The organism is Tsukamurella soli, from assembly GCF_039541155.1.
Lineage (GTDB): Bacteria > Actinomycetota > Actinomycetes > Mycobacteriales > Mycobacteriaceae > Tsukamurella > Tsukamurella soli.
Genome location: NZ_BAABFR010000032.1, coordinates 1 through 50,667, shown reverse-complemented (window position 1 = coordinate 50,667; position 50,667 = coordinate 1). Strand labels below are relative to the sequence as shown.

The window sequence follows — 50,667 nt, the reverse complement described above, 5'->3', positions numbered from 1 at the left end:
TACCCGACCGCGACGATCGAGTCGCCCGCGGCGACCGCCGCCAGCTGTTCGGCGGCGCCGGCCGCGCCGCCCGCCGCCAAGCCGGCCAGAAGCACCGGCGCGAACACCGCCGTCGAGAGATAGGGCAGCGCAGCGAGGGACGCGCCGAGCGCCTCGGCGACCCGCCCGGCCTCGACCAGCGACGCGCCCGCGCCGCCGTGCGCCTCGCCGATCAGCAGCGAACCGATTCCGAGTTCACCTGCCGCCGAATACCACTCGGAGCGCACGCGCTCCGGATCACGGCGGGTACCGGGCCGTGCCGTGGTGGGCGCGGGCAGCCGCTCGGCGCAGTACCCGGCGACCGCGGCCGCGAGGTCGGTGAGCTCCTCCTCGGAAAGGCGTACGTCTGCGACGCTCATGCGATCTCCGTTCCCTCGTCGATCCGACCCGCGGGCGATGCGACTACCGGTCCGGCCGGCGACGCGACTAGCAGTCCGGCCGGCGACGCGACTAGCAGTCCGGCCGGCGACGCGGCCTCGGTACGGGCCAGCACCACCGCCTCGCCACCGTCGGCCGCGGGCGCCACCGCGATCCGCAGCGGCAGGCCGACGCGCATCGGTTCGCCCGGGACCGTGAGGACCCGGGCGAGTACCCAGGGCCCCTCCTCGACCTCGACGATGCCCGCGACGTACGGCGCGGCCACCACGGGGACCGGTGAGCGGTGCACGACGGCCCAGGACACCAGCGTCGCCGGGCCCGCGGCGGCCTCGGCGCGGTGCTCGGTGGCGAAGCACCGCGGGCACACCTGTTCCTGCGGCCCGCGTGCGGTGGAGCAGCGGACACACCGGCGCAGCAGCAGCCTGCCGCTGGCGGCCATGTCGAAGAAGTCTGCGCTGTCGCCGGTGCGGCGCACGACGGGTACCGGTACGACTGTGGTCTCCGTACTCATTGCTTCTCCGATCGGCCGAGGACCATGGTGGAGTGGTATTCGAGGATGCCGCCGTTGCCGCTGACCAGGGCCACGTCGCTGCGGGGTGCCTGCCGGTCGCCGCCTGCGCCCCGGAGCTGGATGATCGCCTCGCTGAGCGGCGTGTAGCCCCACATGTAGTAGCTGGACAGCTGACCGCCGCCGGTGTTGACCGCGAGCCGGCCGCCGGGCGCCAGGGCACCGCCCGACACGAAGTCGCCGCCCTCGCCCTTTGCACAGAAGCCGTAGTCCTCGAGGCTCACGAGGACGGTGTAGGTGTAGCAGTCGTACAGCTCGACGACGTCGACGTCGCCGAGCCCGATCCCGGCGCGCTCCAGGGCGATCCGACCGGAGCTCACGGCGCCGGTCTCGAGGCCCCACGTGGAGTCGCGGGCCAGGCGCCGGGGCCGGTGCCCCTCGCCGTAGCCCCACACGTGCACAGGCGGCTGGGGCAGGTCGGCCGCACGCTCGGCCGAGGTGACCACCACGGCGATGGCGCCGTTGGACACGAGGCAGCAGTCGAGCCGGTGCAACGGCTCGGCGATCCAGGGCGAGGCGTGGTGGTCGGCGACGGTGATCGGGTCGCGGAACTGGGCCAGTGGGTTACCCGCCGCCCACTTCCGTTGTGCGACGGCGATCTCCGCCAGATGCTCGGACGTGGTCCCATACTTCTCCATGTGCCGCCGGGCGGCGAGCGCGTACAGGACGTTCGGGGTGGTCGCGCCGGTCGCGAAGTTCCACCCGCGGTACCCGCTGGGTGTCGCCGCGGACGTGCCCCACGCCGAGCGCCTGCCCTCCTGGAGGGGGGTGTCGGCGAACGTGCACACGACGGTCGTGGCGGACCCGTCTGCGATCGCACGGGCCGCCTGGGCGATCATCGCGCCCGCGCCCGCCCCGAACGTCGAGGTGGCGGCGAGCAGGCTCAGGCGCTCGATGCCCAGATCCGCGACCAGGTGCGGGGTGATGTCGTTGGCCATGCCCGAGCTCATCAGGACACCGTCGACGTCACCCAGTGTCAGGCCCGCGTCGGCGACCGCCCGCGTGATCGCCTCGACCGTGAGGTCGGCGGTGGTGCGCCCGAAGACCTTTCCGAGCTCGGTCATACCGAGCCCGACGATGGTGGCGCTGCGGCGCTGCGCGGTACTCACCGGCCCTCCCATACGGGCGGGCGCTTCTGCGCGAACGCGGTGGGTCCCTCCCGCGCGTCCCGGCTCGCGAACACGACGTCCCGCGCGGCCCGGTTGACCTCCCACGGATCGTCCGACCAGGGCAGTGACCAGTCCGAGCCCGCGGCGGCCGCGCCGTAGATCGCACGCTTGGTCTCCCGCACCGACAGCGGCGCGTTGGCCGCGATCCGCTCGGCGAGCTCCATCGCCTCCTCGAACACGCGCTCGTGCGGCACGACGCGGTTGATCAGGCCCCAGTCGAGGGCCGTCGCGGCCTCGACACCGTCGCCCACCAGTGCGAGCTCGAGCGCGCGCTTGAGCGGGATCTGGCGCTGCAGGCGCACGACGCCGCCGGCCGCGGCGAGCAGCCCGCGCTTGACCTCGGGCAGCCCGAACACGGCGCGCTCGCTCGCGACCACGAGGTCGCAGGCCAGGGCGATCTCCGTGCCGCCACCCATCGCGAAGCCGTTCACGGCGGCGATGAGGGGTTTGTCGATCCAGTGGTTGACCAGACCGGCGAAACCCCACTCCGGGGTGGCGGACAGGATCGACCGTCCCGCGGCGAGCTCCTTCAGGTCGGCGCCGGCGCAGAACGCCCGCCCGGTGCCGATGATGATCACCGCCCGCACCTGCGGATCGGCCGCCGCCGACTCGAGCGCCTCGCCGACGGCGGTCGCGAGCGCGCCGTTCACCGCGTTCATCGCCTCCGGCCGGTTCAGCGTGATCACCGCTACGTGGCCGCGCGTCTCGAACCGCACGGGTGTCGAGTCCGATCCGTGTTCGTTCACTGGGACTTCCTCTCGTCGTGCATCTCCTGCGCCGCCCCGACTGCGAACAGCCGGTCCCGCGCAGCGGCGTCGTACCCGAGTTCCGCGAGGATCGCGCGGGTGTGCCGGCCGAAGCAGGGGGCCGCCGTCAGGTCGGGTGGCCGCACACCGTCGACAGGGATGGGGTACCGCTCGACCGATACGGTCTCGTCGGTGCCCGCGACCGACGTGACGGTGTACATCCCGCGCTCGCGCAGCGCGGCGTCCTCGGGTAGTTCATGGGGGCGGAGCATGGGTGCGGCGGGAATCCCCTTGCTCTGCAACAGCTCCGCAGCCTCGTCGGCCTTCCGGGTGGCGACGAACGCGGCCACCGCGGAGGTCTGCTCGGCGTCGGTCGCCGCCGCATCCGGCGCGACGCCGACCAGGCCGCGCAGGGCGGCGAGCTGGGCATCGGTGCGGGGGTCGACCACGCACCACTGCTGCTCGCCGGCGGCGGGTAGAACGGTGCGGGTGAGCCGGGCGCCGGGGGCGATGCCCGGGGGCTGCGCGGTGCCGGCCGCGAGCGACTCGCGGGCGACGATCTCGGCCATGTGCACGAGCGCGACGTCGCTCTGCGCGATGGTGATCTCGGCGCCCCGGCCGGTGCGCGCCCGGTCCAGCAGGCAGGCCACGGCCGCCGTCGCCGCGACGCGCGCGGCCACGTGGTCGGGGTACACCGTGACGCCGTCCCCGAAGTAGTGGGCGTCCGGCGAGGCGCGCCACAGCCAGGTCAGCCCCACCGACGCTCGCACCAGCGGGCCGTAGCCCATCGCCGTGCGCCACGGCCCGGTGTCGCCGAAGGCGCTGGACTCGATGGTGATGACGGCGGGATTGATCGCGGCGAGGTCCGCGTGCGCGATGCCGAGCTTGGCCGTGGTGCCGGGCTTGAAGTTGGAGGTGACGATGTCGGCGCGCTTCACCAGCTCGCGGAACACGGCCAGGCCCTCGGGCGAGCGGAGGTCGAGACCCAGGTTCTCCTTGCCGAGATGCCCGCGCGCCAGGGCGGGAGTGAGCCGATCGAACGAGCGTCGCATGCCGTCCGGGAACGTGGTGTTCTCGATCCGGATCACCCGCGCGCCCTGCTGCGCGAGGACCAGGCCGGTCTGTGCGCCGGCCACGATCACGCCGAGATCGAGCACGGTGACACCGGCCAGCGGGCGGTGCGGGTCGACCACCTGCGCGCGGGTCGGCAGCGGCGCGACCTTCTCGGGATCAGGCTCGGCGGCGGCGGTTTCCGGATCAGGTGCCGTCCGGACCCCGTCGATCCGCACCATCCCCTCGGGAACGGTGATCGAGCTGCCGTCGGCGGTGCGCCTCGTCCGGAGGATGCCCGACTCGCGGTAGTGAGGCTCGCCGAGGACGTCGGCGATCGAGAGCACCTTGGCCGCGGGGATCCTGCGTCGGCGGCACTCGGTGACCAGGTCGTCGCAGGTCATGCCCGCGAAGAAGGACCGCTGCGCGCCGACCACCAGGTCCGCCTTCGCGTACCGGCCCGGGTTGGACAGGAGGTCGTCGCCGGCGAGCTCCGGTGGCCGCCCCATCCAGTCCAGGAGCGACTCCCACTGGGTCCGCGCCAGCACCGACACCCGCACGAAGCCGTCGGCGAGGGTGTAGATCGGGTAGACGTCGCCGGCTCGCGGCCGGTCGAGCGAGGCCAGGCTGTCCGGTGTGCCCGAGCCGGTCTGCCCCTGCGCCGGGTCGAGCGCGACCGCACCGGCCTCGAAGATCGCGCAGTCGAGCACGGCGCCGCGACGGTCCGGCCCGCCGAGTGCGGCGTACACGGCGACGACGATGCCGTACGCGATGGCTTGCGCGGCGCTGCGCAGGAACTGCTCGCCCGGCGGGAGCAGCGGCGGGGTGCCGGGCTCGCCCGACCGCGACAGCGAGCCGCCCAGAGCGTGGTACACCGCCTCCGACCCCACCCACCCGCGGCGCGGGCCGGTGAGCCCGAAGTCCGTGAGCACGGCGACCACGAGGTGCGGGTGCGCGCGGGCGACCTCTTCGTGGGGGCGGCCCGCCACCGTCGGCGCGCAGATCAGGACGTCGGCTCCGGGCAGCCGCGCCGCCAGCGCCGCACCCAGGCCACCCGTCGGCACGTCGACGAATCGCTTGCCGCGGCTGTCGATCTCGTGCGCGATCCCGGCAGAGCCCGGAGTGACGGCGCACTCTCTGAGCACCAGCACGTCGGCGCCGAGGTCCACCAGCGCCTTGCCCAGCGACGGGAGTTCGTCGTCGGCGGTGACCACCACCCGCAGCCCTCGCAGGGGGCGACCGGCACGATCCTGTGGCATGCGGCACCTCGCTCTCTTACTTCGAAGTTCTAACGCTCGTTATACGCCGAGGCGTGCCACGAGGTCAACTCCGGAGCGACGGCTACTGTTCGCGACCGCCACCCTCGGCCCCGAGGACCCGCAACGCCGCTTCCACGAACCGGTCGGCGATCGTCTCGGGGGTGTCCGGCCCGTCCGGGCGGTACCAGTCGGTGGCACCCTGCACCATCCCCAGGATCACGCGGGCGCCGAACCTCGTGTCCCGCACCGTGAACCGACCATCGACGACGCCGTCCTCGATGATGTCCACGAGCATCGCGTCGACCTCGTCGCGGCGGGCGACGTACCCCGCGCGGGCGCCATCCGAGAGGAAGCGGTACTCGCGGTGCAGGATCGCGAGATCCTGCCGCCGGGTGACGTGTCCCGTCACGGCGAAGACGAAGGCACGCAAGCGGTCCGCCGGGTCGTGACCGGCCTGCGCCAGTCCGTCGCGCAGGTGCCCGAGCAGGTCGTCCATGCCCAGGTCGAGGAGCGCGACCAGCACGCCCTCCTTGTTGCCGTAGTGGTAGTACAGCGCGGGCATGGTGAGGCCGGCCCGGGCGACGATGCGCCGCACCGTGGTGCCGTGATACCCGTTCTCGCGCAACTCCAGCCGCGCCGCCGCGAGGATCGGCGACAGTGCCGGCTCGGCGCGGGCGCCCGCATCGCCGGGCCCGTCGTTCATGCGCCCGCGGACGCCGGCCCGGCTCCGTCTCCTCCGACCCCGTCTCCTCCGACCCCGACTCCCCCGGCCCCGTCGAACGCCGCGAGGATACGGCGAGCGGCCAGCGCCGGGGTGAGGTCGCCGGACCGCACCCCGGCCTCGACGTCCGCCCGGACAGCCCGCACCCGGTCGGACCGCTCGACCCGGGACAGCACCTCGTCGCGCACCATCGACCACGTCCACTCGACCTGCTGCCGCTGCCGGCGCGCCGCGAACTCGCCCGCTTCCTGGAGCACCTCGCGGTGCCGCAACACCTCGGCCCAGAACTCGGTGACCCCGGTCCCCGCCATCGCACTCATGGTGAGAACCGGTGGGCGCCACAGCGAGTCGCGGGGATGGATCAGCCGCATCGCCGAGCTGAGCTCACGGGCGGCCACCCGCGCGTCCACGACGTGCTCGCCGTCCGCCTTGTTCACCACCACGACGTCGGCGAGCTCGAGCACACCTTTCTTGATGCCCTGCAGCTGGTCGCCCGTGCGGGCCAGCGTGAGGAAGCAGAACGTGTCGACCATCTCGGCGACGGTGACCTCGGACTGACCCACCCCCACCGTCTCGACCAGGATCACGTCGAAGCCCGCGGCCTCGAGCAGCACGATGGTCTCGCGGGTCGCCTTGGCGACACCACCGAGCGTCCCGGACGTCGGCGACGGGCGGATGTACGCCCGCGGGTTCACGGCGAGCGTGCCCATCCGGGTCTTGTCGCCGAGGATCGATCCGCCCGAGCGCGTCGACGACGGGTCGACCGCGAGCACGGCGACCTTGTGCCCCAACGAGATCAGGTGGTTGCCGAGCGCCTCGATGGTGGTCGACTTACCCACCCCCGGCACGCCGGTGATGCCCACCCGCACCGTGGCCTCGGCCGCAGCACCGGGCGGCGGTGTCAGCTCGAGCAGCAACCGCTGCGCAAGCTCGTGGTGATCGGCGCGACGGGACTCCACCAGCGTGATGGCGCGCGCGAGCACCGCGCGTCGGTCGGCGCGGACACCGGCGGCGAGCTCGTCCGCCGTGGGGAGCGCGGCGCGCGTGGGACCGGGTCCGGCGGGGGCCACTACAGCTCGTACCCCAGCCGCTCGCCGAGCCGCTTCAGCAGGTCGCCCGCCGCCTCGGCGATGACGGTGCCGGGCGGGAAGATCGCCGCCGCACCCGCCTCGTACAGCTCGTCGAAGTCGCCGGGCGGGATCACGCCGCCCACCACGATCATGATGTCGGGCCGACCGACCGCGGCGAGGGCCTCCCGAAGCGCCGGCACCAGCGTGAGGTGGCCCGCCGCAAGGGAACTCACGCCGACCACGTGCACGTCGTTGTCGGCCGCCTGCTGCGCGACCTCCTCGGGCGTCGAGAACAGCGGGCCCACGTCGACGTCGAAGCCGAGGTCGGCGAAGGCGGTGGCGATCACCTTCTGGCCACGGTCGTGACCGTCCTGGCCCATCTTCGCGATCAGCACACGCGGACGCCTGCCGTCGGCCTCGGCGAACCGCTCCACCAACTCGGTGGCGGCCGCCATCGGCCCGCCCGCCCCCGCCTCGTCCCGGTACACGCCGCTCAGCGTACGGATCTCGGCCTTGTGGCGCCCATACACCTTCTCCAGCGCGTCGGAGATCTCGCCGACGGTGGCCTTGGCGCGCGCCGCGTCGATGGCGAGCGCGAGCAGGTTGTTCTCCATCCCGCCGTGCATTCCCCCGTCGCTGCGCTCGCCCGCGGTGACCGCGGCCGCGCGAGTGAGCGCGCCGAGGGCGGCCGCCACGGCCGACTCGTCGCGGTCGGCGCGCAGCCGCTCCAGCTTGGCCAGCTGCTCGCCGCGCACCTTGGTGTTGTCGACCTTGAGCACCTCGAACTCGGCGTCCTCCGCGACCTGGTACTTGTTCACCCCGATCACCGGCTGCCGGCCCGAGTCGATCCGCGCCTGGGTGCGGGCGGCGGCCTCCTCGATGCGCAGCTTCGGGATCCCCTCCGCGATGGCCGTCGCCATGCCGCCGGCGTCGGTGACCTCCCGGATGTGTGCGCGGGCCCGCTCCGCCAGCTGGTGCGTGAGGGTCTCGACGTAGTACGAACCGCCCCACGGGTCGATGGGCCGCGTGGTGCCGGACTCCTGCTGCAGCAGCAGCTGGGTGTTGCGGGCGATGCGCGCGGAGAAGTCGGTCGGCAGGGCGATGGCCTCGTCGAGCGCGTTGGTGTGCAGCGACTGCGTGTGCCCCTGCGTCGCCGCCATCGCCTCGACACAGGTGCGAGCGACGTTGTTGAACACGTCCTGCGCGGTGAGCGACCACCCCGACGTCTGCGAATGTGTGCGCAAAGACAGCGATTTCGCGTTCTTGGCGTCGAAGCCGGCCACCAGCTCGCTCCACAGCAGGCGCGCCGCACGCAGCTTGGCAACCTCCATGAAGAAGTTCATCCCGATGCCCCAGAAGAACGAGAGCCGGGGCGCGAACCTGTCCACGTCCAGACCGGCCTCGATGCCGGCCTTGATGTACTCGACACCGTCGGCCAGCGTGTAGGCGAGCTCCAGATCGGCGGTCGCCCCCGCCTCCTGGATGTGGTAGCCGGAGATGGAGATCGAGTTGAACTTCGGCATCTTCTGGGAGGTGAAGGCGAAGATGTCGGAGATGATCCGCATCGAGGGCGCGGGCGGGTAGATGTACGTGTTGCGCACCATGAACTCTTTGAGGATGTCGTTCTGGATGGTGCCCGCCAGCTTCTCCGGGCCCACCCCCTGCTCCTCGGCGGCCACGACGTACAGCGCCAGGATCGGCAGCACCGCGCCGTTCATCGTCATCGAGACGGACACCGCGCCCAGGTCGATGCCGTCGAACAGCTGCCGCATGTCCAGGATCGAGTCGATCGCCACGCCCGCCATGCCCACGTCGCCCGCGACGCGCGGATGGTCGGAGTCGTACCCGCGGTGCGTCGCGAGGTCGAAGGCGACCGACAGGCCCTTCTGGCCGGCCGCGAGGTTGCGGCGGTAGAAGGCGTTGGACTCGGCGGCGGTGGAGAAACCTGCGTACTGGCGGATCGTCCACGGCTGGTTGACGTACATGGTGGGATACGGGCCGCGGATGAACGGCACCGCGCCCGGCAGCGAGTCGACGGGGAAGCCCGCGTCGGCGACCGCGTCGCGGTCGGCCTTCGTGTACACCGGGGCGACCGCGATGCCTTCGGGCGTCGTCCAGGTCAGGTCGTCGGCGTCGTAGCCGTGCGCCTGCGCGGCCGCCTCGACGAGGGCGACGGTCTCCGGGCCGGTCGGCGCGGCGGGCTGCTCCGGGGCGTCGAACGGGACGTCCGCGAAGCTGCCGATACTGCCCGCACCGGGTCCGGTGGTCTGGTCCGCAGAGGTGGTCGTCTGAGACATGGCCTAGGCCCCCAACCGGGTCAGGAGGTCGCCGAGCTCGGCGACCGCGTCGATCTTCATGTGCAGGTACCCGTCGACGGTCCCGTCCGGCAGTGTGCCCGGCGCGCCGGCCAGCAGCACCCGGTCGGCACCGGCCGCGCGGGCGGCCTCGACGTCGGCCACGCCCTCGTCGGCGTAGCCACCGTCGGAGCCGGCGAGCACGGCGATCGCCTCGCCGCGCGAACCGTCGATGCGGGCGGTGCCGGCGGCCTGCTCGGCCGCGTCGGCCACGACCTCGATCCCGCCCGAGGCGAGCAGGTTGGCCAGGAACGTCGACCGGCCGTTGTGGGCGGCGACGGTGCCGATCGTGATCATCCGGACGCGCGGGCGCACGCCGTGCTGCTGCAGGAACAGGTCCGACCGGGTCCGCAGGCTCTCGAAAGGCGCGGCGTACGACCGGATCACGGCGCCGTTCTGGGCCTCGGCCGGCGCGACGGGCGCCTCGGCGAGGTTGGGGAACTCGTTGACGCCGGTGATCTTGGTCCTGCGCCGCGCCACAGCGGCGTCCCGCTTCGCGGAGGCGTCGGTGAGCAGATCGCGCACGACACCGTCGGCGGTCGCCGTGGCGAACCCGCCCGCGGTCTCGACGTCCTGCAGCACCCGCCACGCGGCTCGCGCGAGATCGTCGGTGAGCGCCTCGACGTGCCACGACCCCGCGGCGGGATCGAGGACGCGGCCGATGTGCGACTCCTCGAGCAGCAGCAGCTGCGTGTTGCGCGCGATGCGGCGGCTGAAGGCCGCAGAGTAGCCCGCGACACCGCCGGCGATCGCGGCGTCGAACGGCAGCGTCGTGATGTAGTCGGCGCCGCCGACCCCCGCGCCGAAGGCGGCGACGGTGGCGCGCAGCATGTTGACCCAGGGGTCGCGCTGCGTCGTGGCGGCGAGCGAGGTCACCACGTGCACAGGCGCGTCACCCTCCGCGGGGTGCCCGAGGTGGCCCGCGATGCGGGCCCACACGATGCGCCAGGCGCGGACCTTGGCCGTCGCCAGGAACTGGTCGTCGGTAGCCGCGAGACGCACACCCACCTGGGCGAGCGACTCCGCCACCGTCAGACCTGCGGCCGCCAGGCTGCGCACATACTCGAGGCCGGCTGCGGCGGCCAGCCCGAGCTCCTGCGCGGCGGTCGCGCCAGCGTTGTGCAGGTCGTTACCGTCGGCGACGAGGGCGCGCACGTCCTCGGGCCGGTCGGCGGCGGCACGCGCGAGGTCGACGGCCTCGGCGAGCTCGATGTCCGGGCGGCCGATCGCACCGCTGGTGAGCGGAGCGGCGCCGAGGTTGATGCGCACCGAGGTCGCGGAGAACTGCTCCGACTCCCCCGCCGAGTCCAGCGCCGCGTACACCGCGCGGGCCGCGTCGGCCGCGTGCCCACCCGCCGTGATCAGCAGCGGCGCGAGGTCGAGATACACGCCCGCGAGCGCCGGCGTCGGATCCGCGCCGACCAGCCACAGAGCGCTCGCGCCCGACTCCAGCGCGCCCATCACGTCCCCGGCGTCGCCGGGCAGCTCGAACCGCTCGGCGACCTTCCAACCCTGCCGGACGTCGCGCAACCCGTCGCCGCCCCGGCGGAACGGGTAGGCCCCGGGCAGTGGCGCCTCCGGCCGCTCGTCGAGCGCGGTGTACAGCGGTGCGATCGGCACGCCGTCCTCGGTCGTCGTCGTCAACGCGCCTACCGGGTCCTCGGGCGCCCGCCCACCCCGCGACTTCGCGAGGACACCCCCCACCGCCGTACGCCATTCGCCGTAGCGCTCGGGCAGGCTCGCGTGATCTACCGCCACCGTCACCTCCACCTCCAGGGGTTCGCGGAATCACTTGGACATCCACGTGATCTGGCCTACACGCTAACCCATAACGTAGCCTCGCCCCACGTGGGTAGCGCAGGTTCATCCGGTCGGCTCCGCGCCGGCGACTTCTCGCTCGTCCTGCGCGCCGCGGTCGCGTGTGTGGTGGTGATCGCACTGGTCGTGGTGGGCATGCTCGTGCCACACCCGGGGGCGATGACGGTGCGCGCGTGGGCCACGTCGGCGGGTGCCTGGTTCCCCCTGCTGTTTCTTCTGGTGCACTTCGTCGCGACCCTCTTCCCCATCCCCCGCACGGCCTTCACGGTGCTCGCCGGGTTCCTGTTCGGGGCGCCGCTGGGGATCGCGCTGTGCCTGGTCGCGTCGACCGCCGCCGCCGTCGTGTCGTTCCTCGTGGTGCGGCACCTGGACCGCAGCCACCGGTCGGAGCTGCTGGGGCGGGTACGCGCGCACCGGGCGTACGTCCCGATCGCGGCGCGGCTGCGGGCCCGCGGATGGCTGGCAGTGGGCTCGCTGCGGCTGATCGCGGCGATGCCGTTCTCGATCCTCAACTACGCGGCCGCGTTGTCGCCGGTGCGGTTCATGCCGTACCTGGCGGCGACGATGGTCGGGCTCGCGCCCGGCACCGTCGCCGTCGTACTGCTCGGTGACGCGATCACCGGCCACTCGAGCCCCTGGCTGGTGCTGATCAGCGGCGCGCTGCTCGCGGCCGGTGTCGCGGGCCTGGCGCTCGACGTCCGGCGGCCGGCGTAGCGCCCGGCGCTCAGGTCCGGTCTGCGCGGAAACAGCCGACGGTGCCGACCCGCAGGCGTGCCTCGCCGAGTCGCGTGGCCCGCAGCCCCGCGCCGGCCAGGCTCTCGACGATCCCGGCGTCGTCGACGCGGTGGCCGGCCTCGGTGATCCGGCGCGAGAAGGCGGCATGGAGACCATGGCCGCGCCGTCCGTGGCCGTGGGTGCCGCCGCGGGTGCCGCCGTGCCCGTGCTCGAGCAGGTCCGCCAGGTAGAGGCTCCCGCCGGGCCGCAGCACCCGCGCCACCTCCGCCGCAGCTGCGGTCTTGGCCTCCCCATCGAGGTGATGCCACATGAGCGCCGAGAGCACGGTGTCGAACGACGCGTCCGGGTACGGCAGGCGCTGCGCATACGCGACGTCCACGCGCACGCCCGGGAGCCGGCGGACCTTGCGTCGGGCACGGTCGACGGCACGCGGGTCGGGATCGCAGCCGACCACCGTCAGGTCGGACGCCCCGCGAGCCGCGCGGACCAGGAGGTTCCCTGTCCCGCAGCCGATCTCGAGGATGCGGGGGCCGCACGGCGTGGCTTCGGCCAGCAGACGCTCGTGTACCTCCCCCGCGCCGAGGACGAGGCTCATCAGGTCGTAGAACGGGAGGAGCGCGTCGCGGCCGGCGGCGGGGAGGTAATCGTGCACCGGACGGGATGTCGGATGATTCTCGGTCATGTAGTCCATCATGTGTGCCGAGTGAACAGCGAAGTCATCCGATCCTTCGGAGAACATGGACTATCTTCGGCGGTATGGCCCAGGTCGTGCGTGCGGTGCGGTATCGCGACGGCGTACCCGTCTACCGCTACGGCGGTGCGCCGCACCTGTCGCCCGTGTCAGTGCATCGCGTCGACGCGGCGCATCCGCCCGGGCACGGTGTGCGGCACATCCACGAGTTCCCCGTCCTCGTGTACGTCGAGCAGAGCCTGGCCGACGGGGCCGCCGACGCGGGCGATGCCTTCCTCGCGGCACCGGGGGTGGTGATCGACCCGGCGGTCGCCGCCGCGTGTGCGGTCGGGCGCGGGGTCGCCTTCGACCCGGAGGCGCTGGGCGCGGCGGCGTGGCCGTCATGGGGTTCGCACCCACTGCTCGCATCGTTCGCGCACGGCGCTCCCGGGGGGCTGCTCCGACTGACCGTGCCGCCCGAACGGCGCCCGGTGTGGTCGGCCGCCCTCACCGCCATCGAGACGGAGGAGCAGACGCAGACGGTCGGGTACCGCGAAGCGATGCTCGCGCATCTCACCGTGCTGTTGGTCGACATCGCACGCCTGGCCACCGACGTGGTCGGCGACCTGCGGCGCAGCGACGAACCGCTGCTCGCCGCCGTCTTCGAGGCGATCGATGAGCGCTTAGGGACCGCACTGTCCGCCCGCGACGTAGCAGCCGCCGTCGGGATGACCGTCGGTCACCTGACGACCGTGGTCCGTCGGCGGACCGGTCGCACCGTCGGCGAGTGGATCGCCGACCGTCGGATGGCCGAGGCGCGGCGCCTGCTGACAGCTACCGATCTGCCGATCGCCACCGTCGCCGCCCGGGTCGGACTGGCCGACCCCGGTTACTTCGCGCGGATGTTCAAACGCGCGAACGGCGTCACCCCGCGCGAGTGGCGCGCCGGGTGACCCCGTCGGAGGTTCACGTCGCCTACTCGCCCGCCCCGAACTCGACCACGAGGGCGGGGATCGCCGCGACGGCGTCCACTACGTAGTCGTGGTCCTCGGCCTCCAGGGTGGCGCGGTCGGCCTTGCCGGTGAGCACGCCGATGGCGGTGGCGCCGGCCGCGCGCGCGGCGCGGACGTCGACGGCGGTGTCCCCCGCGGCGATCACCTCGCGCACGTCGCGGGTACCGGTGGCCTCCATCGCCCGGAAGATCATGTACGGCGCCGGCCGACCGGCCGCGACGTCGGAGGTGGTGATCAGGGCGTCGACGGTGTCGTCGGCGGAGCTTCCGACGGTCCAGCCCAGGGCTCCGAGCAGCGGCACGGCGACATCAGCCGTGAATCCGGTCGTGAGCGCCACCTTGACACCGCGGCGGCGCAACTCGGCGATGGCCTCGACAGCGCCGCCGACGGGCACGGGCGGCTCCGCCGCGTAGCGCTCGGCGAGGATCTCCCGGAACCGGCCGAACGACGTCGCGACCAGCTCGCCCGTGGGCTCGACCCCACCGAGGCGAAGCAGATGCGTGATGGCCTCGACCTTGTCCGCTCCCATCCAGGTCTGCAGATCGGCCGGGGCGACCGGTGCGCCGGCCTCCTCCACGCTGCCCCGCAGGGCCTCGTAGACGATTCCGCCGTCGTCGACGGTGGTCCCGGCGATGTCCAGGGCGACGAGGGTGATCATGTGAAGGGTCCTTTCGGAGGAGGCTCGGGGGATCGATGTGTCACGACGCCGGTGCGGGGTCGGCCCCGTCTGCGACTGTGGCGTAGGGGCGGTTCTCGACGGAGATGGTGATGCGGCCGGGCACGTACCGGTCCTCGGCGTATTCGACGACGTCGCCCACGGAGTCGGTGGTGACACGGCGCACCCGCAGCAGCGGCGCACCCGGGTCGACGCCGAGGTGTTCCGCCTCCTCCTCCGTCGCGGCGACCGCATCGAGATCGTGCGTGGACGAGTAGAGGTCGACGCCGCTACCGAGCAGGAACGCGTTGATCGAGCCGGAATCCGGGTCCCACTCCATCAGTCGACGTCCCACCGGCCACACGAAGTGCATCTGCTCGAGGACCGCCGGCGCACCGTCGAGCCGGCGTACGCGCCGAATCGTCACCACCTGCTCGCCCTCGTCCACCTGCAGTCGCGTCGCGAGCTCAGCCCCGGCGCGATGCCTCGCCTGCTCGATCGTGCGCTGGCCCACCTCGTGCCCGGCGCCGTGCGCCCAGGCCGTGAGCGAGCCGAGCGCGTGTGCGGACGTGGTCGACGCCGCGTTCCGACGCACGACCGGCGGCCTGCCTCGACCGCCGACTATCAGGCCCTCGTCGCGCAGCGTCGCCAGCGCCTGACGAATCGGGCCACGGGACGTGCCGAACTCCTCACGAAGCGAAGCCTCGCTGGGCGCCGAGGCGCCTTCCGGCCAGCGTCCGTCCGCGATGCGCAACCGGAACTCGCTGGCCAGACGACGATGGAGTGGAATCGGCACAACTTGATTATACAAGTTGTGCACCACCTATCCTCACACGCCGAGTGAACGGCACGTGAACGGCGCAATATAAACGGCATACAGTGTGAAAACTTGTATATACATCTATGCCACTCCGCTTGCGGAACCGTTGCTCGCCGCTCAATGTTGTCGTCGTGAGCAACACCCTGATCGCCCCGGACTCCCCACTGCTCGACTCGTGCGACGTACTGATCGCCGGCTCGGGAATCGTCGGGCTCGCCCACGCCGTCGCCGCGCTCGATGCGGGCCACCGCGTCGTCGTCGTCGAGCGCGACAGCCGCCCGGTCGGCGCGTCGATCCGCAACTTCGGCCACGTGTGCGTGACCGGCCAGGCCGGAGACCTCGCCGAACTGGCCGCCGTGTCACGCGAGCGATGGCTGACAATGGCCGCCCGCGCGGATGTCCGCGTCGCCGAGTCGGGCGGCGTCGCAGTCGCCCGGGGGGCCGACGAGCTCGCCGTACTCGAGGAGCTGCAGGACAGCCGCCCCGACGCCGTCCGTCTGCTGACCCGCGAGCAGATCCGCGCACTGCTCGGTGGCGCGGGGTCCGATTCCATCGTCGGCGGGGCGCACCTCGTGGCGGACCTGCGCGTGGACCCGCGGACCGCGGCCGGCACCATCGCCACCTGGCTCGCCGGGCAGGACGGCGCGCGGGTCCACTTCGGCACCGCGTACCTGGGCACCGACGGCACGCACGCCGTGACCAGCCGCGGCCGGGTCCGTGCCGACCGTGTGGTCGTATGCGTCGGGCACGACCTGGACTACCTCTACCCCGACCTCGCCGAGGCGAACGACGTGCGCCGCTGCGCGCTGCAGATGGCCCTCGTCGAGGGGCCCGGCGCGACGATCGCACCGGCGGTGCTCACGGCGACGTCCCTGCTGCGCTACGACGCGTTCGCGCAGACCTCGGCCGCCGCCGCGCTGCGTGCCCGAATCACCGCCGCCTCTCCCGACCTGGTGGGGATCGACGCCAACGTCATGTTCACCCAACGCCCCGACGGGAGGCTGCTGATCGGCGACTCGCACCACACCGAGCGCACCGTGGATCCGTTCCTCGAGGAGGACACCACCGAGACCATCCACCGGGAGATCTGTCGCGTGCTCGGCGTCGACCGACTCACCTTCCGCCAGCGCTGGCAGGGCGTGTACGCCTCCAGCGGCCGGGCGCCGTATCTCGCCGCCGACTTCGGTGACCACCTCTCGGTGCGATCCGTCACCTCCGGCGTCGGCATGACCATCTCGTTCGGCCTCGCGCAGCGCACGTTTCCGAACTGAGCCCCCGACCCGTTCCCGCCCGACCGATCCGCTCCATCCGCAGGACCTCACCGAACCGAAGGACACGACCCATGCGCAAGCTCGCACGTCCCACGGCTGTTCTCCTCGCCGCCGTGGCACTCACCACCGTCTCCGCCTGTGGCGGCACGGGTGGCAGCACCACCTCGTCCGACACAGTGACCGTCTACAGTGCCGACGGGCTCGGCGACTGGTACAAGACGCAGTTCGACGCGTTCACCAAGCAGTCCGGCATCAAGGTGAACTACGTCGAGGCGGGCTCCGGCGAGGTCGTCTCGCGCGTCGAGAAGGAGAAGTCCAACCCGCAGGCCGACGTGTTGGTGACGCTTCCGCCGTTCATCCAGCAGGCCGACAAGTCCGGCGACCTCGAGGCCTCAGGGGTCGACACGTCGGCGGTGGATCCCAAGCTGAAGTCCGCCGACGGCGAGTACGTCGCGCTCGCCGACAACTACTTCACGATGATCCGGGGCACGTCGCTGAACCCGAAGCCACAGAACTGGACGGACCTCACCGGCAGTGCGTACAAGCAGAAGATCCAGTACTCGACCCCCGGCCAGGCCGGCGACGGTACGGCACTGCTGGTCCTGGTCCAGCACATCATGGGCGACGACGCGGGCCTGAAGTACCTCGGCGACCTGCAGACCAACAACGTCGGCCCCTCGTCGTCGACGGGCAAGCTCGGCCCCAAGGTCAGCAAGGGCGAGCTGGCGGTGGCCAACTCCGACGTGCAGATGGCGCTGCAGTCCATCTCCGCCGACAAGAGCGCGTACGAGACCTACATCCCCGAGTGGAACGGCACGCGGACCACGCTGCCGCTGCCCTACTACATGGGACTCGCGAACAAGGCTCCGCACCAGGCCAACGGCAAGAAGCTGATGGAGTTCCTGCTCTCGAAGGACGTCCAGAGCTCGCTGCCGTCCGGCGCATTCGGCGCGCCGGTCCGTACCGATGTCACTCCCACCGGCCCCAACTGGGATGCCTTCCAGAAGGCCCTCACCGGCGTCACCGTCTGGTACCCGGATTGGGACAGCATCTCCACCGGCCTCGATGCGAGCGTCAAGGCGTACGACAAGGTGACGGGGCAGTAGCCATGGCAGATCAGACCGAGTCCGCCGCCGCCATGTCCAGCCCGCGTGGCCTGCCCGACGACCAGGTCGACCGCACCGTCCGCCGCCAGGTCGCGGTGCGCCTCGAGGGCGTCGAGGTCCGCTACGGCGATACCGTTGCGCTGCAAGACTGTTCGTTCGAGGTGGCGCGCGGCGAGACCGTAGCACTGCTCGGCCCGTCCGGTTCCGGCAAGTCGACCGCCCTCAAGGCGATCGCCGGCTTCGAGAAGGTCGCCGCCGGGGTCGTCACCATCGACGGCCGCGACATCACGCACGCGTCCCCCGCCAAGCGCGGCATCGGCATCGTGGTGCAGAGCTACGCGCTGTTCCCGCACATGTCGGTGCGCTCCAACGTGGCCTTCGGTCTCAAGGCGCACAAGACCGACCGCGACGCGATCAAACCCCGCGTCGACGAGGTGCTGCGCATGGTCGGCATGCTCGACTACGCCGAGCGACTGCCGCGCGAGCTGTCCGGTGGCCAGCAGCAGCGCGTCGCCATCGCCCGTGCCCTGGCCACCCGGCCGGAGGTCATCCTGCTCGACGAGCCGCTGTCCGCGCTCGACGCCGCCATGCGTCGCGACATGATCACCGAGCTGCAGCGTCTGCGGGCCGAGCTGCCCGACGTCGCCATGGTGTACGTGACGCACGACCAGTCCGAGGCGCTGGCCCTGGCCGACCGCATCGCGATCATGCGCAACGCCCGGCTGGAGTCGATCGACACCACCGAGCGGCTGTTCACGCGGCCGCCCACCGAGTTCACCGCCGCGTTCCTCGGCGGCGCCGACGTACTCCCGGTCCAGCTGGTCCGCGGCGCCGAGGCGGGCGAGCCGATCGTCGCGCGGTACGGCTCCGTGGAACTGCGCGCGTCCGGGCACGACGGTGTCGCAGGCTCGGCCCACGTCGCTCTCGCCGTGCGGCCGTGGGCCTGGCGGTTCACCCGGACCAGCCCCGCGAACGGCCTGGAGGTGACGGTGCAGACCGAGCAGTGGCGCGGCTCCGTCCGGCACGTGACGGCCGAGGTGGTCGCGACGGGCCAGCGGATCGGCGTGGACGTGCCCGTGTTGGTCGCGAGCCCGCTGAAGGCCGAGACGCTGTGGGTCGAGGTCGACCCGAGCGACGTCATGGTGGTTCCGGCCGACGTCGACGAGCCTGCCGGTGCGGCGGTCGTCTCGGCCACCATCGCCACCGAAGGCGGTCGCTGATGGTCGCGCAGGCCCCGACGGTGCCGGGCCGCACGGCACCGTCGGCCCCCAGGGCCCGCGCCGCGGGCGGCGTCCCGAAGTGGCTGTGGGTGATCCCGCCCGTCGCGGTGATCGCACTCGCGGTGGTGTATCCGCTGGTCGAGGTGATCACGCGGACGTTCACGGACAAGGCCGGCGACTCGGCCGGGTTCTCGACGTGGCACGACACCCTGACCGATGCGGCGGTGCTGCGGGCGCTGGGCACGACCCTCGAGGTCGCGGCCCTGTCGACCGTCGGCTGTGTGGTGGTGGGGTCGTTCCTCGCGATCGTCCTGGCGTTCGTACCCTTCCCGGGCGCGTCCGCGGTGGTCCGGCTGATCGAGGCCGTCGTGTCGTTCCCGTCGTTCCTGATCCCCCTGGCTCTGGGGGTCCTGCTCGGCCCCGTCGGTGTGGTGGACGCGGTGCTGAAGCCCTTGGGTGGTGGCACCGGCTCGTTGATGTCGTCGATCTGGGGTGTGGTGGCGGCCGAGGTCGCGTTCTACACGCCGTTCGTGGTGCGGCCGATGCTCGCGTCGTTCACGCAGTTCCCGTCGGTGCAGATCGACGTGGCGTCATCGCTCGGCGCCGGCCCGCTGACCATCGTGCGGCGGGTCGTCCTGCCGGCGGCGGTGCCGGCGCTGGCGGCGGCGACATCGCTGACGTTCCTGTTGACGCTCAACGAGTTCGGCATCGTTCTGTTCACCGGCGCCAAGGACGTGATCACGCTGCCGATGTTGATCTACACCAAGGCCATCGTCGGGCTGGACTTCGCGACGGCCGCGGTGCTGGCCACCGTGCAACTCGCGATCTCCGTGGGCGTGTACGTGATCTACCGGGCGCTGCTCGGACGGGAGGACGCCTGAGATGGTGGGCGAGACGAAGGAGAAGACCCGATGTTGATCCGAGGTAGGTCCGGCCGAATCGCCGTGTGGATCGTGTTCGCTGTGCTACTGCTGGCTTTGGTGATCACCCCGGTGCTGGTCACGGTGATCACGGCGCTCAGCGCGCAGTGGACGTCTGTGTTGCCGTCGGCGCTGACGTTCTCACACCTCTCGGGTGTGTTCACCACAGAGAACGCGCAGAGCATCGGGGTATCCGTGCAGACGGCGATCGTCGCGTCCGTGGTCGCGGTCGTGCTGGGGACGTGGGGCGCGCTCGCCGTCCAGACGCTGCCCGGCAGGCTGCGGGGGCCGATCGACACGTTCTTCCACCTGCCCGTCGCGGTGCCGTCCGTGGTGGTGGGCCTCGGTGTGCTGATCGCGTTCTCGTCGGCGCCGCTGATCCTCAACGGCACGCCGTCCATCGTGATCCTGGTGCAGGCGATCCTGGTGTTCGCGTTCGCCTACTCGATGGTGTCGGCCGCCGCCGAGCGCATGGACCCCGTGCTGGGCAAGGTCGGCGGATCGCTCGGCGCATCCGCGCTGCGGCTGCTGGTGACGGTGCGCCTGCCGCTGCTGCTGCCGGCCATCGCGGCGGCGGCCGGTCTGTCCGTCGCGATCTGCATGGGCGAGTTGGGCGCGACGATCATGGTGTACCCCGCCTCGTGGCGGACGCTGCCGGTGTCGATCTTCGCCGAGTCCGACCGCGGCGACATCTTCGGCGCCGCCGCCAACACCCTGTTCCTGGTGCTGGTGACCGTCGTGATCCTGGGGGTGCTCGGGCGGGTCCGGCACCGCGGGCAGGAGCGGTAGCCGACTCTCCCATCGAGTCTGCGTTCTGGTACGCAGATCGTCCTCGGGCGTACCAGAACGCAGACTCGTCATCACCAGGTCCGCGAGCATCCCCGCGCGACCAGCTCGTGCGGGGCGCGGTCCAGAAACTCCGATGTCCGCCTGTAGCGCAGTACCGACGTCACGCGCACGATCCGCCAGCCCGCCCGCTCGAGACGGTGGTACCGATCGACGTCGCCGTCGCGTCGGCGTGGGTCGTCCCAGTGTTGATGTCCCGAGTGGCCGTCTCGTGTGGCGACGCGGCGCCCCAGTCCGCCAGACCCGGCGCCGATCGCAGAGCTACGATGCCGGGCACTCCGGGATGCCGGTCAGCCACCGCACGGACGGCGTCGAGCTCGGTCCGGGTCGCCCACAGGAGCGCGTCGCCGCGGGCAGCGACGAGATCACCGCCCGGAGGCGACCGCGAGCAGCGTCGAGATCACGTCCCGAGGGGCGGCGTCGCGGCGACGAACGGCGCGCAGCAGGCGGTGCAGGTCGAGGCCGACGGTGGCGACCTCGACGAGGCGCCCGTCGCGCAGTTCGGCGGCGACCGCCAGCTCGCTGAGAACCGCGGGCGGTCCGCCGGCCTGCACCATCACCTTCACCGCCGCGTTGGAGTCGAGGCTCAGGGCCGCCGGGTGGGCACCGGGGAAGCCCGCGTGCGCGAGTGCGCGGTCGAGCACGTCCCGGGTCCCCGCACCCTCCTCACGGGTCACCAACTCCATGTCGGCGAGTTCGGTGGCTCCGACGGGGGCGCGGCGGCGCGCCAGACGGTGACTCGGCGCGACCACCAGCGCGAGTCGGTCCCGCCGGACCGTCCGGGCCACCAGGTCCCGCGGCACCGTCGGACCCTCGACGAAGCCGAGGTCGGCGCTGTGGTCACGCACCGCGGCGATCACGCCGGTGGAGTTGGCCACCCGCAGGTGCACCGGTTCGTCGGTGCGGGTGCGCAGCTGGGCGAGCCACGCGGGAACCAGGAACTCGGCGATGGTCTGGCTCGCCGACACCCGCACCGGGTGCTCGGTGTGCAGCGCCTCCGCGCCGGTACGCAGGGCATCCATCGCCGACACGACGGCGCGGGCCCACTCCGTGACCGCGCGACCCGCGTCGGTGAGTTCCGCCCCGCGGGTGCGGCGGTCGAGCAGGTCCAGACGCAGCGAGCGCTCCAGGTGTCGCATCCGGGCGCTGGCGCTCGGCTGGGAGATCTGCGCCGCGCGGGCCGCCGCCGAGATCGACCCCAGATCGGCGACCGCCACCAGCAGCCGCAGCGACTCGATGGCGACGTCGGGCGCCACGGTATCCATAGGGTGATTCTATGGGTATATAGCAAGACTGTGGGTTCCGCCCGGTGCCCGACCACGCGATCCTGGACCGCATGAGCGAGATCGTCACGCACCGCCGTCCACGCCTCCGCGCGATCGCGCGCCACCGTCCGGGGCGGTCGCCGCGCGGCCTGGTCGCTACGCTCCGGACGGCGGCACCGGGCTCGGCGCTCGCGCTGGCGGTCGCCTGTGTCGCCACTGTCGTCGGCCGGATCCTCCCGATTCTGGGCGCGCCGGTCGCGGCGGTGCTGCTCGACGCGCTGGTCGCGAGCACCGTCCGGCCGGTGGCGCGCATGCCTGCGCTGGCGGCCGGGCTGCGCATCACGGGCGGCAGCGTGCTGCAGATCGCCGTGGTCCTGCTCGGCGCACAGGTGTCGATCGCCCAGGTGCTGCACACCGGCCGGCAGACCCTGCCCGTGATGCTGGGCACGCTCGTGGTCGCCTTGGCCGGCGCGTGGGCGCTGGGCCGAGCGCTCGGCGTCGATCGCGACCTGCGCACCCTGATCGGCGTGGGCACCGCCATCTGCGGTGCCTCCGCGATCGCCGCCGTGACTCCCGTGTTGCGTCCGGGTGCGTCGCGGGTCGCGTACGCGCTGACCACGGTGTTCCTGTTCAACGTCGCCGCGGTGGTCGCGTTCCCGCCGCTGGGACACCTGCTGGGCCTCAGTCAGCACGCGTTCGGGGTGTTCGCGGGCACGGCGGTCAACGACACGTCGTCGGTGGTCGCCGCAGCCACCAGCTACGGCCGAGAGGCCACCGACACCGCGGTGGTGGTCAAGCTGACGCGCGCGCTGATGATCATCCCCGTCAGCCTCGGCCTGGCGTGGCTGGTGGGCCGGCCGGCCTGGAACCGGGCCGACGGTGCGGGACGTCCCGACGGTGCCGCGCCCCGGCCGCGATTGCGCAACCTCGTGCCGTGGTTTCTGCTCGGTTTCCTCGCACTGGCGATCCTCGGCAGCGTGTGGCCGCTGTCGCCCGGAGTGCGCTCGGACCTGGCCCTCGCCGCGACCTTCCTCATCACCTGGGCGCTCGCCGCCATCGGCCTGTCGACGGACCTCCGGGCGCTGCGCCGCGCGGGTGTGACTCCCCTACTTCTCGGTGCCGCGCTGTGGCTGCTGGTCTCCGCGAGCAGCCTCGGCCTGCAGGCGCTGTTCCTGGGGCTGCACTGAAGGTTCTCGGCCCGAAGGCGTGCGGCGGGTCGGAGGATTCACGGGCCGCACCGACCGCTTCGCTCGGGATGGCGCGGTTCCCGTCGGAATCCGCGGCATCCGGAGTATCAGTCAAGTCTCATTGGTTGATTTAGCTCAAGTCAAGTACTAATACTTGACATTGCCCAGAGCAATGTAAGAGGCTTGACTCTGTGTTCGTCATGACGATAGACCAGCGCCGAAGCCGCAGGGATCGTGATCGGGTCGACGACGCCCGTGAGCGACTGGGCCACCTGGCGTGGGTCCGCCCCCCGGAACGGACGGCCGGCGACGAACTGCAGGCGGTCAGCGACTCCGCCGAGACGGTCGTGTCGGCGACGCTGCTGCTACTGCGCGACAGGCACTGGAGCGTCGGAATCGGCGCCGGCCGGGTGGACACCCCGCTACCCGACCAGACCCGAGCGGGGCGCGGGCCCGCGTTCGAGGCGGCACGGGACGCCGTGACCGCCGCCAAGTCCGCGCCGGTGCCCGTGCAGGTCCGGGGGCCGCGGACGGATGAGTGCGCACGCGCCGAGGCGATCCTGTCGGTGGTCGGGTTTATCGTCGGGCGCAGATCGCCGCAGGGAGGAGAGGTGGTGGCGCTGATGGACACGGGTCTCACCCAGACCGCGGCCGCGGAACGGCTGGGAATCAGCAAGCAGGCGGTATCGCAGCGACTCGCGGCGGCCGGTTATCCGGTCGAGCCGGCGGCTCGCGACCTGGCGCGGCACCTGCTCGACCTCGCAGGTTCGCCGTGACCGTCGCCGCCATGATCCTGCTCGCGCTCACCGCCGTCACCGGAGCGGCGATGAGCGCGCTCGCGGCTGCGCGGCCTGCAGGCGGCGCCACGCCGGGCAGCGGGAATCCAGGCCCGGGTATACCGGCACGCCCCGAGCGAGCGCCGTCCCGCCGCAGGTCGGTGTGGCGCGCCCTGGCGCCCGCCGTGCTCCTCGCAGCTGCCGCGTCATGTGCCGTCGGCACGCCCCCGCAGAACGGCGTCCTCGCCGACGTCGCCCGGGTGCTCGCCGTACTCGCCGCCACGACGGGTGGCAGCGTATGCGTCGCCGCGGCATTCGCCCTCGCACATGCGGGCGGCGCGCGCGCCCGCGACTCCCCCGGCGCCCACGGTGCGCGGGACTCCCCCGGCGCCGACGGGGAGCCGGCACTGCGCGGCGGTCTGGCGATCGGCGTGCTCGAGCGCGCGGCGATCGCGGTGTGCGTGCTCACCGGGTTCGGGGCCGGGCTCGCAGTGATCGTCGCGGTCAAGGGGCTCGCGCGGTACCCGGAGCTGCGGGACCCGCGGGCTTCCGAGCAGTTCATCATCGGCACGTTCGTGTCGGTGCTGTGGGCCGTGGCGTGTGCCGGGACCGCGGTGGCGCTGGTGCGGTAGCCGCTCGGGCACCGTCAGCTCGGCACGTTGTGCGGCGTGATCACCTGGATCGTCGACGGGACCGGGCGCGACTCGCCCGGCAGTGCGCCGTGGTACGACATGACGGCGTGGGCCACCTGTCGCATGTCCGAGCGCAGATCGTGGTGCAGCACGGCCGTGATCCGTTCCTCGGACAACAACTGCCGGTTCGACTCCGCGAGGTCGTGCGCGACGAACGCCTCGCACGATCGGCCGGCATCGTCGAAGGCGGCGACGATACCGCGGTTCCCGCCGCCGATCGAGTACACGGCCACGACGTCACCGTCTGCCTCGAGCGCCTCGCGCACCAACCGCCGGCAGGTCGCGTCGAGCCCGTCGGAGTTCGCGACCACCACGATCCGGCGCTCGGGGTCGTATCGCCGCAACGCACTCCGGAAACCCATCTCGCGCTCCTCCTCGCCGCGGAACAGATCGCCGCTCGTGACTACGAGGACGGCGCCGTCGACCCGACGCAACAGCCGAGACACCAGGTACGCCGCCGTCCCACCCGCCGCGCGATTGTCCATTCCCACGTACGCCACGCGGGTGCTCGCCGGGACGTCGGTCACCATCGTGACGACGGGGATCCGCCTCGCCGTGAGCCGGCCGATGGCGGCGGCGACCTCAGGAACGTCCGGCGCCTTGAGCAACACGCCGTGACTCCCCTTGCGCGCCACGGCGTCCAGCTCCGCGATCAGCTCCGGCAGCGGCCACCGCTCGCGTAGGTGGTAGCGCGCCCGGATGACCGCCGGCCGCAGGGCGGGCAGCTCGGCCTCGAGGGCGTCGCGGGTCAGCGTCGAGAACCGCCGCGGGGTCTCCATGACCAGGTCGAGCATGAAACGGCGACCCGACAGCCGTAGCTGGGTGTGCTGTCGCTCGAGGTCGGCGATCGCCTGCTGCACCTGTTGGACGGTGCCGGGTCGCACGCCCGGCCGCCCGTGCAGCACCCGGTCCACGGTGGCGTCGCTGACGCCGGCCTGGCGGGCGATCTCGCGGATCGGGTACGGGTGCGGCACAGTCGCTCCTCCACGTCATCTCGAGGGATTTTTGATGGATCCACGGGGTTCTCCACCCTCTTCAAGCTTGCCAGAATCATCTGCAGCAGAACAGCAGATCCATCGCCACGACACCCTGAACCGGAAGCACCGCAGATGACCCTCACCAGCCGCCACACCACCCGAGCCGACGAGTCCGCCGGCCGAATCCACAAGCAGGACTGCTCGATCGACGACTTCCGCGCATGCATCGAAGCGGAGACGGACCTCGCCGACTACCCGCACGCCGCCCGCACCGAGCAGGGTGTGCTGTTCTACGACGCCGCAGCCGTCTCCGCGGCCGACCGCGAGGAGCTCGCCGACGAGCTCTCGCAGGCCCTGCTCACCGGACCCGGCATCGTGGTCTTCACGGGCGCGTTCGATGCACGGCACGGACTCGACGAGTCCACGCGGCTGTTCACCGAGATGATCGCCGAGCAGCGCGCCGCCGGTACCGACAGCGGCGATCACTTCGCCGCTCCCGGCGCCAACGACCGCATCTGGAACGCACTGCAGAAGCACGCCCTCCGCGCACCCGAACTGTTCGTCCGCTACTACGCCAACGATGTCCTCGCCCTCATCGCCGAGGCCTGGCTCGGCCCGATGTACCAGGTGACGTCCGCGATCAACGTCGTCAACCCGGGCGGCCAGGCGCAGAACCCGCACCGCGACTACCACCTCGGCTTCATGTCCACCGAGACCGCGAGCCGATTCCGCGCTCACGCGCACCGCGTCTCCCCCGCACTCACGCTGCAGGGTGCGGTGGCCCACGTCGACATGCCGCTCGAGTCCGGCCCCACGATGTACCTGCCATACTCACAGCGGTACGAGGCCGGCTACGTGGCCTTCAACCTGCCCGAGTTCCGGGAGTATTTCGCCGAGCACCACGTGCAGCTGCCGCTGGCCGCGGGCGATGCCGTGTTCTTCAATCCGGCGCTGTTCCACGCCGCCGGGACCAACAGCTCGGCCGACATCCGGCGGATGGCCAACCTGCTACAGGTCAGCTCGGCGTTCGGCCGCGCGATGGACGCCGTCGACCGCTCCGCGATGCTGCGCGCCGTGTACCCGCAGCTGCAGCGCCTCGCCGCCGCCGGCGACGAGGCGGCCGTCGCGAACGCGGTGGCGGCCACCGCCGAGGGCTATGCCTTCCCGTCCAACCTGGACCTGGACCAACCGCTCACCGGTATGCACGGTGAGACCCAGGCCGAACTCACCCGCCGCGCGCTCGCCGCGGGGACGACTCCGGCACAGTTCGACGCGGAGCTGTCCGCGCTCGACGCGCGACATCTCGCCTGATCGGCGACCGGCCCGGATCACCACCTTCCCGGATCCCGGGAACCGTCCACGAATCCGTCGGCGGTACAGCATGTTCCACCGCCGCTGCCCATAACGACGCACCGACCCCGCAGACACCGGGTGTCGCAGTCCCACCGAGGAGCCCACCATGACCGACCTGCCCCTGCGCCTCGCCGCGGCCCCGATCTCGTGGGGCGTGTGCGAGGTCCCCGACTGGGGGTATCAGCTTCCTCCGGCCCGCGTCCTCGTCGAGATGCGCGACCTGGGGATCACCGCCACCGAGACCGGTCCGCCCGGCTACCTGCCCACGGATCCGGATGCGATGCGCGCCATGCTGTCGCGCTACGGGCTCGGCTGCGTCGGGGCGTTCGCCCCCGTCGTCGCGCACGAGCCCGGCCACGACCCCGTCCCGGGTATCGCGGGCACCCTGGACCGCCTCGTGGCGTCCGGCGGCGACGTCCTGGTTCTCGCCGCGGCAACGGGCCGCGACGGCTACGACTCGCGCCCCGAGCTCGATGCGCAGGGCTGGTCCACGTTGCTGGCGAATCTCGATCGCCTCGTCGCAGCGGCCACCGCGCGCGGGGTGCGGGCCGTGCTGCACCCGCACGTCGGCACGATGGTCGAGCAGCGGCCGGAGGTGTATCGCGTCCTCGACGACTCCTGCGTCCCGCTCTGCCTGGACACCGGCCACCTCCTGGTGGGTGGTACGAACCCGGCGGAGGTCACCGCGTACGCCGCCGAGCGGGTCGGTCTCGTGCACCTCAAGGATGTGCGCGGTGCCCTCGCAGCGCGCGTGCACTCCGGCGACCTCGGCTACACGGACGCCGTCCGCGCGGGCATGTACGTGCCGCTCGGCGCGGGCGACACCGGGATCGCGGGCATCGTCGCCGCGCTCCTGGCCGCCGGTTACGACGGCTGGTTCGTGCTCGAGCAGGATCGCGTGCTCGCCTCGGAGGCCGACGGTGACTGCGCCGCCGCCGACGTCGCGGCGTCGATCGGGCACCTGCGCGCGACATGCGAGCGGATCGGGGTGACGGCGTGACCGCTCCGCTCCGCATCGGAGTACTCGGTGCCTCGCGCATCGCCGCCGACGCCATCGTCGCACCCGCACAGGAGCTCGGGTACCGCCTGGTCGCGGTCGCCGCGCGCGACCGGGACCGCGCTGAGGCGTTCGCCGACGAGTTCGGCGTCGAGCGGGTGCTCGACTCGTACCAGGACGTGTTGGACGACCCTGATGTAGAGGTCGTCTACAACCCGCTCGCGAATTCGCTGCACGGCGAATGGAATCTCGCGGCGGTGCGGGCCGGCAAGGCGGTGCTGTCCGAGAAGCCGTTCGCGCGCAACGCCGTCGAGGCACGCGAGGTCGCCGACGCCGCCCGTACTGCGGGCGTCCCGGTACTGGAGGGCTTCCACTATCCCTTCCACCCGATCACGGTGCGGTTGTGGCAGTTGCTCGGCACCCTCGGCCCGCTGCACCACGTGGAGATCGGGATGAGCATGCCCACGCCGCCGCACGACGACCCGCGGTGGTCGTACGACCTCGCCGGCGGCGCGCTGATGGACCTGGGCTGCTACGCGATCCACGTGATGCGATCGGTCGGGCGGGACTTCGCCAGGGGCGAGCCGACGGTGACCGACGCGGCAGCGCGGGTACGGGACCCGCAGGTGGACGAGGCGTGCACGGTGCGGTTCGCATTCCCCACCGGCGCCACCGGCACGGCGTCGGTCTCGATGGTCGGCGAGCGGTTCGACTTCCGCGTGCGCGTGACCGGCGACGAGGGCGCGGTCGAGGTGCACGACTTCATCGGGCCGCACCGCGACGACCGGATCACCGTGACGGCCGCCGACGGATCGCAGACCGTGGAGCACCTCGGCACCCGCTCGACGTACACCTACCAGCTGGAGGCGTACGCGCGAGCGTTGCGCACGAGCGCACCTCTGCCGATCGGACTCGATGACGCCGTCGCGAACATGGAGATGATCGACGCCGCGTACCGCGCGGCCGGGCTACAGCTCCGCTGATTCCCGGCGCGCCGATCCGCTGCCGCGCGCCTATCCCGCCGCCCCCGCCGCCCCGGCCGCGCTCTCGTTCGCTGTTCCCCGGACGTCGGGCGCGCCCAGGCGGGCGGCGTCGGCCGTCAGGTCGTCGACCTGCTGCTGCGATTCCCGCTCCGCAGCGACTCGCGCCCGGTAGTGGTCGACCTCCCGCGCGGTGGCCGCCGCGTCCCATCCGAGCAGCGGCGCGACCAGCTCCGCCACGTCCGCGGCGGCCGCTGCGCCTCGGTCGGGCGTGTCGATGGAGATCCGCGTGCGGCGCGTCAGGATGTCGTCGAGGTGCAGCGCCCCCTCGGCGGCCACCGCGTAGCGCACCTCGGCGTACAGGTAATGTGGTGCGCCCGCGACCGGCGCGAGCAGGCGAGGATCCGCCGCCGCGGGCGCGAGGACGTCGTCGATGAGCGAGCCGTACCGCCGCAGCAGGCGCTCCACCCGTTCCACGTCGAGCCCGAGCCGCACGGCAGTGCGCTGTCGGCCGTTCCACGCGGCCGCGAAGCCGTCGGCACCGACCAGCGGCACGTCCTCGGTGCACGACTCGGGGATGTCGGCAAGCCCCTCGAGTGCGGCGTCCACCGCGTCCCGGGCCATCACCCGGTAGGTGGTGTACTTGCCGCCTGCGACCATCACCAGCCCCGGTACCGGCGATGCGACCGCGTGCTCGCGCGAGAGCTTGCTGGTCGCGTCGGACTCACCGGCGAGGAGCGGGCGCAGGCCCGCGTACACGCCCACGACATCGTCGCGGGTCAGCGGATCCGCGAGCAGGCGGTTCGCGTGTTCGAGGAGGTAGTCGACGTCGGCTCGGCTCGCGGCGGGATGCGCGAGGTCGAGGTTCCAGTCGGTGTCCGTGGTGCCGATGAGCCAGTGGTCGTCCCACGGGATGATGAACAGGACGCTCTTCTCGGTGCGGCTGATGATGCCGGTGGTCGACCGGATGCGGTCGCGGGGGATCACCAGGTGCACCCCTTTCGAGGCCCGGACGCGGAACATGCCCTTGCCGCCCACCATCTCCTGGATCTCGTCGGTCCACACGCCCGCGGCGTTGATCACCCGGCGGGCCCGGATCTCGTGCTCCGCACCCGTCTCGAGGTCGCGGACGCGGGCGCCGACCACCGCGTCGCCGTCCCGGAGGAAACCCGTCACGCGGGTGCTGCTGCTGCACAGGGCGCCGTATTCCGCCGCGGTTCTGGCGATCATCATGGTGTGGCGCGCGTCGTCGACCTGGCCGTCGTAGTACTGGATCGCCCCGACCACCGCGTCCTCACGCAGCGACGGGAACTCCTTCAGCACCTGGCGGCGGGACAGATGACGGTGGTGCGGCACACCGTTGCGGCCGCCGAGGGTGTCGTACAGCAGTATGCCGCTGCCGATATAGGGACGCTCCCACACGCGGTGCTGGAGTGGGAAGAGAAAGGGAACGGGGCGGGCGAGATGCGGCGCCAGCCGGTGCAGGATCAGGGACCGCTCCCGCAGCGCCTCCCGCACCAGCGCGAAGTCGAGCTGCTCGAGGTAGCGCAGGCCGCCGTGGATCAGTTTCGAGGAGCGGCTGGATGTGCCCGCGGCGTAGTCGCGGGCCTCCACCAGGCCCACGCGCAGTCCGCGCGTCACCGCGTCGAGGGCCGCGCCCGCCCCGACGACTCCCGCGCCGATCACCAGGACATCGAGTTCGCCCGTCGCCATCTCGGCGAGCGCGGTCCGGCGGCTGTGGATATCGAGCGTCTGAGTCATCGTGACTCTCCTGTGTTCTGTTGAGTGGTGTTGTCGGTCATGGGACGTCGACCCAGTCGAGAGTGCGGCTGACGGCCTTGCGCCAACCCGCGTATCCCGCCTCTCGGCGCTCGGCGTCCCAGGTCGGGGTCCAGCGCCGGCTCTCCCGCCAGTTCCGCCGCAGCTCGTCCGTGTTCTTCCAGAACCCGACGGCGAGGCCGGCGGCGTAGGCCGCACCGAGCGCGGTGGTCTCGGCGACCACGGGGCGGCTGACCTCCACGCCGAGCACATCCGCCTGGATCTGCATGCAGAGTTCGTTGGCGGTGACGCCACCGTCGACCTTGAGGACCTCGAGGCGGACGCCGGAGTCCTTCTCCATCGCGTCGGCGACGTCCCGACTCTGGTAGCAGATCGCCTCCAGGGTCGCGCGCGCGATGTGGGCGTCGGTGTTGAAGCGGGACAGCCCGACGATCGCTCCGCGTGCGTCGGATCGCCAGTACGGCGCGAACAGCCCGGAGAAGGCCGGCACGAAGTACACCCCGCCGTTGTCGGGCACGTCGCCCGCGAGTGCCTCGCTGTGCGCGGCATCGGCGATGATGTGCAGTTGGTCCCGCAACCACTGGACCGCCGAGCCCGTCACGGCGATCGAGCCCTCGAGCGCGTACACGGGCTTGTCCTGCCCGTGCTGGTAGCACACGGTCGTGAGCAGGCCGTTCTGTGAGCGGACCAGATCGTGTCCGGTGTTGAGTAGCAGGAAGTTCCCGGTTCCGTACGTGTTCTTCGCCTCGCCGGCGGAGAGGCACACCTGGCCCACCATGGCCGCCTGCTGATCGCCGAGGTCGCCCGCCAACGCGACCTCACCGCCGAGCGGACCGATCCGTCGGGTGTTGCCGTAGAGCGAGGGGTCGATCGACGGGCGGATCGCCGGGAGCATCCGCCGGGGGATGTTGAAGAACCCGATCAACTCGTCGTCCCAATCGAGCGTCTCGAGGTTCATCAGCATCGTGCGGCTGGCGTTCGTGACGTCGGTGAGGTGCAGGCCACCGTCGACGCCGCCGGTGAGGTTCCACAGCAGCCAGCTGTCGGTCGTGCCGAACAGGGCGTCGCCGCGTTCGGCCGCCGCGCGCACGCCGTCGACGTTCTCGAGGATCCACTGGATCTTGCCGCCGGAGAAATACGTTGCCGGCGGGAGGCCGGCCTTCCTGCGGATGACGTCGCCTCGACCGTCGCGGTCCAGCGCGGCGGCGATGCTGTCGGTGCGGGTGTCCTGCCAGACGATCGCGTTGTAGTACGGCCGACCGGTACGGCGATCCCAGATCACCGTCGTCTCGCGCTGGTTGGTCACCCCCAGCGCCGCGATGTCGTTGTGCCCGATGCCCTTGGTGTTGAGGGCGGTCTGGATCACCGAGCTGGTGCGCTCCCAGATCTCGACGGGGTTGTGCTCGACCCGTCCCGGCCCGGGCAGGATCTGTTCGTGCTCGAGCTGATGGCGGACCACTTCGTTCCCGCCGTGATCGAAGATCATGCATCGGGTGCTGGTGGTGCCCTGGTCTATCGCCGCGACGAAGTCGGCCATGATGTGTAGTCCGTTTCTCTGGGTGGTGATCTGTCAGGCGACGTGCGCGACGGTCGGCGTCACGGGCAACTCCCCGACCTCCTGTGTGTCGTCGCCGATCGCGGGGAGGAACCGTTCGATCAGCAGCCGGTAGGCACCAGCGCCGACCACGCCACCGATCAGCGGCGCCACGAGCGGGATCCAGAAGTAGTACCCTCCCCCGGGCGCTCGGAACGCGGTGTGGTAACCGGTGATGAACGAGGCGACGCGAGGACCGAGGTCACGAGCGGGGTTGATGGCGTAACCGGCATTGGTGCCCCACGCCATCCCGATCGCGACGACCACCAGCGCGATCGCGACGGGTGCGAACCACGTGATCGGCGAGTTGTTCCGCACATCGGTCAGCGCCATGACGAGAAACAGCAGGATCGCAGTACCGACCACCTGGTCCGCGAACGCGGTCGAGAACGAGACGGGCAGGCTGCCGTTGCCCGGCATCGTGGAGAAGACCCCCTGGGTCGCGAAGGTATGGTGGGGATCCACCGAGGTGAGAACGTCGCCGTACACCCACCGGACGATCAGAGCCGCAACGAACGCGCCGAGGAACTGCGCCACGGCGTACGGCAGTACCTTGCGCCACTCGAAGCCTCGGAACACCGCCATCGCCAGAGTCACCGCGGGATTCAGATGGGCGCCACTGATCCGGCCCGCGGTATAGATACCGAGCATGACGCCGAATCCCCAGGCCCAGGAGATCGAGTCGTGGTCGCCGAGCGTCCCCTTCCCCGTGACGACCTGCGCCACCACTGCGACGCCGAACAGGATCAGGATCGCCGTGCCGGCGAATTCGGCACTCAATTCGCCAACGAGTGTCCGTCGAACTCGGATCATCTGTGTACTCCGTCGTAAGGTCTCATCGGGGGTTTACGGGTGAGGTGACCAGCTGACGCTAGGTCCGGGTGATGTCGATCACAAGTACCTGTGTTCGGCATTGCCGAACACCCGGCGTTCGGCCATGCCGAATCGGCGTATGAGCGAAATCACCCCGAGCGCATAGTCTGATCTCATGGCCTTTCGCACCGTGCAGTCCGTCGAGCGCGCCGCCGCACTGCTGCGACTGTTGGCCATCGAGCAGGAACCGGTGGCTCTCGCGCAGGTGGCCGATGCGCTGGGGCTGGCGAAGAGCACCGCGCACGGACTGTTGCACACCCTGTCCGACGTCGGATTCGTCCAGCAGGAGCCCGGGAGCGGGCGATACCTCCTGGGATCCGACCTGCTGCATCTCGGTACGGCGATGCTGGATCTCAACGAGTTGCGTTCGCTGACCCTCAACTGGGTCGATACCCTCGCCGCCCGCACCGGCGAGGAGACCCGGCTGGCGGCGTTCCGTGACGGTCGGGTCGTGATCGCCCACCACGTGTTCCGGACGGCACCCGGCGCTCACGTGGTCGAGACGGGTTCCGTCGTGTCGCTGCATGCGACCGCGTTGGGCAAGGTGCTGCTGGCCTTCGACCCGGGGGCAGCCCGGGTGAGCGCTCAGAGCCGGTTGGAGAGCTTCACGTTCCGCACGATCACAGAACGTAATCTGCTGGTCCGCGAGCTGGCCAACGTCCGGGACGACGGATGGTCTGCCGCAGTCGAGGAAGTGGGCCGAGGCATCGCGGACGTCGCCGCCCCGGTACGCGACCACGACGGGTACGTCATCGCGTCGGTGGGGGTGACCGGAGCGGCCGATCGACTGTGCGACGCACGGCTGTCCCCCAGAGCAGACATCGTCGACCAGGTCGTCGCGACAGCCCGATCGGTGTCCCGAGCACTCGGGCACGGGCGGGTTCGGTGACCGAGTCGTACGTCGCCGCCCTCGACCAGGGGACGACCTCCACCAGGTGCATGCTGTTCGGTCGGGACGGTCGGATGGTCGCACTCAGCCAGCAGGCACATCGGCGGTTCTTTCCGCGACCGGGGTGGGTCGAACACGACGCCATGGAGATATGGGAGACCGTCCGCCGGGTCCTCCCGCAGGCACTCTCGGACGCCGGAGTGCAGCCCGCACAGGTCGTGGGGTTGGGCATCACCAACCAGCGCGAGACGGTCGTCGTCTGGGACCGGCGTACCGGCAGACCGGTGCACAACGCCATCGTGTGGCAGGACAGCAGGACAGACGAACTGCTTCCGACGATCGCGGAGGAGATCAGCGACGAGCAGATCCACGACCTGTCGGGGCTGCGGTTGGCCTCGTACTTCTCGGGCCCCAAGCTTCGCTGGCTCCTCGAACACGACGACTCGATCCGCTCGCGAGCCGAGGCGGGCGAGCTGCTGGTCGGGACCATGGACAGCTGGCTGGTGTGGAATCTCACCGGCGGCGTGCACGGCGGCCTGCACGTGACCGACGCGACCAACGCCAGCCGGACGATGCTGATGAACATCGAGACCCTCGCATGGGACGCCCGACTGACCGCCGCGATGCGGGTTCCGCGTGCCGCGCTGCCCGAGATCCGGCCGTCGATCGGTCTGGTCGGCCACACCGTCGACCCGATCGGAGGCATCCCGATCACCGCGATCATGGGTGACCAGCAGGCCTCCCTGTTCGGGCAGGCCGGATTCGATCCCGGCGCCGCGAAGTGCACTTTCGGCACCGGCGGCTTCCTACTCCTCAACACCGGGACAGAGCCGCTCCGGTCTCGGCACGGCCTGGTGACGACGGTGGCCCAGACGACGGCGGGCGAGCCGCCCGTGTACGCACTGGAGGGGTCCATCGCGGTGGCGGGCGCGCTGGTCCAGTGGTGTCACGACAACCTCGGACTGATCCGTTCCCCCGCGGAGATCGAGACACTCGCCCGGACGGTGGACGACGCGGGCGGCTGCATCGTGGTTCCCGCCTTCACCGGCATGTACTCCCCGCACTGGGTGTCCGGGACCCGCGGCTTGATGGTCGGCGTGAGCTCCTACGTCACGAAGGCGCACATCTGCCGCGCCGTGCTCGACGCGACCGCATGGCAGATCCGCGAGATCGTCGACGCGATGAACGCCGACGCCGAGGTTCCGCTGACCCACCTCGCCGTCGACGGCGGGATGACGGCCGACAACCTGCTGATGCAGATCATCGCGGACGTCCTCGCCGTCCCGGTGGTGCGGCCGATGGTCGCCGAGACGGTGTCGCTCGGTGCGGCCTACGCCGCGGGGCTGGGGGCCGGGTTCTGGCCGGACCACAGCATGTTCCGCCGCAACTGGCATCGGGCGGCCGAGTGGCATCCGATGATGAGCGACTCCGCCCGCGAGGCCGGCATGGCGGACTGGCGCCGGGCGGTTCGGCTGGCGATCGCGTGGGGGGAATCGGCGAACGACTGACGTGCGCCACGGCCGGGGGCGGCGCACCGTCGTCACCCCAAGCGGCACACGTCACCGTCCGGCTTGCCCGCGAACCTGTCGTAGAGCCACGCGAATCCGCTCATGTCGCCGGCGATGTTGTGGTCCTTTCCGGGCAACGCCTGGAAGTGGACGCGGTCGCCCTGCGCGCACGCGGTGCGCAGGGACGCCGTGGTCGCGGCGGGCGGGATGACGGGATCGGCCGTGCCCTGCGCGACGTACACGGGCACCGAGATCCGACGCTGCGGCAGCGAGTACTGCTCGAGGGCGGTCTGCAGCAGCCGGCCGTCGGCGGCGGTCGCGGGCTGCACCTCCTCCTGGGTGATCGTGGGCGTGGGGGTCCCGCCGACCTCGGCGCCGCAGGCGATCAGACTCGCGAGATCGGTGCGTACGGCCCCGCGGATGTAGTGCCAGCGGTCCATCTCGGGTCGCGACACCGACAGGCCGGTGACCAACTCCGGCAGCGACCACGCCTTGTCGGCGGTGATGGTGCCGTTGTCGTACCCGAGCTGCGTGAGGTTCAGCGCCGGCGCCTGCGCCATGGCCGCCACGAGCTGTAGCCCGGTCCCGTACGCCGGCGCGAGCTCGGCGGCCGCCCACGCGGCCTGCCCACCCTGCGAGTGACCGGCCGCCGCCCACCGCGTCGAGATCTGCCCGGGGTGCAGGGCACGCATCGCGCGCACGGCGTCGATCACGTCGTACGCGGCGGAACGCGGCTCGAGGTACGGGTGCTTAGGCTGCGCCACCGTCGCGCCCTCGCGTCGGCCCGCGACACCGAGCCCCTGGTAGTCCACGACGGCGACCGCATAGCCCCGGGTCGTGAGCATCTGCACCGGCGCGTTCTTCCCCGCGGTCGCGATGTTCAGAGTAGGGCCACAATCCGGTGTCAGCCCGGTGGTGCCGTGGGCATACACGATCACCGGCCACCCACCCGCGGGTGGCGCGCCGGAGGGCGTGAAGAACAGCCCCGACACCTCGGTCGGCGCGCCGTCCGAGCCGTTGGTCGAGCGGTAGACGACCACCTGCCCGGCACCGGCGTCGGGGACGGTCACGGGCTGCGCGTCGACGATGGTGCCGCGGCCGGCCGCCGCGGCAGGAGACACGGGGGTCGGCAGGGGCGCCGTCGGCGGGGCCGCCGACGGTGCCGACGAGCCACCCTGCCCGCACGCGCCGAGTGCGAGCAGCGAGACGCCGACGGTGACGACGCCTGCGAGCCTGCGGACACCTGCGCGCGCCATACGGGGAGAACGTACGCCGAAAAGATCCATACCCGGAGATTACGTTTCCACAGTGAAGGTTCGCCATCATGCGTCCGATTCACGCCTTACCTCCCCGTCTCGGACGTGGTCCGGCGGACGGCCTACGCCGGCTTGCCCCCGGAGCCGTATTTGACAGAACATAGCGACATGAAGATGCGCGGGGCACGGAGTCAGGCGAGTTTCCACCGGCCCCTCGCGCTGCTCGTGGCCGGCTCGCTGTTCATGGAGTTCCTCGACGGGACCATCCTGCAGACCGCTGCCCCGGCGGTCGCGCGCGGCTTCCACACCACGCCCGCGGCCGTGAACGTGGCGATGGTCACCTATCTGCTGGCCGTCGGCGTGTGTATCCCCGGGACCGGCTGGCTCGCCGAGCGGTACGGCACCAAACGGGTGTTCCTCCTCGCCGTGGCCGGCTTCACGATCGCCTCACTGCTGTGCGCGGGAGCGCCGGATCTGCTGTGGCTGTGCGTGTTCCGCGCGGCCCAGGGCGTGGCCGGTGCGCTGATGGTGCCGGTGGGTCGCCTCGCAGTGCTGCGGGCGATCCGCCCCGAATCGCTGCTCGCGGCGATGGCCTACCTCACGTGGCCCGCGCTGATCGCCCCCGTGATCGCGCCCTTCGTCGGCGGCATCATCGCCGACACCGTCGGCTGGCGATGGATCTTCGGCATCAACGTACCGATCGGCATCGCGCTCGCGCTGGTCGGAATGCGGATCGTGCCGCGCACAGAGCCGGCGCACCGGCACCCGCTGGACCTGCGCGGCTTCGCGCTCGTCGCGGCATCGGTCGTCTGCCTCACCGCCGGCGTCGAGGCCATGGCGAGTACCGGGCCCGTCGTCATCGTCGTCTGCCTGGTGGCGGCTGCAGCGCTCGGCGCCGCCGCGGCGGTGGCGGCGCGGACCGCGGAGCACCCGTTGTTCGACCTGGACTGCCTGTCCGTCAAGACCTTCCGTACCGGCAATCTCAGCGGATCGGTCTACCGGCTGATGATCAGCGCGGTGCCGTTCCTGTTCACGCTTCTGTTCCAGGTGGGCTTCGGGTGGAGCGCGGCGACGGCAGGCGCGATCGTCACCGCGGTGTTCGTCGGCAACGTGGGGATCAAGCCGGTGACCACTCCGCTGATCCGACGGCTCGGTTTCCGGCGCACCCTGGTGTGGTCCAACATCCTCGGCGGGGCGGTGCTGCTCGCATTCGTGGCGGTCACCCGGACGACCCCGGTGTGGCTGATCGTGGTGCTGCTGGTGGTCAGCGGCGCGTTCCGGTCCATCGGTTTCAGCGCGTACAACACCGTGCAGTTCGCGGACGTACCCGAACGCCTGCTGTCGTCCGCCAACACGCTGTCCTCGACGCTCCAGCAGGTGGCGACGGCCCTCGGCGTGGCCGTGGTCGCCGTCGCCGTCCGGATAGGCGGTGCGGTAGCCGGGCCCGGCCACGCCGAGCTCGGCTACCGGCTCGCCTTCATCGTCGCCGCAGCGATCATGCTCGTCCCGTTGGCGGGTTCGTTGACGCTGCCCGCCGACGCAGGCGCCCACGCCACCCACCGCTGACGGCGGAGCGCCGCGTCAGGCCGGCTTCACCGCGGCACCGGTCCGCAGGCTCTCGTTCGCGGCGTCCGCGAGAGCGAGGGCCGCGCGGCCGTCGTCGAAGCTCGGAGACGGCTTCGCGCCCGTGGCGATCATCTGGATGAACGCCGCGAGCTCGGCGCGGTAGGCCGGCGTGTACCGATCGAGGAAGAAGTGCAGCACCGGCGGCCCCGCCTCCGTCCGGGCGGCCCCGGAGAACCGCACGCTGGTGGGGTACTGGTTGCCCGCCGCGAGCATCCCCAGCTCGCCGAAAGCCTCGAGCCGCTGGTCGTAACCGAACGCGCAGCGCCGGGAGTTGGTGATCGTCGCCAGCTGTCCGCCGGCGCCGCGCAGGGTGACCACGGCACCGTCGATGTCCCCGGCCGCGGCGATCTCGTCCGACACCAGGTTCGAGCCCAGCGCCGACACCTCGACGACGTCGCCGAGGAAGAACCGCGCGAGGTCGAGGTCGTGGATCATCATGTCCCGGAACAACCCGCCCGAGGCCTCGATGTACGAGATCGGCGGGGCCGCCGGGTCACGGCTGATGATCACCAGCTGCTCGAGGCCGCCGATCTCGCCCGCCCCGACCCGCGCGCGGATGTCGGCGAACGAGGGGTCGAACCGCCGGTTGAAGCCGAGCATCACGCGGTCTGTGAGGTCGCCGAGGTCCGCGCGGCAGGCGTCGACCCGGGCGAGGTCGAGGTCGATCGGCTTCTCGCAGAGGACCGCCTTGCCGGCGCGCACGCCCCGGCTCAACAGATCGACGTGGGTGGGGGTCGGCGACGCGACCACGATGCCGTCGATGGTGGGGTCGTCCAAGATCTCGGCGGCCGAGGTGGTCCAGGGCGCGCCGTAGGTCTCGCCGACCTCGCGGGCGCTCGCCTCGATCGGGTCGAACACGCGGGCCAGCTCAGCGCCGCGGGTCGCCGCGATCGAGTCCGCGTGCACGCGGCCGATGCGACCGCAGCCGAGCACTCCGATTCGAACCATGTGGGAATACCTACCTTCTGGCGTGTGGGGGGGTTTCTGGGCAGGGACGCGCGGTGCCCGACGCGATCAGGCGATCGCGTCGGGCACCGAGTCCCGGGAACGCAGCGTCAGCGGCGTAGTTCGTGCGTGAGGGTCTCGAGCTCGTCGCCGCCGGCCATCTGCTGGGTCAGGTCGTCGAGGCTGATCTCGTCGTACGTGCAGTCCATCTTCTGCCGGCCACGGTTGAGCAGCACGAAGTGGTCACCGACCATGTACGCGTGGTGCGGGTTGTGGGTGATGAACACGACCCCGAATCCCTGCTCCTTCGCGGCGGTGATGTACCGCAGCACCATCCCGGACTGCTTCACGCCGAGCGCGGCGGTGGGCTCGTCGAGGATCAGCACGCGGGCGCCGAAGAAGATCGCCCGGGCGATCGCGACGCATTGGCGCTGCCCGCCGGACAGAGAGCTGATCGGGGCGTCCACGTCGGGCAGATCGATGCCCATCTTGAACAGCTCTTCTTTGGTCGTGGCGCGCATCGCCTGCACGTCCAGCGACTTGATCAACCCCTTGCGCAGCTCCTGGCCGAGGAAGAAGTTGCGCCACACCGGCATCAGGCCCACTACCGCGAGGTCCTGGTAGACGGTGGCGATGCCCTTGCTCAGTGCGTCCTTCGGGGAGGTCAGATGCGTCACCTCGCCGTCGACGCGTACCTCGCCCTCAGACGGCTGGTGCAGCCCGGCCATCGTCTTGATCAGGGTGGACTTGCCGGCGCCGTTGTCGCCGAGCACGCAGGTCACCTCGCCCGCATGCACCCGCAGGTTGATGCCCTTGAGCGCGATGATGTTGCCGTACTGCTTGCCGACGTCCTTGAACTCGATCAGCGGTACCTTGGCGCCGGCGCCGGTATCGGGGGCGTGCTCGATCTCGGTGGTCATATCGGTCACCTCTTCGCTGCGAAGGTACGGAAGGCGTTGTTGGCGATCACGGCGAACAGCAGCATGACGCCGAGGAAGAACTTGAACCAGTCGGGGTTCCAGCCGGCGTAGACGATGCACTGGTTGACCATGCCGAAGATGAACGAGCCGATGGCCGCACCGACCGCGGTGCCGTACCCGCCGGTCAGCAGACACCCGCCGATCACGGCGCCGATGATGTAGAGGAACTCGTTGCCCACGCCCTGGCCGGACTGAACGGTGTCGAACGCGTACAGCAGGTGCTGGCCGACGAACCACGCGCACAGGCCGACGAACATGAACAGGCCGATCTTGACCTTGGTGACCGGCACGCCGACGGCGCGGGCGGAGTCCTGGTTGCCGCCGACCGCGAAGATCCAGTTGCCGACCCGGGTGCGCATCAGCACGTAGGTGGCGACCACCGTGAACAGGATCCACCAGAACACGGTGACCTTCACGCCGACGCCGAAGACGTTGATCGTGGACGCGAACACCGACTGCGCCGAGTTGAAGCCCTGCATGTCGGCGATCGACGGTGTCGCCACCTGGCCGGTGACCAGCTTGGTGACGGCCAGGTTGATACCGGTCAGCATCAGGAAGGTCGCCAGGGTGATGAGGAAGCTGGGGATCTTGGTCCGCATCACCATGTAGCCGTTGAACGCGCCGACGGCCAGCGAGAACACCAGCGCGAGCGCCGATCCCAGCCACGTGTTCAGGTGCAGGTTGTACGCCACCATGGATGCAGCCAGGGACGACGAGGTCACGCCGACGCCGGTCGAGAGGTCGAACTCGCCACCGATCATCAGCAGTGCGACTCCGCACGCCATGATGCCGATGGTGGAGCTGGCGTACAGGACCGTCGAGAACGCCTCGGGGCTGCGGAACGGCGGTGCGACGATCAGAAAGAAGACCAGGATCGCGACCGCGCCGATCAGCGCGCCGACCTCGGGCCGGACGATCAACCGCTGCAGCGGCTTCTGCTTCTTGACACGCTCGTCCGTGACGGGCTTGTGCGTGCTCAGATCCAGAGCCTGGTCTGTGGACATCAGCGGGTGCCGCCCTTCGCGTACTCGGCGATCTTGTCGATGTTGGACTTGTCGATGAACGCGGGCCCGGTGTTGACGGGCTTGCCGCCACCGATGGTGTTGCCGTTGGTCAGGTAGAGCCACAGCGAGTCGACGGCGAGGTAGCCCTGCAGGTAGGGCTGCTGGTCGACGGCCCAGGCGATCTGGCCGGTCTTGATGGCGTCGATCATCGCGGCGTTGGTGTCGAAGGTGACGATCTTGGCCTTGCTGTTCGCGCCCTGCTCGCCCTTGACGGCGGCCAGAGCGATCGGCGCGCCCAGGGTGACGATGGTGTCGATGCTCGGGTCCTGCTGCAGCTTCGCGGTGATCTTGGACTGCACGTCGGTCATGTCCTCACCGTTGACGTTGAGGTTCTCGACGGAACCTCCGGTGAAGCCCTGCTTGACACCCGCGCATCGGGACTCGAGCTGCACCTGGCCCTGCTGCTGGATGACACAGATGGCCTTGTGGGCGCCCTCGGAGTTCAACCGCGCGCCCACCGCCTCGCCGGCCGTGGTCTCGTCCTGACCGAAGTACTGCTGGATCCCCATCGCCGCGTAGTCGTTGTAGCCGGCGTTGAAGGCCGAGATCGGAATGCCGGCCTTCTGCGCGTTCTTCACCACCGCTGTCATCGCACTCGGCGTGGCGAGCGTGAGCGCGATGCCGTCCACCTTGCTGTCGATCGCGGTCTGCACCAGGTTGGCCTGGTTCGGCGCCTGCGGATCGCTCGAGTAGCGCAGGGTGACGTCGTCCTTCTTCGCCGCCATCTCGGCGCCCTTGCGAATCAGGTCCCAGAAAGTGTCGCCGGGCTGCTCATGGGTGACCATCGCGATCGTCAGGTGCCGAGTGCCGGCCGAGCCCACCGAGCCTCCGTCGCCCCCCGACGACTTCGGCGCGCCGCCGGTGCTCGAGCACGCGGTCACCGTCAGAACCAGTGCGGCGCCAGCCGCGATTCCCCCCATCAGCCGCTGCCGGGCAGCCGACTTCGTCCTCTTCATCTCGTGCGCGTCCTTCCGACTGACACCTAGGTGAGAGCTAGATCACTCTCTGGCGAGATATGTAATACCGTTCACAGCGAATTGTCAAGCATTTGTCCGGACATCCAAACATTAGTTTCCCAACCGTGACCGCACAGACCGCGGCGGGCCGGTCGTCCCCCGCACCACCAGGGACGGTGCGAGCACCCGCCTCTCGGGCGCGCCGCCCCCACCCGCCATGCGCGCGGCCAGCAGCCGCCCCGCCTCTCCCCCGACGTCGAAGCTGCGGTCGTCGACCGTCGTGAGGTCGACGTACCTGGCCGCGGCGAGCGACGTGTCGTCGTAGCCGACCACCGACAGCGTTCCGGGCACGTCCCGCCCCAGGTCTCTCGCCGCACCGAGCACCCCGACCGCCATCAGGTCGTTCGCAGCGAACACCGCGGTCACCTCCGGGTGTGCGGCGAGCAGCCGACGCGCACCGTCGTAGCCGGCTCCGTCCGTCGCGGGCCCGCGCCACTCCGTGGCGACCATCCGGATCCCGGCGGCCCGCGCTGCGGCCGTGAAGCCGTCCTCGCGTGCACGGCCCGCTCCGCCGCCGCTGGCGACGTGTCCCACGAACCGGTGTCCCAGCGCTGCAAGATGTTCCACTACGAGGGCCGCCCCGGCTGCATCGTCGTTCACGGCCGTGTCGACCTCGCCGACGGTCCCGCCGGTCGTCTCGCGCGTGCCGGCCACCACGATCGGAGGCAGGCGCTGACCGACCAGCCCCGGCGGCGGCTCCATGCCGACGACGATCCCGTCGACCCGCGTCGCGAGGAGCCCCTCGACGGGATCCTCCGCCTGCGCGGCCGTGGCCACGTCGACGACGCTGAGCCGATAGCCGCGCGGCCCCAGCTCGGCATGGAGCCCCCGGACGAGGTCGACGAACCACAGGTTCGTGTAGTCGTCGATCACCACGCCGACCACGCGCGTGCGCTGCGCGGCCAGGCTGGCCGCGGCCCGGCTCGGACGGTACCCGAGCTCGGCGATCGCAGCCTGGACCGCACGGAGTGAATCCTCTCCCACGCGCGGCGAGCCCTGCAGCACCAGCGACACCAGGGATTTGGACACACCTGCGTGTCGGGCGACGTCGTAGATCGTCGGCCGTTTCGTGACCACTCCACCTCCGAAGAATCTCAGGCCTTGACAGGACATACATTCGCGACACATAGTTGGAGCGCTCCAACTCACATCGGAGCGTAACCGCTACACACCCCACAGGAAACCCCGCGACCCTGCCGGCGCCGCGCGCCCGCAGCCGCGTCCATGCCTTCGCACCCAGCCACCACATCCAATCCACTAAGGAGACCCCTTGACTTCCAGCAGCATCGGTGTCGCCGTCATCGGCGCCGGGATGGCCGGCAAGGCCCATGCCGCCGGCTACCGCGCCGCGACCGCCGTGTACGGCGACGCCCTGCCGCCCGTCCGGCTCGTGTCCGTCGCCGACGCATACGCGCCGCTGGCCGAGGACGCCGCCCGCCGGTTCGGTTACGAACGGTTCGACACCTCATGGCAGGCGATCGCCGCCGCCGACGACATCGACGTCGTGAGCGTCGTGGTGGCCAACCGGCTGCACCGCGAGATCGTGCAGGCCCTGCTCGCCTCCGGCAAACACGTGCTCTGCGAGAAGCCCCTGTCCGACACCCTCGACGACGCGCGCGCGATGGTCGCCGCCGCCGAGTCCACGCCCGACACCATCGCCCGCATCGGCCTGACCTACCTGCGCTCCCCCGGCATCGCGTTCCTGGGCGACCTCGTGCGCTCCGGCCGGCTGGGCAGGCTCGTCAACTTCGCGGGGAAGTACTGGACCGACTACGCATGCGATCCGGACGGCCCGATCAGCTGGCGATTCAAGGGTCCGGCGGGATCCGGGGCGCTGGCGGACGTCGGCAGCCACCTGACCTACATCGCCGAGTTGTTCGGCGGCCTCGTGGCGCAGGTCCGGGGTGGCACGCTGCACACCGCCTTCACCACCCGCCCCAAGCCGCTCGGCCAGGTGATCGGGCACGAGCACGCAGCCGTCAGCGACGAGCGCGAGGCCGTCGAGAACGACGACGTCGCAGGGTTCTTCGTCGATTTCGCGGGCGGTGGCACCGGCTCGCTGCAGGTCTCGCGTGTCGCGGCCGGACACCCGAACACGCTCGAGTTCGAGGTGTTCTGCGAGCGCGGCGCGGTCGCCTTCGACTTCCGCCACCCCGGCGAGGTGCAGGTGTCGCTGCCGACGGACGACCACGCACTCGCCGGTCCGCGCACCGTCATCCTCGGCCCCGAGCACCCGTACTGGCGTGGCGGGCTGGCGATGGATGCACCGGGCGTCGGGCTCGGTCAGAACGACGGCTTCGTGTTCCAGGCCCGCGCGATGCTCGAGGAGGTGGCCGGTGTTCCCGAGGCGGAGTCCCTGCCGCGCAACGCCGATCTCGCCGTCGGGTTGCACAACATGCAGCTGCTCGACGCCGCCGCACAGTCCGCCACGGCCGGCGGTGCCCCCGTCACCGTCCCTACCCTTCTCAGCCAGTCCTGATCCGCCCCAAAGACATTCGAAAGAGAAGAACCAGAAATGAACAAGACCCTCGGCGTGTACACCGCCGTCCTGCACGACCGCGCCCTGCCCGAGGCACTCGACGCAGTCGCGGCTCTAGGTCTCAACGCCGCCGAGATCAACGCCGGCGGTTTCCTCCCGCCCGTGCACATCCCGTCGATCGATGACATCGCGGCCAGCGAGACCGCCGCGCAGGACTACCTCGGCGTGTTCGCGGACAAGGGCATCAGGCTTGCCGGCCTGAACGTGAACGGTAATCCGCTGCACCCGAATCCGATCATCGGCGCGGCACACTCGCACGACCTGCGCCGCGCGATCAAGGCCGCTGCCGCGCTCGGCCAGAAGCGCGTCGTCACCATGTCCGGCCTGCCCGGCGGCGAGCCCGGGGCCACCCGGCCCAACTGGATCGTCAACGCCTGGAACTCCGGCGCCCTCGACGTCCTCGACTACCAGTGGGACGAGATCGTCGTGCCGTTCTGGAAAGAGATCGCGGCGCTCGCGCAGGAGCACGACGTCAAGGTCGCGATCGAGATGCACCCGCAGAACGTGGTCTTCAACCCGCCTACCCTGCTGCGCCTGATCGAGCAGGTCGGCACCGACTACATCGGCGCCGAGATGGATCCCAGCCACCTGTTCTGGCAGTGGATGGACCCGATCGCCGCGACCGACTACCTGGGCGACCGGGTGTTCCACGCCGCCGCCAAGGACGTGCGGATCAACGAGAACGCCAGGATCTACGGGGTACTGGACGAGCGGTTCCGCCGGATGGGCGTCGACGAGGCGCGCACCAACCTGGGCGGCGACGAGTGGGTCGCAGAGTGGCCCAAGGACTCGGCGTGGGACTTCGTCGCGCTCGGCCGCGGCCACGACACCGCGTTCTGGGCCGACTTCCTGCGCGCCCTGTACCGCGTCGACCCCGACATGGCCGTGAACATCGAGCACGAGGACGTGTCGCTGGGGCGCATCGAGGGCCTGCAAGTGGCGGCACAGGTGCTTCTCGACGCCGCCGCCCAGGCCGCGCCGGTCACCGTCTGACCCCACTGACCAACATGTGCACCCTTCCGTCGGCCCCTCCCGACCAACATGTGCACCCTTCCGTCGGTCGGCGGCCGACGGAAGGGTGCACATGTTGGATCAGACGGTGACCCAGGCACCCTTCTCGATCGACGCCGTCATAGCATCCAGGGTGCGAGCGCTCCGGACGGCGTCGGTCACCGTCGCCCCCTCCGGCACCCCGGTCGCGATCGATCGCAGGAACCGCTGCGCCTCGATCACCTTGAGGTCGTCGTAGCTCATCGGGTTGGCGGCGCCGGGCTGGAACGCGGCGTAGTCACCGCTGCCGGGGCCGACGTGCACCGCCGAGACCGGCTCGTCCTGGTACCGCTCGCCCTGCGCCAATTCCAGCTCACCCATCCGGCGGTAGTCCCATCGCACGAGGCCGCGGGTGCCGTGCACCTCGAAGCCGTACGAGTTCTGCTCGCCGACGGCGACGCGGCTCGCCTCGAGCACGCACCGCCCGCCCGACCGCAGGCGCAGCTGCGCCGACACGTAGTCCTCGTTCTCGACGGGGCCTAGCCTGCCGCCCGACGCGAGCTGGTGACCACTGGTCGCACCGCTCGGCTCGGGACGCTGGGGGATGAAGACCGCCGTGTCGGCGGCCAGCGAGTCGACGTCGCCGAGCAGGTACCAGGCGAGGTCGGCGCCGTGCGATCCGAGGTCGCCCAGGACACCGTTGCCGCCGCGGGCCCGCTGGTACCGCCAGGTGAGAGCACCATCGGGATGCGCGGCGTAGTCGGAGAAGAAGCGGAACCGGGCGTGCGTGACGCTGCCGATCCCGCCGGAGGCGATCAGCTCGCGGGCCTCCTGGACGGCGGGTGCGTTGCGATAGTTGAAGCCGACGGCGGTCTGCCGGCCGTTCGCCGCAGCGGCGTCGGCGACGGCCTGGGCGTCGCTCGCGTTGAGGCCGACTGGCTTCTCGATCCATAGGTGCTTCCCGGAGTCGAGTACGGCGCAGCCGATCTCGCGGTGCAGGAAGTTGGGGGCGGTCACCGAGACGGCGTCGATCGACGGGTCGGCGACGACGGCGCGCCAGTCCGTCACGGCCGCCGACACACCGAACTGACGGGCGGCCGCCTCGGCGCGCCCGGGGACGTCGTCGGCGATGGCGACCAACTCCGGGTGGGCGGGACCGTCCGGGAAGTGATGGCGTACACGCGAGTAGGCCTGCGCGTGGACGCGGCCCATCCACCCGAATCCGACGATGGCGACCCGCAGGGTGGTGACGGACATGGCGGTGCTCCAGTTCTTCGGCGACGATCGTTCCCCAGGAGGGTAGACCGCGGACCCCGCGTTTGTCAGCCTATGTCGTTATGTCTTGACAACATCATCATCTCTGCGGGTACGGTCCCTGCGTCGGCAGACGCCGTGAGCTCTGCAGCGGCCGCGGATCGGCCTGATGCGCACCCGATGCCGAGGGTGCCGCCGGCGACGACGCGGTCGGCCCGAGGGGAAGCGGCGGCAGAGTCGACCGGGTCGGCGGCTCGTCCGGCTCGTCCTTCACCACCACGGGCGCGACCGGCGCCGGCATGTCGAACCAGCCCGACGTGTCGATGTCCTGCCCGCGGTCGGAGTCACCGTCGTCGGCGGACGGCTCGTACCGGAACACCCCGTCGGAGCCCGGCGTACCGAGGCTGCGCATGAAGCCCTGCAGCGCCCCGCTGAAGTCGGACGGCACCACCCACACCTTGTTCGCCTCGCCGCGCGCCATCTCGGGCAGCGTCTGGAGGTACTGGTACGCGAGCAGTTCCGGCGTCGGCTTGCCGGACTTGATGGCGCCGAACCGAGTCGCGATCGCCTTCGCCTCGCCCTGCGCCTCCAGATAGGCCGCGGCGCGACGCCCCTCCGCGCGCAGGATCTCGGCCTGCCGCTCGGCCTGGGCCCGGAGGATCGCGGCCTCGCGCTCGCCCTGCGCGAGCAGGATCCGGCTGGCCTTGTCGCCCTCGGCCGACTTGATCGCGGACTCCCGGTGCCCCTCGGCCGCGAGGATCGTCGCGCGCTTCTCCCGGTCGGCCTTCATCTGCTTCTCCATCGACTCCTGGATCGACGGGGGCGGGAAGATCGACTTGAGCTCGACGCGCGCGACCCGCAGGCCCCACCGCGACGTGGCCTCGTCGAGTACACCGCGCAGCTGCGAGTTGATCCGCTCACGCGAGGTGAGCGTCTCCTCGAGAGTCATGCCGCCCACCACGTTCCGCAGTGTCGTGGTGGTGAGCTGTTCGACGCCCACCACGTAGTTGTTGATCTCGTAGACGGCCGCCTCGGGCCGCGTCACCTGGAAGTAGACGACGGTGTCGATGTTCACCGTCAGGTTGTCCTGCGTGATCACCGGCTGCGGCGGGAACGACACCACCTGCTCGCGCAGATCCACCCGCGCGCGAACCCGGTCGACGAACGGCACCAGCAGCGTCAGCTGCCCCGACACCGTCTTCGTGTACCGCCCCAGCCGCTCGATCACAGCGGCCGTCGCCTGCGGCACCAGCACCACCGATTTGACCAACACCACCAGCACGGCGATCAACAAGACCGCCAGGATGATGACCCCGACACCGATTCCCGCTCCCATGTGAGACTCCTCAGGTTGATTGACCCACCCGCGGGGCCGAGCCCGGTGGGCTCAGTCCCCGACCACCACGGCGACGGCGCCGTCGATCTCCAGCACCGTCACCTCCGCCCCGGCGGGTATCGGGGATCCCTCGTACGGCGTCCGCGCCGACCACTCCTCGCCGCCGATCCGCACCAGCCCGGCACTGGCGTCCACCGGGGCGATTACGATGACGCGCCGGCCCGGCAGCGATTCGAGGTAGGACGCCGACACCCCCGTGTGCCGCGCGGCGATCCGCTTGAGCACCGGCCGCACACCCACCAGCAGCGCGATCGACGCCACCGCGAACACCAGCCCCTGGGCCCACGGCGGCGGCCCGAGGCCCGCGGTCACGCCTGCGGTCACGAGCGCGCCGCCACCGAGCATCAGCAGCATGAAGTCGCCGGCGACGGCCTCCGCCGCAGCCAGCACGATCGCCGCGATCAACCACAGCGCCGCTGCCATACCTCCATGGTGCCAGAGGTCACACCACAGGGGGTGGGCCCGGCGCGGACCGTGCGCCGGCCGTTACCTCGGGCGGCCCGACCCACGCCGCGAGTCAGCCGTATGCGCGGACGGCCAGCCACACCGCCAGCGCCGCACCGCACGCCGCGATCAGGACCCGCAGCACGGACGCCGGTATCCGCCGGGCGATCGCCGGGCCGATCAGCCCACCGACCAGCGACCCGGCGCCCAGCGGCAGCGCCGCGTGCCAGACCACGGTTCCCAGCACCGCGAACAGTACGGCGGGTGCGAGGTCGGAGGCGATCAGGATCACGTTCTTGAGCGAATTCGCGCGGTGCAGAACGGGTTCGGTGGTCCACAGCAGCAGGGCGATCATCAGCACCCCCGCACCCGCGCCGAAGTAGCCGTTGTACAGCGCGACCCCCGCCCCGCCGGCGGCGACCAGCCCGCGTCGTGGCTGCGCGCCGGTGCGGGCGCGCCGCCGCGCCGCCCACGGCTGCAGCAGCACCGTCAGCGCGCCGACCGCGACCAGGAACGGGACGATGCGGTCGAAGACACCGCCGGGCGTCACGGTCAGCAGCACGGCCCCGACGAACGACAGCAGGACCGTCGGCGGCATCCAGCGCCGGAGTGTCCGCGTGTGGCCGCCGATGTCGGGACGCGCACGCAGGGCCGAGCTGAATCCGCTGCCGAGCAACGCGACCGAGTTCGTGACGTTCGCGGCGAACGGCGGGATCCCGACGGCCAGCAGGGCCGGGTAGGCGACCAGCGAGGTGATACCGCCCGCGGTGCCGATCACCCCGGCGACCACGCCGCAGACCAGCAGGAACGGCCATTCGGTCGCGCCGCGCACCGCCGGGGACTACTCGGGTTCCGTGACGAAGTCGACGAGGCGCTCGACCGCGCCGATCAGCGTCGCGTCGAGGTCGCGGAAGCTCGTGACGGCGCCCTGCACCCGCCGCCAACCGTCCTGGGGGGTGCCCCAGCGCAGCCGCCGGCAGACCCCGGTCTTCCAGTCCTCGCCCCGGGGCACCGTCGGCCACGCCGCGATCCCCAGCGACGAGGGCTTGACCGCCTCCCACACGTCGATGAAGGGGTGACCGGTCACCATCACGTACTGCCCCAGGGACTGTGTCATCCGCGTCTCCTTGGACCCCTCGACGAGGTGGTCGGCCAGCACGCCGACGCGCCTGCCGGGCCCGGGCCGGAACTCGGCCAATCGTTCGCCGAGGTGGTCGAGGCCCTCGAGCTGCTCGACGACGACGCCCTCCACCCGCAGGTCGTGCCCCCATACCCGCTCGACCAGCGCGGCGTCGTGGATGCCCTCCACCCAGATCCGGGATCCCCGGGCGACTCGCGCCTTGAGCCCCGCCACACGAGTCGAGCCCGACGCGCTGCGCGTGGCGCCCTGCTGTGCGGCGGCCACCCGCGGACGCACCAGTGTCACGGGGCGTCCGTCGATGAGGAACGCCGCCGTGCGCATCGCGAACAGCCGCACCGCGCCGCGCCCGTCCTCGAGCTTCACGAACTCGCCGTCGTAGCTCTTGTCGAAGCCGACGACGGCGCCGCAGAAGCCAGTCGCGGCGTCCTCGACGACCAGGTCGCGCTCGGCCGCCACCTCGGGCACCACGGCCGCCTTCCGCCGCGCGTGTCCGCCATGGATATCAGCGGCGTACATGTCTCCGCTGCTTCTGTTACTGCCAGCCACGACCGACCACGCTAGCGCTTATCCTTGACCGACCATGACAACCCCTGCCCTGCTCGCGCGTCGCTCCACCGCCGGACCGTCCCAGGCCCTCGCGGTGTGGGCCGCGGCGTGGCTCGGCGGCTCCGCGGGCCCCGACGACGTGGTGGCCGCGCTCGACCACCACGCCCAGGTG

Annotated in this window: 46 protein-coding genes; 18 read left to right on the top strand and 28 right to left on the bottom strand. The window is 71.2% G+C overall.

Annotation, left to right across the window (positions count from 1 at the left end):
* The 9 genes from ABD908_RS12090 to ABD908_RS12050 all read right to left on the bottom strand — a co-directional run.
* Positions 1 to 398: acyl-CoA dehydrogenase family protein (locus ABD908_RS12090; protein ID WP_344995722.1), on the bottom strand; the 398-nt coding region annotated here is incomplete at its 3' end.
* Positions 395 to 928 carry a Zn-ribbon domain-containing OB-fold protein gene (locus tag ABD908_RS12085; RefSeq protein ID WP_344995720.1) on the bottom strand — a complete coding sequence of 178 codons (534 nt, stop codon included), beginning with the start codon at positions 926 to 928 and terminating at the stop codon, positions 395 to 397. The genes ABD908_RS12085 and ABD908_RS12090, both read right to left, overlap by 4 nt.
* Positions 925 to 2,094 carry a thiolase family protein gene (locus ABD908_RS12080; protein ID WP_344995717.1) on the bottom strand — a complete coding sequence of 390 codons (1,170 nt, stop codon included), beginning with the start codon at positions 2,092 to 2,094 and terminating at the stop codon, positions 925 to 927. The genes ABD908_RS12085 and ABD908_RS12080 overlap by 4 nt, the downstream gene beginning before the upstream one ends.
* Complete coding sequence (locus ABD908_RS12075) at positions 2,091 to 2,900, bottom strand: enoyl-CoA hydratase-related protein (RefSeq protein ID WP_344995714.1); 810 nt, start codon at positions 2,898 to 2,900, stop codon at positions 2,091 to 2,093. The genes ABD908_RS12080 and ABD908_RS12075 overlap by 4 nt, the downstream gene beginning before the upstream one ends.
* On the bottom strand, positions 2,897 to 5,209 hold the full coding sequence (locus ABD908_RS12070) for a CoA transferase (RefSeq protein ID WP_344995711.1): 2,313 nt from the start codon (positions 5,207 to 5,209) through the stop codon (positions 2,897 to 2,899). The genes ABD908_RS12075 and ABD908_RS12070 overlap by 4 nt, the downstream gene beginning before the upstream one ends.
* Positions 5,210 to 5,291: 82 nt before the next feature.
* A complete protein-coding gene (locus ABD908_RS12065; protein ID WP_344995706.1) occupies positions 5,292 to 5,912 on the bottom strand; it encodes a TetR/AcrR family transcriptional regulator in 621 nt (206 codons plus the stop codon).
* On the bottom strand, positions 5,909 to 7,000 hold the full coding sequence (meaB, locus tag ABD908_RS12060) for a methylmalonyl Co-A mutase-associated GTPase MeaB (RefSeq protein WP_344995703.1): 1,092 nt from the start codon (positions 6,998 to 7,000) through the stop codon (positions 5,909 to 5,911). Before meaB ends, ABD908_RS12065 begins: the two co-directional genes overlap by 4 nt.
* Positions 7,000 to 9,297 carry a methylmalonyl-CoA mutase gene (scpA, locus tag ABD908_RS12055; RefSeq protein ID WP_344995700.1) on the bottom strand — a complete coding sequence of 766 codons (2,298 nt, stop codon included), beginning with the start codon at positions 9,295 to 9,297 and terminating at the stop codon, positions 7,000 to 7,002. The genes meaB and scpA overlap by 1 nt, the downstream gene beginning before the upstream one ends.
* A gap of 3 nt (positions 9,298 to 9,300) precedes the next feature.
* On the bottom strand, positions 9,301 to 11,118 hold the full coding sequence (locus ABD908_RS12050) for a methylmalonyl-CoA mutase family protein (RefSeq protein ID WP_425584374.1): 1,818 nt from the start codon (positions 11,116 to 11,118) through the stop codon (positions 9,301 to 9,303).
* Between the two features lie 84 nt (positions 11,119 to 11,202).
* On the opposite strand from ABD908_RS12050, the gene ABD908_RS12045 reads away from it, so the two are divergent.
* A complete protein-coding gene (locus ABD908_RS12045) occupies positions 11,203 to 11,886 on the top strand; it encodes a TVP38/TMEM64 family protein (protein WP_344995694.1) in 684 nt (227 codons plus the stop codon).
* A 10-nt stretch (positions 11,887 to 11,896) separates the two neighbouring features.
* Here the strand turns inward: ABD908_RS12045 and ABD908_RS12040 are convergent, their stop codons facing one another.
* Positions 11,897 to 12,589, bottom strand: coding sequence for a class I SAM-dependent methyltransferase (locus tag ABD908_RS12040; RefSeq protein WP_344995692.1), 693 nt, complete (start codon positions 12,587 to 12,589; stop codon positions 11,897 to 11,899).
* Positions 12,590 to 12,663: 74 nt separating this feature from the next.
* Between ABD908_RS12040 and ABD908_RS12035 the strand changes: the two genes are divergently transcribed.
* Positions 12,664 to 13,530 carry a helix-turn-helix transcriptional regulator gene (locus tag ABD908_RS12035; RefSeq protein ID WP_344995690.1) on the top strand — a complete coding sequence of 289 codons (867 nt, stop codon included), beginning with the start codon at positions 12,664 to 12,666 and terminating at the stop codon, positions 13,528 to 13,530.
* Positions 13,531 to 13,552: 22 nt separating this feature from the next.
* Here the strand turns inward: ABD908_RS12035 and ABD908_RS12030 are convergent, their stop codons facing one another.
* Positions 13,553 to 14,248, bottom strand: a complete 696-nt coding sequence (locus ABD908_RS12030) for a phosphonatase-like hydrolase (protein WP_344995687.1) — start codon at positions 14,246 to 14,248, stop codon at positions 13,553 to 13,555.
* Positions 14,249 to 14,288: 40 nt separating this feature from the next.
* Positions 14,289 to 15,041, bottom strand: coding sequence for a GntR family transcriptional regulator (locus ABD908_RS12025; RefSeq protein WP_344995684.1), 753 nt, complete (start codon positions 15,039 to 15,041; stop codon positions 14,289 to 14,291).
* A gap of 155 nt (positions 15,042 to 15,196) precedes the next feature.
* Between ABD908_RS12025 and ABD908_RS12020 the strand changes: the two genes are divergently transcribed.
* The 5 genes from ABD908_RS12020 (at position 15,197) to ABD908_RS12000 (ending at position 20,371) form a co-directional block, all read left to right on the top strand.
* Positions 15,197 to 16,336 carry a TIGR03364 family FAD-dependent oxidoreductase gene (locus ABD908_RS12020; protein ID WP_344995681.1) on the top strand — a complete coding sequence of 380 codons (1,140 nt, stop codon included), beginning with the start codon at positions 15,197 to 15,199 and terminating at the stop codon, positions 16,334 to 16,336.
* 71 nt (positions 16,337 to 16,407) lie between these two features.
* A complete protein-coding gene (locus ABD908_RS12015) occupies positions 16,408 to 17,442 on the top strand; it encodes a 2-aminoethylphosphonate ABC transporter substrate-binding protein (protein WP_344995678.1) in 1,035 nt (344 codons plus the stop codon).
* Positions 17,443 to 17,474: 32 nt separating this feature from the next.
* Positions 17,475 to 18,662: an ABC transporter ATP-binding protein gene (locus ABD908_RS12010; protein ID WP_385924343.1), complete on the top strand. Its 1,188-nt coding sequence runs from the start codon at positions 17,475 to 17,477 to the stop codon at positions 18,660 to 18,662.
* Entirely contained in the window at positions 18,662 to 19,543 is an 882-nt protein-coding gene (locus ABD908_RS12005; protein ID WP_344995672.1) for a 2-aminoethylphosphonate ABC transporter permease subunit, read from the top strand. Before ABD908_RS12010 ends, ABD908_RS12005 begins: the two co-directional genes overlap by 1 nt.
* 30 nt (positions 19,544 to 19,573) lie before the next feature.
* Positions 19,574 to 20,371 carry an ABC transporter permease gene (locus ABD908_RS12000; RefSeq protein ID WP_344995669.1) on the top strand — a complete coding sequence of 266 codons (798 nt, stop codon included), beginning with the start codon at positions 19,574 to 19,576 and terminating at the stop codon, positions 20,369 to 20,371.
* 422 nt (positions 20,372 to 20,793) lie between these two features.
* On the opposite strand, the gene ABD908_RS11995 is transcribed toward ABD908_RS12000, so the two are convergent.
* Positions 20,794 to 21,693: a LysR family transcriptional regulator gene (locus ABD908_RS11995; RefSeq protein ID WP_344995666.1), complete on the bottom strand. Its 900-nt coding sequence runs from the start codon at positions 21,691 to 21,693 to the stop codon at positions 20,794 to 20,796.
* A 71-nt stretch (positions 21,694 to 21,764) separates the two neighbouring features.
* Between ABD908_RS11995 and ABD908_RS11990 the strand changes: the two genes are divergently transcribed.
* The 3 genes from ABD908_RS11990 (at position 21,765) to ABD908_RS11980 (ending at position 24,288) form a co-directional block, all read left to right on the top strand.
* A complete protein-coding gene (locus tag ABD908_RS11990; RefSeq protein WP_344995663.1) occupies positions 21,765 to 22,880 on the top strand; it encodes a YeiH family protein in 1,116 nt (371 codons plus the stop codon).
* A gap of 191 nt (positions 22,881 to 23,071) precedes the next feature.
* The gene (locus ABD908_RS11985) at positions 23,072 to 23,656 is read left to right on the top strand and encodes a helix-turn-helix domain-containing protein (RefSeq protein WP_344995660.1); all 585 of its coding nucleotides are present in this window, start codon (positions 23,072 to 23,074) and stop codon (positions 23,654 to 23,656) included.
* A complete protein-coding gene (locus ABD908_RS11980; protein ID WP_344995657.1) occupies positions 23,653 to 24,288 on the top strand; it encodes a hypothetical protein in 636 nt (211 codons plus the stop codon). Before ABD908_RS11985 ends, ABD908_RS11980 begins: the two co-directional genes overlap by 4 nt.
* A gap of 14 nt (positions 24,289 to 24,302) precedes the next feature.
* Here ABD908_RS11980 and ABD908_RS11975 read toward each other — a convergent pair whose 3' ends face one another.
* Positions 24,303 to 25,322: a LacI family DNA-binding transcriptional regulator gene (locus tag ABD908_RS11975; RefSeq protein WP_344995654.1), complete on the bottom strand. Its 1,020-nt coding sequence runs from the start codon at positions 25,320 to 25,322 to the stop codon at positions 24,303 to 24,305.
* Positions 25,323 to 25,457: 135 nt separating this feature from the next.
* Between ABD908_RS11975 and ABD908_RS11970 the strand changes: the two genes are divergently transcribed.
* The 3 genes from ABD908_RS11970 to ABD908_RS11960 all read left to right on the top strand — a co-directional run bounded on the left by ABD908_RS11970 (position 25,458) and on the right by ABD908_RS11960 (position 28,658).
* Positions 25,458 to 26,636 (top strand): phytanoyl-CoA dioxygenase family protein, encoded by a 1,179-nt coding sequence (locus ABD908_RS11970; RefSeq protein ID WP_344995651.1) that lies wholly within the window; start codon positions 25,458 to 25,460, stop codon positions 26,634 to 26,636.
* 148 nt (positions 26,637 to 26,784) lie between these two features.
* Complete coding sequence (locus ABD908_RS11965; RefSeq protein ID WP_344995648.1) at positions 26,785 to 27,678, top strand: sugar phosphate isomerase/epimerase family protein; 894 nt, start codon at positions 26,785 to 26,787, stop codon at positions 27,676 to 27,678.
* A complete protein-coding gene (locus ABD908_RS11960) occupies positions 27,675 to 28,658 on the top strand; it encodes a Gfo/Idh/MocA family protein (RefSeq protein ID WP_344995645.1) in 984 nt (327 codons plus the stop codon). Before ABD908_RS11965 ends, ABD908_RS11960 begins: the two co-directional genes overlap by 4 nt.
* A 30-nt stretch (positions 28,659 to 28,688) precedes the next feature.
* Here ABD908_RS11960 and ABD908_RS11955 read toward each other — a convergent pair whose 3' ends face one another.
* Genes ABD908_RS11955 through ABD908_RS11945 form a run of 3 tightly spaced genes read right to left on the bottom strand, consistent with a single transcriptional unit; the run spans position 28,689 to position 32,841 of the window.
* Entirely contained in the window at positions 28,689 to 30,416 is a 1,728-nt protein-coding gene (locus tag ABD908_RS11955) for a glycerol-3-phosphate dehydrogenase/oxidase (protein ID WP_344995642.1), read from the bottom strand.
* 37 nt (positions 30,417 to 30,453) lie between these two features.
* Positions 30,454 to 31,971 carry a glycerol kinase GlpK gene (gene glpK, locus ABD908_RS11950; RefSeq protein ID WP_344995639.1) on the bottom strand — a complete coding sequence of 506 codons (1,518 nt, stop codon included), beginning with the start codon at positions 31,969 to 31,971 and terminating at the stop codon, positions 30,454 to 30,456.
* A gap of 33 nt (positions 31,972 to 32,004) precedes the next feature.
* Positions 32,005 to 32,841, bottom strand: a complete 837-nt coding sequence (locus ABD908_RS11945; RefSeq protein ID WP_344995636.1) for an MIP/aquaporin family protein — start codon at positions 32,839 to 32,841, stop codon at positions 32,005 to 32,007.
* Between the two features lie 175 nt (positions 32,842 to 33,016).
* Here ABD908_RS11945 and ABD908_RS11940 point away from each other — a divergent pair, with 175 nt between their 5' ends.
* Together ABD908_RS11940 and glpK (ABD908_RS11935) are read left to right on the top strand one after the other, a co-directional pair.
* Positions 33,017 to 33,790: an IclR family transcriptional regulator gene (locus ABD908_RS11940; RefSeq protein ID WP_344995633.1), complete on the top strand. Its 774-nt coding sequence runs from the start codon at positions 33,017 to 33,019 to the stop codon at positions 33,788 to 33,790.
* Entirely contained in the window at positions 33,787 to 35,298 is a 1,512-nt protein-coding gene (gene glpK / locus ABD908_RS11935) for a glycerol kinase GlpK (protein ID WP_344995630.1), read from the top strand. Before ABD908_RS11940 ends, glpK (ABD908_RS11935) begins: the two co-directional genes overlap by 4 nt.
* Positions 35,299 to 35,330: 32 nt before the next feature.
* On the opposite strand, the gene ABD908_RS11930 is transcribed toward glpK (ABD908_RS11935), so the two are convergent.
* Positions 35,331 to 36,554 (bottom strand): alpha/beta hydrolase family protein, encoded by a 1,224-nt coding sequence (locus ABD908_RS11930; RefSeq protein ID WP_344995627.1) that lies wholly within the window; start codon positions 36,552 to 36,554, stop codon positions 35,331 to 35,333.
* 150 nt (positions 36,555 to 36,704) lie between these two features.
* Between ABD908_RS11930 and ABD908_RS11925 the strand changes: the two genes are divergently transcribed.
* Positions 36,705 to 38,120, top strand: coding sequence for an MFS transporter (locus tag ABD908_RS11925; RefSeq protein ID WP_344995624.1), 1,416 nt, complete (start codon positions 36,705 to 36,707; stop codon positions 38,118 to 38,120).
* A 15-nt stretch (positions 38,121 to 38,135) separates the two neighbouring features.
* Here the strand turns inward: ABD908_RS11925 and iolG are convergent, their stop codons facing one another.
* From iolG to ABD908_RS11900, 5 genes are all read right to left on the bottom strand, one after another.
* Positions 38,136 to 39,128: an inositol 2-dehydrogenase gene (gene iolG / locus ABD908_RS11920; RefSeq protein WP_344995621.1), complete on the bottom strand. Its 993-nt coding sequence runs from the start codon at positions 39,126 to 39,128 to the stop codon at positions 38,136 to 38,138.
* A gap of 107 nt (positions 39,129 to 39,235) precedes the next feature.
* On the bottom strand, positions 39,236 to 40,045 hold the full coding sequence (locus tag ABD908_RS11915; RefSeq protein ID WP_344995618.1) for an ATP-binding cassette domain-containing protein: 810 nt from the start codon (positions 40,043 to 40,045) through the stop codon (positions 39,236 to 39,238).
* A 5-nt stretch (positions 40,046 to 40,050) separates the two neighbouring features.
* Entirely contained in the window at positions 40,051 to 41,109 is a 1,059-nt protein-coding gene (locus tag ABD908_RS11910) for an ABC transporter permease (RefSeq protein ID WP_344995615.1), read from the bottom strand.
* Positions 41,109 to 42,125, bottom strand: a complete 1,017-nt coding sequence (locus tag ABD908_RS11905; protein WP_425584373.1) for a substrate-binding domain-containing protein — start codon at positions 42,123 to 42,125, stop codon at positions 41,109 to 41,111. Before ABD908_RS11905 ends, ABD908_RS11910 begins: the two co-directional genes overlap by 1 nt.
* A gap of 111 nt (positions 42,126 to 42,236) precedes the next feature.
* Entirely contained in the window at positions 42,237 to 43,262 is a 1,026-nt protein-coding gene (locus tag ABD908_RS11900) for a LacI family DNA-binding transcriptional regulator (protein ID WP_344995613.1), read from the bottom strand.
* 193 nt (positions 43,263 to 43,455) lie between these two features.
* Here ABD908_RS11900 and ABD908_RS11895 point away from each other — a divergent pair, with 193 nt between their 5' ends.
* Both ABD908_RS11895 and ABD908_RS11890 read left to right on the top strand, forming a co-directional pair.
* On the top strand, positions 43,456 to 44,664 hold the full coding sequence (locus ABD908_RS11895) for a Gfo/Idh/MocA family protein (protein WP_344995611.1): 1,209 nt from the start codon (positions 43,456 to 43,458) through the stop codon (positions 44,662 to 44,664).
* A gap of 36 nt (positions 44,665 to 44,700) precedes the next feature.
* Complete coding sequence (locus ABD908_RS11890; protein ID WP_344995608.1) at positions 44,701 to 45,717, top strand: sugar phosphate isomerase/epimerase family protein; 1,017 nt, start codon at positions 44,701 to 44,703, stop codon at positions 45,715 to 45,717.
* A 99-nt stretch (positions 45,718 to 45,816) separates the two neighbouring features.
* Here ABD908_RS11890 and ABD908_RS11885 read toward each other — a convergent pair whose 3' ends face one another.
* From ABD908_RS11885 to ABD908_RS11865, 5 genes are all read right to left on the bottom strand, one after another.
* A complete protein-coding gene (locus ABD908_RS11885; protein ID WP_344995605.1) occupies positions 45,817 to 46,971 on the bottom strand; it encodes a Gfo/Idh/MocA family protein in 1,155 nt (384 codons plus the stop codon).
* Positions 46,972 to 47,068: 97 nt separating this feature from the next.
* Positions 47,069 to 48,304: an SPFH domain-containing protein gene (locus tag ABD908_RS11880; protein WP_344995602.1), complete on the bottom strand. Its 1,236-nt coding sequence runs from the start codon at positions 48,302 to 48,304 to the stop codon at positions 47,069 to 47,071.
* Between the two features lie 51 nt (positions 48,305 to 48,355).
* Positions 48,356 to 48,787, bottom strand: a complete 432-nt coding sequence (locus ABD908_RS11875; protein ID WP_344995599.1) for an NfeD family protein — start codon at positions 48,785 to 48,787, stop codon at positions 48,356 to 48,358.
* A gap of 94 nt (positions 48,788 to 48,881) precedes the next feature.
* Positions 48,882 to 49,640 carry a sulfite exporter TauE/SafE family protein gene (locus ABD908_RS11870; protein ID WP_344995596.1) on the bottom strand — a complete coding sequence of 253 codons (759 nt, stop codon included), beginning with the start codon at positions 49,638 to 49,640 and terminating at the stop codon, positions 48,882 to 48,884.
* 9 nt (positions 49,641 to 49,649) lie between these two features.
* Positions 49,650 to 50,465, bottom strand: coding sequence for a DUF3097 domain-containing protein (locus ABD908_RS11865; RefSeq protein WP_344995593.1), 816 nt, complete (start codon positions 50,463 to 50,465; stop codon positions 49,650 to 49,652).
* Between the last annotated feature and the right edge of the window lie 202 nt (positions 50,466 to 50,667).

Excerpts from the sequence above, each read along its gene's own strand:
- ABD908_RS11940 (WP_344995633.1), top strand. The coding sequence starts at position 33,017 with ATGGCCTTTCGCACCGTGCAGTCCGTCGAGCGCGCCGCCGCACTGCTG.
- ABD908_RS11880 (WP_344995602.1), bottom strand. The coding sequence starts at position 48,304 with ATGGGAGCGGGAATCGGTGTCGGGGTCATCATCCTGGCGGTCTTGTTG.
- ABD908_RS12000 (WP_344995669.1), top strand. The coding sequence starts at position 19,574 with ATGTTGATCCGAGGTAGGTCCGGCCGAATCGCCGTGTGGATCGTGTTC.
- ABD908_RS11905 (WP_425584373.1), bottom strand. The coding sequence starts at position 42,125 with ATGAAGAGGACGAAGTCGGCTGCCCGGCAGCGGCTGATGGGGGGAATC.
- ABD908_RS11875 (WP_344995599.1), bottom strand. The coding sequence starts at position 48,787 with ATGGCAGCGGCGCTGTGGTTGATCGCGGCGATCGTGCTGGCTGCGGCG.
- ABD908_RS11945 (WP_344995636.1), bottom strand. The coding sequence starts at position 32,841 with ATGATCCGAGTTCGACGGACACTCGTTGGCGAATTGAGTGCCGAATTC.
- ABD908_RS11930 (WP_344995627.1), bottom strand. The coding sequence starts at position 36,554 with ATGGCGCGCGCAGGTGTCCGCAGGCTCGCAGGCGTCGTCACCGTCGGC.
- ABD908_RS12040 (WP_344995692.1), bottom strand. The coding sequence starts at position 12,589 with ATGACCGAGAATCATCCGACATCCCGTCCGGTGCACGATTACCTCCCC.
- glpK (WP_344995639.1), bottom strand. The coding sequence starts at position 31,971 with ATGGCCGACTTCGTCGCGGCGATAGACCAGGGCACCACCAGCACCCGA.
- ABD908_RS11890 (WP_344995608.1), top strand. The coding sequence starts at position 44,701 with ATGAACAAGACCCTCGGCGTGTACACCGCCGTCCTGCACGACCGCGCC.
- ABD908_RS12085 (WP_344995720.1), bottom strand. The coding sequence starts at position 928 with ATGAGTACGGAGACCACAGTCGTACCGGTACCCGTCGTGCGCCGCACC.
- ABD908_RS11955 (WP_344995642.1), bottom strand. The coding sequence starts at position 30,416 with ATGACTCAGACGCTCGATATCCACAGCCGCCGGACCGCGCTCGCCGAG.
- ABD908_RS12010 (WP_385924343.1), top strand. The coding sequence starts at position 17,475 with ATGTCCAGCCCGCGTGGCCTGCCCGACGACCAGGTCGACCGCACCGTC.
- ABD908_RS12070 (WP_344995711.1), bottom strand. The coding sequence starts at position 5,209 with ATGCCACAGGATCGTGCCGGTCGCCCCCTGCGAGGGCTGCGGGTGGTG.
- ABD908_RS12035 (WP_344995690.1), top strand. The coding sequence starts at position 12,664 with ATGGCCCAGGTCGTGCGTGCGGTGCGGTATCGCGACGGCGTACCCGTC.
- ABD908_RS11970 (WP_344995651.1), top strand. The coding sequence starts at position 25,458 with ATGACCCTCACCAGCCGCCACACCACCCGAGCCGACGAGTCCGCCGGC.
- ABD908_RS11990 (WP_344995663.1), top strand. The coding sequence starts at position 21,765 with ATGAGCGAGATCGTCACGCACCGCCGTCCACGCCTCCGCGCGATCGCG.
- ABD908_RS11915 (WP_344995618.1), bottom strand. The coding sequence starts at position 40,045 with ATGACCACCGAGATCGAGCACGCCCCCGATACCGGCGCCGGCGCCAAG.
- ABD908_RS11965 (WP_344995648.1), top strand. The coding sequence starts at position 26,785 with ATGACCGACCTGCCCCTGCGCCTCGCCGCGGCCCCGATCTCGTGGGGC.
- ABD908_RS12005 (WP_344995672.1), top strand. The coding sequence starts at position 18,662 with ATGGTCGCGCAGGCCCCGACGGTGCCGGGCCGCACGGCACCGTCGGCC.
- ABD908_RS11885 (WP_344995605.1), bottom strand. The coding sequence starts at position 46,971 with ATGTCCGTCACCACCCTGCGGGTCGCCATCGTCGGATTCGGGTGGATG.
- scpA (WP_344995700.1), bottom strand. The coding sequence starts at position 9,297 with ATGTCTCAGACGACCACCTCTGCGGACCAGACCACCGGACCCGGTGCG.
- iolG (WP_344995621.1), bottom strand. The coding sequence starts at position 39,128 with ATGGTTCGAATCGGAGTGCTCGGCTGCGGTCGCATCGGCCGCGTGCAC.
- ABD908_RS12065 (WP_344995706.1), bottom strand. The coding sequence starts at position 5,912 with ATGAACGACGGGCCCGGCGATGCGGGCGCCCGCGCCGAGCCGGCACTG.
- ABD908_RS12015 (WP_344995678.1), top strand. The coding sequence starts at position 16,408 with ATGCGCAAGCTCGCACGTCCCACGGCTGTTCTCCTCGCCGCCGTGGCA.
- ABD908_RS11910 (WP_344995615.1), bottom strand. The coding sequence starts at position 41,109 with ATGTCCACAGACCAGGCTCTGGATCTGAGCACGCACAAGCCCGTCACG.
- ABD908_RS11995 (WP_344995666.1), bottom strand. The coding sequence starts at position 21,693 with ATGGATACCGTGGCGCCCGACGTCGCCATCGAGTCGCTGCGGCTGCTG.
- ABD908_RS12030 (WP_344995687.1), bottom strand. The coding sequence starts at position 14,248 with ATGATCACCCTCGTCGCCCTGGACATCGCCGGGACCACCGTCGACGAC.
- ABD908_RS11865 (WP_344995593.1), bottom strand. The coding sequence starts at position 50,465 with ATGTACGCCGCTGATATCCATGGCGGACACGCGCGGCGGAAGGCGGCC.